Consider the following 41,899-nt stretch of genomic DNA (forward strand, 5'->3'; position numbering starts at 1 on the left):
ACACCGAGGTCATCGCCATGAGGTTGCCGACCAGGGACAGGCTCGTGCCAAGATCTCGCGCCATCTCGAGCAGGAAGGGCGCCCGTGTGGTCCCGCTCGAGGAGGCGGCGAACATGCCGAAGCAGGCGGCGGCCAAAAGAGCCCAAGGCATGGGCGGTTGCCCGAGCGGCGGGGCGCCCTGGGCCGCCTCGCCAGGCGGGAGGGGCCGGCGGTGACGGGCCATGGCGTTTCCTTAATGGGTCCTGCGTCTGGCCGTCAGGATGCTGGCTTCCCGGCGAGGTGGCAAACCGGCCGCGTCAGGCCCCACCCGAAAGCCGGGCCGAACGAGCTGGCGTTGTGCCGCCCTCGCCCTGGTCGGGCGAGAGGCGCAGGACCACCCGCAGCACGCCATCGGCCAGCGTCTCGCTGGTCAGTTCGGCAGCGATCTGCCGCGCCAGGGTGCGGATGACCGTCGGGCCGAGGCTGGTCTTGTCCGGGCAGGAGGACGCGGTTCCGCCCTCGATCTCGGCGAGGATCACGCCCTCCTCCAGCCGTGCCGAGAGCTGCACCGGCCCCGGCTGGCGCAGCGCCTGCGTGACCAATTCCGACAGGATCAGCGCCAGCGGGATGGCCCGTTCCGCGTCGAGAGTCAGCTCCTCAGGCGCCGTGGTCCGGATATCGGCCGCCGGATGCTGCACCGCTGCACCGGCCGCCAGTTCCCGCAGCATGTCCGCGAGGCGGATGTTCCGGAAATCCGGGCTCTGCTGCAGCGCGCGATGCGCCTCGGCCACCGCCTGGACGCGCGCGGTTGCCGCCTCCAAGGCCTCGCGGGCCGCCGGCTCCGCCACCCGGCCAGCCTGCAGCCGCAGCAGGGCGGCAACGAGCTGGAGGCTGTTCTTGATCCGGTGATCCGCTTCCCGGGCCAGCCGCTCGCGTGCCGCCAGGGCTTCGCGCAACTGGGCCTCGGCACTATGGCGTTCCTCGATATCGGTGCAGGTGCCGACCCAATGGCGCACGGCGCCCACGGCGTTGCAGATCGGTGCGGCCTTCACCCGATGCCAACGAAAACGGCCGTCGCGATCGCGCAGCCTGGCATCCACGTCGTAATCGCCGCCCTCCGCCAGGGCCCGCGCCCAGGCCGCAGCCAGCACCTGGCGATCCTCCGGATGCACCACCTCGAGCCAGCCGCCGCCACGCAACTGCGCCAGGTCGAGGCCAGTGAGTTCGCGCCAGCGGGAATTGACATAATCCGGTTCGCCATTGGGATTTGTCTGCCAGACCAGATGCGGCATGGCCTCGGCGAGGGTGCGGAACCGCGCCTCGCTGTCCCGCAACGCCCATTCCGTCCGCTTGCGGGCATCGATATCGGTGTTGGCCCCCAGCCATTCGACGATGCCGCCATGGGTATCACGCAGCGGAGTCGCCCGCGCCGCGGTCCAGCGCCAGGCGCCGTCCCGGCTGCGCAGCCGGTACTCCATTTCCAAATTCTCGCCAGTGGCGACGGAATGGGCCCAGCGGCGCCGCACCATGGGGCGGTCCTCCGGGTGCAGGGCTTCCAGCCAGCCCCAACCAGCAGATTGGGCCGGTGTCTGCCCGGTCAGCGCGGCCCAGCCGCCCATGCTGATGACCGTACCATCAGCCGCCGCGGTCCAGACCGCCAGCGCCCCGGCTTCGACCAGCGCGCGGTAGCGGGCATCGAGGCCGATGCCGGTCTCGGGCGGGTCGGTCCAGGCCAGGATGCCGCCGGCGACCCGGCCTGCCTGGTCGCGGACCGGGGCAGCGCTGCATTGCAGGCTGCGCGCCTCACCATCCCAGGCGCGCAACGTCCATTGCTCGCGGGATACCACTTCGCCCTGGCCAAGCGCCCGGACCAGCGGCAGCGCCGCCGGGGAGGCAGGGCGGCGCCCATCCGCGTCACACAACTCCCAGCCGCTGCGTGAGGCGTTGCCGGCCAGGAGCCCCGCCGCCTCCCTGCCGATGAAGCCCAGGCCGTGCCGGCTGTGCCGCAGCAGCCTGCCATCCGGGCCGGCGATGGCAAGGCCAATGGGTGCGTGCTCCAGCACCGCATCCAGCACGGCTGCCGCCGCCTCGGCCTTGCACAGCCGACGGCGCAGCGCCGTCACGTCGCGAAGCTGCACCAGGACACCGGTGATGATGCCGTCCCGCCCTCGAACCGCCGATGCTTCCGCATCCCAGAGCCGGTCCGCATCGCCGAAGGGCAGGCGCCGCGCCTCGGCGCGGCAAGGCTCCCCGGTGGTGCGCACCAGGTCGATCAGCCGCAGATGCCCGCCTTCGGCGAGGGCGGGGAACAGTTCGGCAGCCGGGCGGCAATCCAGCGCTGCCCGATCCTGCCCACAGGCCGCGGCGAAGGCAGGGTTGGCGTAGATCAGGCGATGGGTCGGGCCAGTGAGCAGGATGATCGGATGCGGTGCAGCCTCGGCGAAGGCACGAACCCCATCGACATCAGGTGCCGGTCCTCGGCCTTCCTCGGGCACGGCTCGCTCCTTAGGCTTCCGGCCTTCATATCCGCATTCTAGGCGCTGCGATGGTGTGCCGCTAAGGCCTATGCCGCCGCATCAGATCAAAGCCTTGGGAGCGCGGCCAGCCGAGGGAACTGGCCGACGACTATACCGAAAAGTATTTCGCGCGCGGGTGGTGCAGCACGATGGCACTGGTCGATTGCTCGGGGTGCAGCTGCCACTCATCCGAGATCGAGACGCCGATCCGCTCCGCCCCGAGCAGCTTCAGCAGGGGTACCTGATCCTCCAGCCGGGGGCAGGCGGGATAACCGAAGGAGTAGCGGCCACCGCGGTAGCCCTGCTGCAGCATCTTGTCCATGTCGCGGTCATCATCCCCGGCGAAGCCCCATTCGGCGCGGATGCGCTTGTGTACGTATTCCGCCATGGCCTCCGCCATCTCGACGCTGAGGCCGTGAAGGTAGAGGTAATCCTGGTAGCGGTTCTCCTCGAACCACACCCGCGCCACGTCACTCGCCTTCTGGCCTACGGTGACGACCTGCAGGCCGATGACGTCGCGCCGCTCCGGCCCATCGCCGATATCGCGGATGAAGTCGGCGATGCATTCGCCATCCTGCTTCGGCTGGCGCGGCAGGGTGAAGCGGCAGGCCTCCGTCACGCCATCCTCCTCGAAGAGGATGAGGTCGTTGCCGGCGCCGGCGCATTTCCAGTAGCCGTAGATGGCCTGGGGCCGGAGGATGTCATCCGCCTCGGTCAGGGCCAGCATGCGCTTCAGCACCGGACGCAGCTCCTGCTTCGCCCAGCCGAGGAAGTCGTCGAGGCTCCGGCCCTGCTTCCGGAAGCCCCACTGGAATTGGTAGAGGCTGCGCTCGTTGATGAAGGGGATGATGGCCTTGGGTGCCGCCTCGATCACCCGCGCGCCCCAGAAGGGCGGCGTGGGCACCGGCTCCTCCGCCGTCAGCCGGCGGCGGCGGCCCTCGGCATAGGCGACATCGACCGGGGCGAAGCCGCGCGGGTCGGCGGTGCCGAGGGTACGGGCCTCATTGCGGGGCTTGCCGCGGCGCTTCGACTGGATGGCGGCAAGGTAGTCGTCGAAGCCGTTGCCCGTCACCTTGTCCATGAGATGGAGGCCATCGAAGGCATCGCGCGCATAGGCGACGCGGCCGGTTGCCTCGCCATTGGCATAGGCGCGGACGCAATCATCCTCGACATAGTTGCGGGTCAGCGCGGCGCCGCCGAGCAGCACCGGCACGTCGAGGCCGATGCGGCTCATCTCCTCGAGGTTCTCGCGCATCACCACGGTGGATTTGACGAGCAGGCCCGACATGCCGATGGCATGCGCCTTGTGCTCGCGAACGGCGGCGACCATGTCGGCCAGCGGCACCTTGATGCCGAGATTGACCACGCGGTAGCCGTTGTTGGTCAGGATGATGTCGACCAGGTTCTTGCCGATGTCATGCACATCGCCCTTCACCGTGGCGAGGACGATGGTGCCCTTCTCCTGCCCCTCGACCTTCTCCATGAAGGGCTCGAGATAGGCGACGGCGGATTTCATCGTCTCGGCGCTCTGCAGCACGAAGGGCAGCTGCATCTTGCCGGCGCCGAACAGCTCGCCCACCACCTTCATGCCGTCGAGCAGCACGTCGTTGATGATGGCCAGCGGCGCGATGCCCTGGTCGAGCGCGTCCTGCAGCTCCTCGGCCAGCCCCTTGCGGTCGCCATCGACGATGCGGTCCTTGAGGCGGCCCTCGACCGTCTCGGCGCGGACCTTCTTGACGTTGTCGGCGGCCTTCCGGCCGGAGAAGATCTCCAGCAGCTTCTGCAGCGGATCGTATCCCTCCCGCCTGCGGTCGAAGATCAAATCCTCGGCGACCTCCACCTCCTCCGGCGGGATCAGGTGCAGCGGCTTGATCTTGCTGACATGCACGATGGCGCCGGTCATGCCGGCCTTCACCGCATGGTCGAGGAAGACGCTGTTCAGCACGTGCCGCGCGGCTGGGTTCAGGCCGAAGGAGATGTTGGACAGGCCGAGGATAATCTGGATGTCGGGGAATTCATCCCGGATCATCCGGATGCCTTCCAGCGTCCACTGGCCAAGCTTGCGGTCGTCCTCATTGCCCGTGGCGATGGTGAAGGTCAGCGGGTCGATCAGCAGGTCGGATTGCTGCAGGCCGTGCTGGTTGCAGGCGAAATCCACCAGGCGGCGGGCAATGCGGAGCTTGTCCTCCGCCGTCTTGGCCATGCCGACCTCGTCGATGGTCAGCGCGATGACAGCGGCGCCGAATTTCTTGGCAAGCACCAGGCGATCATGCGCCGCCCCCTCGCCATCCTCGAAATTGATCGAGTTGATGATCGGCTTGCCGCCATGCAGCTTCAGCGCGGCCTCGATCACCGGGGTCTCGGTGCTGTCGATGACGAGCGGCGCGTTCACGCTGGAGGTGAAGCGGGTGACGACCTCGTTCATCTCCCCCATCTCGTCGCGCCCGACGAAGGCGGTGCAGATATCGAGGCTGTTCGAACCCTCGCCCACCTGCTCGCGGCCCATGGCAACGCAGCCATCCCAGTCATGCGCTGCCTGCCGCTCCCGCCAGGCTTTGGAGCCGTTGGCGTTGCAGCGTTCGCCGATGGAGAAATAGGCGTTTTCCTGCCGCAGCGACACCGCGCCATAGAGCGAGGCGACGGAGGGTACCCAATGGTACCTGCGGGCAGCCGGCGCCGGGCGCCACTCGCCGTGCCGGCGCAGCATGGCGTCGAGCGCGGCGATATGCGGGGTCGAGGTGCCGCAGCAGCCGCCGATCAGGTTGACGCCATCCTCGCGGACGAAGCGCTCCATCCAGCTCGCCATCTCCTCCGGCTGGAGGGGATAGTGGGTCTTGCCATCGACCAATTCCGGCAGGCCGGCATTGGGCTGCACGCTGATGAGGCCGGGCCAGTTCTGTGACAGCCAACGGACATGTTCGGCCATCTCCTGTGGCCCCGTGGCGCAATTCAGCCCGACCAGCGGGACGTCGAGCGCCTGCACGACGGTCGCGGCCGCGGCGATGTCGGGGCCGACCAGCAAGGTGCCGGTGGTCTCGACCGTCACCTGCACGAAGATCGGGATGTCCTTGCCCGAGGCCTTGATCGCCGCCTTGGCCGCATTCACCGCCGCCTTGATGAAGAGCGTGTCCTGGTTGGTCTCGGTCAGCAAGGCATCGACGCCGCCGGCGATCAGGCCGCGGCATTGCTCCTCCAGCGCCGCCTGCAGCGCGTCATAGGCGATATGGCCGAGCGAGGGCAGCTTGGTCCCTGGACCGATATCACCGATCACCCAGCGGTCCCGCCCATCGGCGAAGGTCTCGGCGGCCTCGCGCGCCAGCTCGCCGGCCAGCTTGTTGATCTCGAAGGCGCGCTCGGTCAGCTCGAACTCGCCGAGCGTCACCGGCGAGCCACCGAAGCTGTTGGTCAGCACCATGTCGGCGCCTGCCTCGTAATAGCCGCGATGGATCTCGCGGACGAGGTCGGGACGGGAGAGGTTCAGCACCTCGGTGCAGTTCTCCTTGCCCCAGTAATCCTTGTCGATATCGAGGGTCAGCGCCTGCACGCGGCTGCCCATGCCGCCGTCGCAGAGCAGCACGCGGTCACGGAGCGCTTGCAGCAGATGGGGGCGGGCCATGGGGAACGTCCTAGAAGGAGAGGGCAGGCAGGGCGGCAACGGGCACGGCGAGGCGGCGGGCCGGCCAGAGGCGAACGGCGAGAGGGCCGGAGATGGTGACGGGGGGCAGCGGCGCACAACCGGCCGGGCCAAGCCAACCGGCGATCTCCGCATCGTCGAAGCCCGGCCAGCGATGGGCATGGCGGTCTAGCAGCTCGGCCCGGCCATGCGGGGCGAGGTCGAGCACCAGCAGCAGCCCCTCCGGCCGCAGCACCCGCGCCGCCTCGGCGAGGGCCGCTGCCGGATCCTCGGCATAGTGCAGGACCATCTGCAGGGTCGCCACGTCGAAGCCCGCATCGGGCAGAGGCAGACGGTACATGTCGGCCTGGCGCACGGCGCAATGGGCGCCGAGGCCGCGTTCGGCCAGCCGTGCCCGGGCGAGGGCCAGCATGTCCCGGCTGGCATCGACGCCGAGCGCCACCTCGGCACGGGGCGCCAGCAACTCGAGCAATCGACCAGTGCCGGTGCCGATATCGAGGACGCGGCCTACCCGTGCGGGCAGGGCAGCGAGCAGTGCCGTCTCGATCGCCTCCGCGGGCAGGCCGAGGGCGCGCATCTCGTCCCAGTCGGCGCCGTGGCGGCGGAAGGCATCGGAGGCGATGCGGGCCCGTTCGGCCGCCAGCCGCGCCGCCTGGCGCCGGTCGGCGGCGAGCTGCGCATCCTCCTCCGGCAGCCGGGCGAGCAGCTGGTGCACCAGCCCGGCCGCGGCCGGCACCTGGAAATAGGCATTGGCGCCTTCCGGCAGGCGCTCGAGCAACCCGGCCTCGACCAACAGCTTCAGGTGCCGGGAAAGCCGCGGCTGGGATTGGCCAAGCACCGCGCAGAGATCGGAGACGCAGAAGGCCCCGCGGGCGCAGAGCGCCAGCAGCCGCAAGCGGGTCGGCTCGGCGGCGGCACGGAGCTGGGCCAGAAGCTCATCCATGGACCTGGATATCACATAAAGATATCCTTATGTCTAGTGGCTGACGGAGACTCGCATGGCCTGGACCCTGGATGCGCGCATTCCCCTGCTGCTGGTCGACGACAAGGCACGCCTTGCCGCGGCGCTCGCCGCAGGTCCGCCAGCCGCGCTGCTGGCCGAAGCCCCTGCCCCGGCCTGCCCCGGCCTTGCCCTGGAAGCCTTCGACAGCGCCGAAGCGCATGCGCCTGCCTGTACCTGTTGCGCGGGCCGCCCGGCCGCCGCCATTGCACTCGACCGGCTGTTCCAGGCCCGGGTCAGAGGCCAGGTTCCCTGGTTCGAACGGGTGGTGGCGCTGGCTGGCAGTGCCAGCGGCCAGGCACAGGTGCAGGCGGCACTGACCGGGGATGCGGTGACGGCGGCGCGCTTCAGGCCGGGCTGAGCGCTTCCCGCCTCGCCGGAGCCGGCCTAGGCTTCGGGCTTGCCGCAAGGAGCCCCGCCATGGCCGACGACATCCCCATCCTCGACCTCGCCCCGCTGCTCGCCGGTGAGCCCGATGCTCTCGAGCGGCTGGGCCCGCAGCTTCATCGCGCCTTCACCGAGGTCGGCTTCTACTTCATCCGCAATCATGGCGTGCCGGCGGCGCTGATCGAGGAGGCCTTCGCCGCCGCGGCCCGGTTCCATGCCCAGCCCCTCGAGGCGAAGCTGGCCATGCCCTTCAACCGCGACAATATCGGCTACCTGCCGATGCGCGGGAACACCACCCGCATGAATGCGGTGGACGGCATCAAGAAGCCCAACGGCAACGAGGCCGTCTTCTTCAAGCGGGAATTGCCGGAGGATCACCCCGACCGCCTCTCCGGCCGCCGCTTCCGCGGACCGAACCAATGGCCGGCCGATCTGCCCGGCTTCCGGGAGACGGCTCTTGCCTATGCCGGAGCCATGGAGACGCTCGGCCGCCGCCTGGTGCCGATCTATGCCGCCGCGCTCGGCCTGCCGCATGACTGGTTTGAGGACAAGTTCCGCGAACCGATGTTCACCCTGCGGATGACCCATTACCCTCACCAGGCGCCCACGGCCCCGGAGGATGAATGGGGCCTCGCGCCGCATGCCGACACCTCCTTCATGACGATCCTGGCGCAGAACAAGGTGCCCGGCCTCTCGATCCGCCTGCCGGATGGCCGCTGGATCGACGCGCCGGCGCTCGACGGCACCTTCCTGGTGAATGGCGGGATGATGCTGCGGCGCTGGACCAATCACACCTTCCTGGCGACGCCGCACCGCGTCACCAACCGCTCCGGCCAGGAGCGCTACGCCATCCCCTTCTTCATGGATTGCGACTACGAGGCGGTCATGGCCCCAGTCCCCACCTGCGTCACGCCGGAGAATCCGCCGCGCTACCCTCCCTTCACCTATCTGGAGTTCATGAACGAATACTCAGGCGCCAATTATGGAGACCGCCCGGCTGCCGGGGTCGCCCTGCAGGGGGCCTGATCCGCTTCCGTTGGCTGCGGCATGGTGCTTTGCTTCCCTGCAACAAAACCCAAGGGAGGCCAACGCCATGCATCGTCGAGCCCTGCTCGCCACCCCTCTCCTGCTGCCCGGCCTCGCCCGGGCGCAGGGTTTCGCCGACCGGCCGATCACCCTGGTGACCGGGTATTCGCCGGGCGGCTCCACCGACATTGCGGCGCGGCTGCTGGCCGACCGCCTTGCCGCCCATCTTGGCGCCGGCACCCGGATCGTGGTGGAGAACCGCCCCGGCGCCTCGGGCGCCGTCGCCGGCGAATGGCTGCGGCGCCAGCCGGCCGATGGCTTCACCATCATGGTGGCCGAGACCGGCTCCCACGCCATCGCGCCGAATGCCCTGATCGGCTGGAACCGCTATGACCCGGTCGCGGACTTCACCCATTTGGGCATCATCGGCATCCCGCCGCTCATCCTCGTCGTGAACAACGCCTTCCCTGCCCGCACCGGGGCGGAGGTGGTGGAGGCGCTGCGCAAGGCGCCCCCGGACAGCCTGACCTACGCCACCTCGGGCGTCGGCGGCGTGCTGCACCTCGCCTCGGAGATGCTGGCGTTGCAGCTCGGCACCCGCTTCGTCCATGTCCCCTATCGCAGCGGGGCGCAGATGCTGCAGGCGATCCATACGGGGGAGGCGCAATTCGGCATCGCCGCCCTCGCCTCGGCCAATGCCATGGTGAAGGAGGGGCTGGTGCGGGGCATCGCGGTCACCGGCCCGCGCCGCTTCCCGACCTATCCGGAGATCCCGACCCTGGCCGAGAGCGGCGTGCCTGATTTCGACTTCGACACCTGGTTCATCGTGATCGGCCCACCCGGCATGCCTCCCGCCACCGCCGCCGCCATCAACCGGGCTCTGGTCGCGTCCCTGGCCGAGGATGCCTTGCGGGACCGGTTGCTGGCCGCAGGGCATGACGCCTTCCGCGATGCCAATGGCCTGCCCGAGGCCCGAGCCTTCATGGTGCGGGAGGTGGCCAAGTACCGTGCCGTGGTCGAGCGAACCGGCATCCGCCTCTCGCCCTGAGGCTTCGCCCCCGAAGTCTGTCGAATATGGCCGGGCTGGCGGATATGATGGAGACGTGACGAACCAAGACGAGTAAATTCACCAAACGTAAGTAACTTATAGTTGATTATAGACACCCGGTGTTACGGCATCAACCCAGGCCGGATCCGGAGAGACGAGGTTGTCATGATCCTGCGCCGGCCCGTCCCGCCTGGTTCCTTGCCCTGGGGGGATTCATGGCGGCAGGCAGCGCGCATGGCGCTGGCTGCCTGCCTCGGTCTGGTCCTGGCCGGCATCGGCCCGGCCGCGGCGGAGGAGGCGCCGCCTATCACGCTGAAGATCGTGGGCGGGCTCGCCGGCGTCGCCCAATATACCCGCCATGAGATGCCCTTCTGGACGGAGCAGGTGCCTCAGCTGACGCAGGGCCGGGTCCGGGCGGAGGTCGCGCCCTTCGACCGCAGCGGCATCCGCGGGACGGAGATGCTACAACTCATGCGGCTCGGCGTGGTGCCCTTCGGCACGATTCTGCTCTCCATTTCGGCGAGCGAGGAGCCGGAGATCAATGTTATGGATCTGGCGGTGATGAATCCCGACATCGCCACCCTGCGCAGCACCGTCACCTTGCTCCGCCCGCGGCTGGAGGCGCTGCTGCAGGACCGGTTCAACCTGGCACTCCTCTCGATCTATGCCTATCCGGCGCAGGTGGTGTTCTGCCGGCAGCCTTTCGCCGGGCTGGGCGATCTTGGCGGACGACGCATCCGCGTCTCCTCGGTCAGCCAGAGCGAGCTGTTCGAGGCGCTGGGGGCGGCCCCTGTGGTGATCCCCTTCGCCGACATCCTGGCGAACCTGCGCGGCGGCGTGGTGGAATGCGCCGTAACCGGCAGCCTTTCGGGCAATGCACTCGGGCTGCATACGGTTTCCACCCATGTCTCGCGGCAGGCAATCAGTTGGGGTGTCTCGGTCTTCGCCGCCAATGCCAATGCCTGGGCCGCGCTGCCCGCCGGGATCCGCACCCAGCTCCAGTCCGGCCTGACCGACTTGCAGGAGCAGATCTGGCGCTCCGCCGAGCACGAGACCGAGGAAGGCTTCATCTGCAATGCCGGCCGGCCGGAATGCGCCCATGGCACGCGTGGCCATATGGTGGTGCTCGACGATGAGCCCCGCGACCGCCAGCGCCGTGCCCAGCTTTTGAGGGATGTTGTGCTGCCGAGCTGGGTGCGCCGCTGCGGTGCCGACTGCATTGAAACCTGGAATACCTACATCGCCCCGAACCGCGGCATCCTGGCAAAGCCCGAATAGCATGCAGCAGCGCCGCATCCGCCTCGTCGTCCTCCTGGTCGCCGCCCTGCTGCTGCTGGCGCTTGGTCTCGGCACCAACCTGCTGATCGACCGCCTGCATCGCACTGCGGAGCTCTCCGCGCGGGAAACCGTGCAACGCGTCACCCGTATGGCGGAAAGCACGATCAACCGCCATTTCCTCGCGGTGGACGGCATGCTGGCCGGGTTGCCGGCCCTGCTGAACCAGGTCGCCAGCAATGGCCGGATCGAGCAGGCAGCCGCCAACCGCATGCTGCGGGAGCTGAATTTCCAGAATTTCAGCTTCCGCGACCTGGTGCTGGTGCAACCCGATGGGCGCGCCTGGGCCGCCGCCCTGGCTGCCTCCCGCAACCGCCCGCCACCGCTCGAGGCCGCGGCGCTGGCCGGCACGGTCGGGCTCGGCGCCGCGGTGATCAGCGGCCCGGCCCGCAACCCGCTCACCGGCGAATGGTCGCTGATGTTCCTCCGGTCCATGGAGTTGCCGGGGGTCGGCCCGCTGATCGGCGTGGCCGAGGTGCCGGTCTCCCTCGTCACCACGCTGCTCGCCCCGATTGGTGAGCTGCCCGGGATGCGCATCTCGGTCGAACGGGCGGATGGCCGGGTGCTCACCGTGCTGCCACACGATGAAACGCGCATGGGACGGTCCCTGGCGCGGCCGGCCAACAGCCTGCCGGTGGATGGCAACGCCATAGCGATCCCCGGCCGCTTCCAGGACCGGCCTGTGCTGGCCGCCGCCAAGCCCATCCTCTACCGCGACATGTTCGTGGTCGGCAGCTACGAGGAAGACGACGCCTTTGCCGCCTGGGAGCAGGACCGCCGCCGGCTGATCGGCGTCGCGGGCAGCCTCGGCCTGCTGCTGGTGGCGCTGGCCGCCGCGCTCTACCACGCCCTTCGCCAGCGCGAGCGCATCGAATCGGAGCGTGCCCGCGCCCGAGCGGTGCTGGAAGGCGCGATCGAGACCATGCCCGATGGCTTCGTCATGTTCGATGCCGAGGACCGGCTGGTGATCTGCAACCAGCGCTACCGCGAGCTCTACGCGGTGAGCGCGCCCTTCATCACCCCGGGGGCACGCTTCCAGGACATCATCCGCGAGGGTGCCCGGCGCGGGCAGTACCCGCAGGTGGGCGAGGATATCGAGCGCTTCGTCGCCGAGGTCACCGCCTGGCATCGCGGCGACCATCCGAGCATGGAGCGCCTGCTGCCGGATGGCCGTTGGCTGATGGTGAGCGAGCGGCGCACGCCGGATGGTGGCACCGTCGGCATCCGCACGGACATCACCACGCTGAAACGGGCAATGACCGATCTCGCCCAGGCTCGCGATCAGGCGGCGGCGGCGACCGCGGCCAAGTCGCGCTTCCTTGCCCAGATGAGCCATGAGTTGCGGACCCCGCTGAACGGCGTGCTGGGCCTCGCCCAGGCCCTGGCGCGGGATCCGGCCCTGTCGGGCGAGCAGCGCGCCCGGGCCCGCACCTTGGAGGAGGCCGGCCGGCATCTGGTGACGGTTGCCAATGACGTGCTGGACCTCGCCAAGGTCGAAGCGGGGCGGCTTGAATTGCGGCTGGCGCCGGCCCGCCTCAGCAGCCTGCTCGAGAGCGCCGCCACGCTGGTGCGCCCCGCCGCCGAGGAGAAGCAGATCGAGCTTCGCGTGATGCCGGCCGTCGACTTGCCCGAGATGGTCCAGGCCGACCAGACGCGGCTGCGCCAGCTGCTGCTGAACCTGTTGTCCAATGCAGTGAAGTTCACCCCGGCCAGCGGGCTCGTCGAGCTCGTCGCCACCGCGGTCGGCGGCCCGGGCGTGGACGGGCGGCAGACGGTGCGAATCGAGGTGCGGGATACCGGGCCCGGCGTGCCGGAAGCGAAGCGCAAGGCGATCTTCGGCGATTTCGTCCAACTCGACCGCGACGATGGGGCGGGTGGCACCGGCCTCGGCCTCGCCATCGCCGCCGGCATCGCGCAACAGATGGATGGCAGCATCGGCTGCACCGAGAACCGCAGCTCGCCCACTGGCCATGGCGCCATCTTCTGGGTCGAGCTGCCGCTGCTGCCGGTGGCCATCGCCCAGCCGCAGCCCATGCAAGACGACGAGCCGGCCGGCGAGCAGCGGGCGCTGCGGGTTCTGGTGGCAGATGACGTGCCAGCCAACCTGGCCGTGGCCCGCGCCTTGCTTGAATCGGGCGGGCACCGGGTCGAATGCGTCTCCGACGGCTCACTGGCGTTGGAGACGCTCACCAAATCAGCGCCGGCCCGCAATTTCGATCTGGTGCTGATGGATGTGATGATGCCCGGCATGGACGGGCTGGAGGCCACCCGCCGCATCCGGCAACTGCCAGGCGAGGCGGGCCGCATCCCCATCCTCGCCGTGACCGCCAGCGCCTTCGCCGAGGATATTGCGGCCTGCCGCGCCGCCGGGATGAATGCCCACCTGGCCAAGCCTATCGAGCGCGATGCGCTGATGGCCTCGCTCCGTCAATTGACGGCGGGTGAAGCGGCGCTCTGCCCTGCCGTCCTGCCACCGCTCCCGCCGGCCGATGCCGAGCTGCCGCTGCTCTCGCGCCGCGGCAGCGACGGCAAGCTCTTGATCCCCGGGCTGGATGAGGCAGCGGCGAGCCGGCTCGCCCCGGTATTCCTGCAGGAGATCGCCGAGCAGACCCGGCTGCTGCGGGCCGCTGGGCCGGAGATGATCGCCGAAGCCATCGCCGCGGCGCATCGGCTGACCGGCTCGGCCGCGACACTTGGCGCGAGCCGGCTGGCCGCCGCTGCGCGCCACTTCCAGGGTGAGGCCCGCCGCCTGCCCGCCGAGGACGCCATGGCGCTGCGCGACGCGGTGCTCGTGGTGGCGGATGAAACGCTGGTGGCGCTGCAGGTCGCGCTCGGCCCACGGCCCGCTGCCGCCTGAAGCAGGGCTCAGCCCGCGCACGCCGCCAGGGCGAGACCAGCATCCATCCCGTATCCTCTCGCCCGGCCGCTTGCCACGGCCGAGGCGGGACGCCACGCTCCGCCGCCACTCCGGGGAGCTGCCTGATGCCTGATTTCGATCTCGTCATCCGCCATGGCACCGTCGCCACCGCCAGCGACGTCTTCGCCGCCGATATCGGCATCGCCGGCGGGCAGGTGTTGGCGCTCGGCCGCAATATCGGCCCAGGCGCGCGCGAGATCGATGCCACAGGCAAGCTGGTCCTCCCCGGCGGCATCGACAGCCACACGCATATCGAGGAGCCGCGGCCCGGCCCGACCGCCAATGCCGACAGCTTCGCCAGCGGCACCGCTTCCGCCACCGTGGGCGGCACCACGACGGTGATCGGCTTCGCCCGCCAGGCACGCGGCGGCTCGATGGCAGCCGGCGTTGCCGAGCATCGCGCCCGCGCCGAGCAGAGCCGCATCGATTACGGCTTCCACATGATCCTGACCGATCCGCGGCCGGAGATCCTGACGGAGGAACTGCCTGCTCTGGTCGAGCAGGGCTATCGCAGCTTCAAGATCTTCCTCACCTATTCCGGTGCCCGCATCACCGATGGCGAGGCGCTGCGGGTGATGGCGGCCGCGCGGCGCCTCGGCGCCCTGGTCTGCATCCATGCCGAGCATCACGAGCTCATCGAATTCTACACCGAGGCGCTGGTCGCCGCCGGATATACCCGCCCCGTCCACCATGCCTGGGCCAAGCCCATGGTGGTGGAGGCTGAATGCGTCCACCGCGTCTGCCGGATGGCCGAGGCGCTCGACGTGCCCATCCAGGTCTTCCATGTCAGCGGCGAGGAGAGCGCCGAGGAGATCGAGCGGGCCCAGCGGCGCGGTCTCAAGGTCTGGGGCGAGACCTGCACCCAGTACCTCGTCACCACCGCCGAGGATCTCGACCGCCCTGGCCTCGAGGGCGCCAAATTCCTCTGCAGCCCGGCGCCACGGGCCAAGGCCGACCAGGCGGCGCTGTGGGAGATGATCCGCCGCGGCGTGATCGGCAACGTCACCTCCGACCATGCGCCGACGCGCTTCGGCGGGCCGAATGGCAAGACCGCCTTCGGCGAGGACGCGCCCTTCACCAAGCTGCCCAACGGCGTGCCGGGCCTCGCCGCCCGCATGCCGATCCTGTTCAGCGAAGGCGTGGCGAAGGGCCGCATCGACCTGCCTACCTTCGTCGCCATCACCGCGACCAATGCGGCGAAGCTCTTCGGCCTGCATCCGAAGAAAGGGACGATCGCGGTCGGCGCGGATGCCGACCTCGCCATCTGGGACCCGGAGCGCCGCGTCACCATTACCCGGTCGCTCATCCAGGACGCCAACGACCACACGCCCTATGAGGGCTTCGAGGTCACCGGCTGGCCCGAGACAACGCTGGTGCGCGGTACGCCTGTCGTCGAGAATGGCCGCGTCGTCGGGGCGCCGGGCTTCGGGCAGTTCCTGCCGCGCGGGCCCTACGATCTCATCAAGCCGCGCGGCGTCTTCCCGGGACCTTTCAATCCAGTGGATGGCGTGCCGGTTTGAGGAGGGCCCTGCCCTCCCCAAGCTCCTCCCGCTAAGGGCCGAAAGGCCCTTGGAACCCTTGAGTCAGCGCCCCTTGAACTGCGGGGGGCGTCTCTCGCGGAAAGCCGCCACGCCTTCCTGGAAGTCCTCCGAATTCCGGATGCCGTTCAGCCGCTGGCCCTGCAGCGCCCATTGCTCGGAGGGGCCGCGCGGCAGGATATCGTCCAGCACCATCCGCTTGATCGCGCCGGTGACCATCGGCGCGAAGCCAGCCATCTCCTTTCCCCACTCGATAGCCCTGGCGAGCGCGCCACCATCCGGCACCACCTCGTTGACGAGGCCGACGCGCTCCGACTTGGCCGCGTCGAAGGTGCGGCAGAGCAAGGTCAGCTCCATCGCGAATTTATGCGGGATGCGGGAGGGCAGCGCCGCGATCATCCCACCGGTCAGCCCGAGCTTCGCCTCGGGATAGTAGAATTTGGCCGAGGACCCGCAGACGGCCAGGTCCGCCATCATCGCCAGCACCAGCGCACCGCCGATGCACCAGCCCTCCACCGCGCAGATCAACGGCTTGTCCGTCTGCCAGCCGACATTCGGCACGGCCCGCCACAATTCTGGCGGCTCTCCCACATCGGCGCCGAAGGAGAAGGCCTTCTCCCCCATCCCCGTCAGCACCGCGACACGCTGCTCGGAGGCGGCGAAATCCTGCATCGCCGCCTGGATCTCCTCCGCCATCAGCCGGGTGATGGCATTGCCCTTGTCCGGCCGGTTCAGGGCGACGATGCGCACCGGCCCGTCGTCCCAGACCCTCGTATGCTCCTGGCTCATTCCACCTTCGCTCCCGTTCGCCGGACTGCTTCGCCGAAGATCGCCCTGTCCCGCGCAATGCGGTTGGCGAAAGCCTCCCCCGCCTCGAGCTGCGGCCTGAGGCCGACCGGTGCCATAGCCCGTGCAACCTCCGGCAGCGCGAGCACCCGCTCCAGCGCCCCGACCAGCCGCGTCACCACCTCGGGCGGCAGCCCCGCCGGCCCGGCCAGGCCGAAGAAGGCCGAGCCACCCTCGCCGTAGAGCCCCAGTTCCCGCAGCGTCGGCAGTTCCGGCAATTCGGGGCTGCGCGTCTCGCCCGTGGTGGCGAGGCCGATCAGCCTTCCGTCCTTCACCGCGGGCATGGCCACGGGATCGAATTGCAACTCCACATCGCCGGCCAGCAGCGCCGTCAGCGCCGGGGCGGAGCCGCGATAGGGCACATGTTCCAGCCGGATGCCGGCGGCATGAGCGAAGATCTCGCCCGTCATCTGGGTGATGGTGCCGTTGCCGGCCGAGCTGAAGCGCAGCTTTCCGGGATTCGCCTTGGCATAGGCGACCAGCCCGCGGATATCCCGCAAGGGCACGGAAGGATGCATGGCCAGCACTCCGTCCGAGGAAGCCAGCATCGCCACCGGCGTGAAATCCCGCAGCGGGTCATAGGGAAGCCGCATCATATGCGGGCTGATCGTCAGCACCGCCGTCGGCCAGACCAGCAGGGTCAGCCCATCGGGCCGCGCCTGGGCCACCATGGCGGCACCGATCGAGCCTCCGGCTCCGCCGCGGTTCTCGATCAGCACCGGCTGGCCCAGCGCCTCCGCCAGCGGCTGCTGGATCGGCCGTGCGACATTGTCGGAACTGCCCCCGGGCGGGTAGGGGACGATCAGGGTAATGGGGCGCGCCGTCTGCGCCAGCGCTGGGGATGCCAGGGCCGGCGCGGCAAGCAACAGGCGACGCGCGATGCGCGATGCGGAATCTCCTTGGGCCATTGTCCGGCTCCGTTTCCTCCGCGGCGAGCTTGGCATGGCACGGCAGCCAGCGGTAGCAGCCCTTTACCCCCTCATCCTGTCGCGGGAATCATGGTACCCGCATCCATCATGGTGAATGAGACCTCGTCCCTCGCCCCGCGTGGCAGGATCTACGACAGCGTCCTGGAGATCGTCGGCGGCACGCCCCTCGTGCGGCTGCCCCGGCTGAAAGCCGCCGAGACCCTCGCCGCCGGCCTCGCGCTCAAGCTGGAGTTCTTCAACCCGCTCGGCTCGGTGAAGGACCGCATCGGCCTCGCCATGGTGGAGGCGGCGGAACGTGAGGGGCTGATCGCTCCGGGCCGCTCCACCCTGGTGGAGCCCACCTCGGGCAATACCGGCATTGCCCTCGCCTTCGTCGCTGCCGCCAAGGGCTACCGCCTGATCGTGGTGATGCCGGACGGCGCCAGCATCGAGCGGCGCAAGATGATCCGCCTCATGGGCGCCGAGGTGGAGCTCACCCCCGCTCGCCGCGGCATGGCTGGCGCCATCGCCCGCGCCGAGGCCATCCTGGCCGCCACCCCTGGCGCCTGGATGCCGAAGCAGTTCGACAACCCCGCCAATCCCGATATCCACGCGGCCACCACGGCCGAGGAGATCTGGGCCGATACGGATGGCGCGGTCGATGTCGTCATCGGCGGCCTCGGCACCGGCGGGACTCTGACCGGCATCGCCCGCGCCTTGAAGCCCCGCAAGCCCGGCCTTCGTGTCATCGGCGTGGAGCCGGCGGAAAGCGCCGTCCTTTCCGGCGATGAGCCAGGCCCGCACGGCATCCAGGGCATCGGCGCGGGGTTCAAGCCCGGCGTTCTCGATCTCGACCGGCTGGACGGCGTGATCCGGGTCGCGGAGCGGGAGGCCCTGGCCGCCGCGCGCCGCTGCGCCCAGCTCGAAGGGCTGCCGGTCGGCATCTCCTCCGGTGCCATGCTGCATGCGGCGCTGCAGGTGGCGCGCGAGCCGGGCCTGCGGGGCGGGTTGGTGGTCGGCATCGCCCCCTCCTTCGCGGAACGCTACCTGTCCACCGAGCTTTTCGCCGGTCTATGATCCGGCCTGAATTGAGGAGCCAGCGCCATGCCGCATGACGGCCACCACAGCCACGACCTGCCGCCGGATGGATGGAAGCATACCGGCGTCCGCGTCATTCCCGGCGACCAGCTCGATGCGAATACGGCCCAGACCCCGGGCATGAACCGCGCGGCCGCCATCAACGCCGCCCGCGTCGGGGCGCAGAAGATCTGGGCCGGCACGGTCCATATCCACCCGAACGCCAAGACCGGCGCCCATCACCACGGCGCGCTGGAGAGCGTGATCTACATCGTCAGCGGCCGCGCCCGCATGCGCTGGGGCGAGCGGCTGGAATTCGTCGCCGAGGCCGGGCCGGGCGACTTCATCTTCGTGCCGCCCTATGTGCCGCACCAGGAGATCAACGCCAGCACGGACGAGACCCTGCGCTGCGTCCTCGTCCGGTCGGACAATGAGGCGGTGGTCGTCAATCTCGACATCGAGCCGATCGAGAAGCCGGAAGAGGTGCTCTGGATCGACCCGATCCACAAGAACGGCGGCATGTAGCGCCCCGGTGGCGGGGCCGGATTCCTCGGCCCCGCCTGCTGGATCAGGCGGCCTGCACACCTTTCGTGGTGCTGTATTCGAAATGCAGCGCCTCGCCCGGGAAGACCCGGGGATGGATGGCATGCGCCGCCATCGCCGCCTCCGAGAAGCCCTGCAGGATGAGCTTCAGCTTCCCCGGATAGGTGGCGATGTCACCGATCGCATGCACGCCGGGCAGGCTGGTCATGCAGGTCGCCGGCTCCACCGTGATGTGGCTATGGGAGAGGCCGAGCCCCCATTCGGCGATCGGGCCGAGTTCCATGGACAGGCCGAAAAAGGCCAGCAGATGGTCCGCCGGCACGGTCTTCTCCTCGCCCTTCAGCGTCGCCAGCACCACGCCCGAGAGCTGCGCGCCATCTCCCTCCAGCCCGTGCAGCTGGTAGGGGATCGCCATCTCCACCTCGCCCCGCGCCGCGGCCTCGTCGAGCCGGGCCGCGCTCTCGGGCGCGGCGCGGAATTTCGGCCGCCGATGCACCACCGTGACCTTCGCCGCGATGTCCTTCAGCGACAGCGCCCAGTCCACCGCCGAATCGCCGCCACCCGCGATCACCACCCGCTTGCCGCGGAACTCCTCGCGCCGCGCCACCGCATAGCGCACCGCCCCGGAGGCCTCGTAGCCGGCCAGCCCGGCCAGCGGCGGCCGGTTCGGCCCGAAGGCGCCGGCGCCGGCTGCGATCACCACCGCCTTGGCACGCACCTCCTCGCCCGCGCTGGTGCCCAGGTGATAAAAATCGCCCTCGGCCGCCAGCCGTTCGACCCGCCGCCCGAGCAGGTAGACCGGCTTGAAGGGCGCTGCCTGGGCCTCGAGCTGATGGATCAGCGCCGCGCCCTCGATCGCCGGATGCGCCGGGATGTCGTAGATCGGCTTCTCCGGGTAGAGCGCCACGCATTGGCCGCCGATGGAATCCAGCGCGTCGATGACGACGCTCCGCATCCGCAGCATGCCGCACTGGAACACGGCGAAGAGCCCCACCGGGCCCGCGCCGATGATCGCCACATCCGTCTCGATCGCCGCCATGGCCAACCCCTCGAAGAGGCGGGGGTCTTACGGCGAAAGAGAGGCTATACCAACCCCCGATGCCCCTCATCCTGCCTGATGCCGAGGCCACCGCCCGCCTCGCCGCCCTGCTCGCCCCCCGCGCCCGGGCCGGCGATGCCATCCTGCTCGAGGGCCCGCTGGGGGCCGGCAAGAGCGCCTTCGCCCGCGCCTTCCTGCGGGCGCTGACCGGCGACCCGGGTCTCGAAGTCCCCTCCCCGAGCTTCACCCTGGTGCAGAGCTACGACCTGCCTGGCGGGATCGAGGCGCATCATTTCGACCTCTACCGCCTCGATGGCCCTGGCGACCTCCGGGAATTGGGCTGGGAGGAGGCGCGGCGCGGCCTCGTCCTTGTCGAATGGCCGGACCGCCTTGGCCCGCTCGCGCCGCCCGAGGCGTTGCGTATCCGCCTCGCCCAGGGAGAGATGGAGAATTCCCGCATCGCCACACTGGACGGCTGGCCCGGCCGGCTGCATGGGCTCCCTGGATGAGATTCCCTGAACCCTTCCTCGCCGCCCATGGCTATGGCTCGGCCGCGCGCCACCCCCTGGCCGGCGATGCCGATCTCCGCCGCTATGCGCGCCTCACCGGCGGCCCGCGCCCGGCGCTGCTCATGGATGCCCCGCCGCCGCAGGATGTCCGGCCCTTCCACGCCCTCGCCCGCCACCTGCTCGCCGCCGGCTTCTCGGTGCCTGAGGTGATCGCCGCCGATGAGGCCGCCGGCTTCCTCCTCGTCGAGGATTTCGGCGATGCGACCCATGCCGCGCTGCTCGATGCCGGGGCCGACCCGTTGCCGCTCTATACCGAGGCGGCCGAAGCCCTCGCGGCCCTGCACGCCACCCCACCACCGCCCGGCCTTCCGGCCTGGGATGCCGGGGCAATGACGCGGGCGACGGCGGCGACCTTCCTCGATTGGTGGTGGCCCGCCGCCTTCGGGGCGCCGCCCGCGCCGGAGATCCAGGCGGAACTGGGCGAGGCGCTGGCCGAAATGCTGGCCCCCCATGCCGGGGCGCGGGGCTTCGTCCATCGCGACTACTTCCCCGCCAACCTGATGCGGCTGGAGGACCGGAAGGGGTTTCGCCGTACCGGCATCCTCGACTTCCAGGACGCCGCCATCGGCCACCCGGCCTATGACCTGGTCTCCCTGGTCGAGGATGCCCGGCGCGACGTGGCCCCCGAGATTCGCCGCGCGACCCTGGCCACCTATCTCGCTGCCCGTCCCGGCCTGGACCGCGCGAGCTTCCTCGGCGCCATGGCAGCCTGCGGGGCGCAGCGGCACCTCCGCGTCGCCGCCCTTTGGGTGCGGCTGGCACGCCGCGACAACAAGCCCGGCTATCTCGTCCACGGCCCGCGCTGCTGGGCGCTGCTCGACCGCTCCCTCTCCCAGCCCGCATGCGCACCGCTGCGCCGTTTTCTCGACCGCCATGTCCCGCATGAGATGCGGAGAAACCCACCGGAGGCCGCTTGATTCACCTCACCCACGGGATGGTCCTTGCCGCCGGCCTTGGCCTCCGCATGCGGCCACTGACCGAGACCACCGCCAAGCCGCTGCTGACGCTCGACGGCCGCAGCCTGCTCGACCGTGCGCTGGACCGTCTGGAGGCGGCCGAGGTGCCTGAAGCCGTGGTGAACGCGCATTGGCATGCCGAGAAGGTTGCCGCCGCCGTCGCCCACCGCGCCGCCCCGCGCATCACCCTGCAGCGGGAGGAGGAGTTGCTGGAGACCGGTGGCGGCGTCACCCGCGCCCTGCCGCTGCTCGGCCCTGGCCCCTTCGTCGTGCTGAATGGCGACAGCGTCGTGCTCGACGGCCCGACGCCGGCCCTCGCCCGCATGGCCGCGAGCTTCGACCCGGCGCTGATGGACGGGTTGCTGCTGGTCGTTCGCACCGCGCAGGTGGATGGCGAGGTCGGCCGCGGCGACTTCCATCTCGACCCGCTCGGCCGCGTTCGCCGTCCGAAGGAGCTGGAGCTGGCGCCCTACATCTTCTCCGGCGTCCAGATCCTCGCTCCTGGGCTGTTCGAAGGTGCGCCGGCCGGCCCCTTCAGCCTCAACCGCCTCTACGACCGCGCCATCGCCAAGGGCCGACTTTATGCCCTTGTGCATGATGGTATCTGGTTCCACCTGTCGACCCCGGCCGATCTCGACCGCGCCGAGGCCTCGATGCATGCGGGCCTGGTCAAGGCGCTGTTTTGAGGTCGCGATCCTGCTAGTCTTGGGCCAGTGACCCTCTTCCACATCCCGACGCATCTGCCCTTCCTCGACTGCCTCGCGGCCGGGGTGCTGAAGGCCATCCCGGGCGATGCGCCGGAGCGGCTGTCCCGCGTCACCATCCTGCTGCCGACCCGCCGCTCGGCCCGGGCGCTGCGCACCGCCTTCCTTCGCGCTGCCGAGGGACGGGCATTGCTGCTGCCGCGGATGCGGGCGCTGGCCGGCCTCTCGACCGAGGATGCGGACGAGCTGGCGCTGCCGACGCTGCTCGACCTGCCACCCGCCGTTGACCCGCTGCGCCGCCAGGCGGTGCTGACCGGCTTCATCCAGCGCCTGCCCCGTGAGCGCGGCGGCCCGGCAACGCCGGACCAGGCCTGGGCGCTCGCCGGCGCGTTGGGCACGTTGCTGGACGAGATCGCCCTCGAGGAGCGCGACCTCGACCTGCTCGCCGAGACCCCGCCCATGGCGCTCGCCGAGCACTGGCTGGAACGACTCGAGTCGCTGGTGCCGGAGACGCATGCGGCGCATTGGCAGATCACCCTCGCCTTCCTGCGCGGCGTCATGGCGCAGTGGCAGCATTGGCTGGAGGGAGAGGGGCTGCTCGATATCGGCATGCGCCGCGCCCAGGCGCTGCGCGCCCAGACCATCGCCTGGCAGCAGGACCCGCCGCGGGATCTGGTGGTCGCCGCCGGTATCGGCGTCGGCGGCACCATTCCGGCGGCCGAGGCGCTGCTGCGCGTCATCGCCCATGACCTGCCGCAGGGCGCGGTCGTGCTGCATGGGTTTGACTCGGCTTCGACCGAGCCGCGCGTCTGGGATGCCATCCCCGATTCGCCGACCCACCCCTATTGCGGCCAGCGGCGACTGCTCGCCGCGCTGAAAACCGGCGCCGACCAGGTCGCCCGCTGGCACGGCTGCCCGCCGGAGGAGAATGCCGGGCGTGCCGCCCCCCAGCGGCGGCCAGACCTGCTCGGCATGGCACTGCGCCCCGCCGCCGGCTTGCCCGCCTGGCAGTCCCGCCGGCCGGAGGATTGGCGCCCGGCGCTTGAGGGTCTCACCCTGCTGGCCGCGCCCGACGCCCAGGCCGAGGCCGCCGCCATCGCCCTCACGCTGCGTGAGGCGCTGGAGGACCCTGCTGCCCGCGTTGCCCTCGTCACCCCCGACCGTGACCTCGCCAGGCGTGTTTCCGCCGAACTGGCCCGGCATGGCGTCACGGCCGACGACTCGGCTGGTGAGCCGCTGGGCGAGACGCCGACCGGCAGCTTCCTCCGCCTGCTCGCCCGCATGGCTGCCGCCGAGCTGGCGCCTGTGCCGCTGCTGTCGGTCCTCAAGCACCCGCTCTGCGCAGGCGGCTGGGAGCGCGCCCGCTGGCTCGCCGCCGTCCGTCGCCTGGAACGCGCCGCACTGCGCGGCCCACGCCCGGCGCTCGGCATGGCCGGGCTGCGCGACGCCGCCCGTTCCGGCCTGGCCCGCGAATCCGACGCCGCGGCCCTGGCCGAGGTCGCCGCCCTGCTCGATGCGCTGGAGGCAGCGCTCGGTCCCTTCACCGGCCTCGGCTCGACTCCCCGCCCGCCTGCCACGCTGCTCGCCGATCATCTCGCCGCCGCCGAGGCGCTGGCGGCGACGCCGACCCTGCCCGGCGGCCTCCGCCTCTATGCCGGGGAGGAGGGCGAGGCGCTGGCCTCCCATCTTGCCGCGCTCGCGCCGGCCATGGCTTTGCTACCGCCGCTCTCCGCCGAGGCCTGGCCCTCCCTCTTCGATGCCGCCATGGATGGCGCCGCGGCCCCGAGCCTCCGCGGCAGCCGTGGGCGGGAGGGCGGGCCGCATCCGCGCGTCGAGATCCTCGGCCTGCTGGAAGCACGGTTGCTGACCTTCGACCGCGTCGTGCTCGGCGCGCTCGACGAGACGGTCTGGCCGCTGGCGACCGATCCTGGCCCCTGGATGAGCCGGCCGATGCGGCGCGAGTTCGGCCTGCCGGAGCCGGAGGCGCGGATCGGCCGCGTCTGCGCCGATTTCCTGCTGACGGCCTGCTCGGCGCCGGAAGCCGTGCTGTCGCGCGCGCAACGCCGAGGTGGAGCGCCGACCCTGCCGGCGCGCTGGCTGACACGGCTGGAAACCTTCCTCGCCGGTCAGGACGGGCTGCGGCTGGAGCCGAGCCCGGCCATTGCCTGGGCCGCCCGCCTCGACCGTGCCGAGCGCGCCATGCCCTGTGCCCGCCCTGCCCCGCGCCCGCGGCCGGAGCAGCGGCCGACGCGGCTGTCCGTCACCCAGGTGGAGACGCTGATCGCCGATCCTTACGCCTTCTACGCCCGGCACGTGTTGCGCCTCTTCCCGCTCGACCCGCTGGAGGCGGATGCGGGGGTGCTCGATTACGGCAACCTGGTGCATGCCGCGATGGCAGGCTTCGTCCGCCGCCTCTCCGGCCAGCCATGGCCGGGCGGGGATGTGGCACGGCATTGGTGGGAGGATGCGGCCCGGGCGGCGCTCGCCAAGGCCTCGCCTCGCCCCGGCCTCGCCGCCTTCTGGGCGCCGCGCCTCGCCCGCATCGGTGCCTTCGCCGTGCAGCAGGAGGCTGCCCTGCGCCTGGGCGCCGGCCCGATCCGCAGCGAGGTGGAAGTGCGGGGCGAGCTGCCGCTCCGCCTCGGCGGCCGGGAGGTGAAGCTCACCGCCACGGCCGACCGGATCGACATCCTCCCGACCGGCCTCCGCATTCTCGACTACAAGACCGGCGAGCCGCCGAGCGGCGAGGCGGTGCGGGACGGGCGGAAGCCGCAGCTCACCCTGGAAGCCGCCATCGCCGCGGCTGGCGGCTTCGGGCGCGTGCCGGCCGAGGATGCCGAGGCGCTGCTGTACTGGCGCCTTTCCGGCGGGCCGAAGCCGGGCGAGGAAAAACCCGCTGCCGAGGACAAGCTGCTGGTGCGCCAGCTGGCCGATGCGGCGCAGACGGCGCTGATCGAGCTGATCGGCGATTTCCTGCTGGGCGATCGCCCCTTCACCGCCCGGCCGCATCCGAAGCGGGCACCGGCGGGCGACGATTACGACCATCTCTCCCGCCTCGCCGAATGGGCAGGCGCCGAGGATGCGAGGACCGACCAGTGAGCGAGAACGCCCGCCTTCGCGCCGAGCAGCAGCAGCAGCTGGCTTCCGATCCCGCCGTCTCCGCCTGGGTGGGCGCCTCGGCCGGCTCGGGCAAGACCAAGGTGCTGATCGACCGCGTGCTGCGGCTGCTGCTTGACCCCGATCAGGTGCCGGGCCGCATTCTCTGCCTCACCTTTACCCGCGCGGCGGCGGCGGAGATGCAGGACCGCCTCCGCAAGCGCCTCGGCACCTGGACGACCGCGGAGGAGCCCAAGCTTGCCGAGCAGATCCGCCGCCTCACCGGGCTCGAGCCGGATGCGCGACTGATCGATCGGGCGCGGCGACTGCTGATCGAGGTGCTGGAGATGCCGGGCGGCATGCGCATCTCGACCATCCACAGCTTCTGCCAGAGCCTGCTGCGCAGCTTCCCGCTCGAGGCCGACCTGCCGCCGCAATTCGCCGTGCTGGAGGAGCAGGACGCCGCCGCCATGCTGGCCGAGGCGCGTGAGGCGGTGCTGGCGAATGCCGGGGCGGTGGCGCAGGAGCTCTCGCTGCTGGCGGGCATTGCCTCGGCCGATACCTTCGCCGATGTGACGCGGGCGCTGCTGCAGGATACGGCGCGGGAGCGGCTGGTGCGCTGCCTGGATGGCTGCAACGGCATCGCGGGGCTCCGCCTGCGCCTCGCCACGGCGCTGGGCGCGCCGGACAGCCTCGACGAGGCAGAGGTGATCGCCGCCGCCTGCGCCGTGGAGGAGGCACCGCTGCGCATGGCGGCCAGCCTGCTCGGCGCCAGCAAGAACGAGAACGACCGCAAGCGCGCGGAGCTGCTCGCGGCCTGGATCGGGGCCGATGCCGAGGCGCGCACGGCGCGCTTCGACGATTGGCATAAGTTCTTCATCACCGACAAGGGGACGGTGCGCGCCGGCACCGGCCTTGCCACCAAGAGCGTCGGGGCCCGGCAGGCGGAGGTGCTCGCCGCGTTGCAGGCCGAGGGCGAGCGGCTGTTGAAGGTTGCCGAGCAGCGTGCCGCCTGCCGCCTGGCCGCGGCGACGGGCGCGTTGCTGGCGCTGGCCGCACCGGTGCTCGACCGCAGCCGGGCACGGCAGCGCCAGGCCGGGCTGCTCGGCTATGGCGACCTGATCGAGCATGTGCGGCGCATCCTGGAGGACCCCGGCAGCGCCTGGGTGCTCTACAAGCTGGATGGCGGGCTCGACCATGTGCTGCTGGACGAGGCGCAGGACAGCAACCCGGCGCAATGGGGCATCGCCGCCGCGCTGACGGCGGAGTTCTTCGCGGGCGCCGGCGTCGAGCGCGGGCGGGCCCGTTCGCTCTCCGCCGCGGCGGTGGAGGCGCCGGCGCCGCGCCGCACGGTCTTCGCCGTGGGCGACATCAAGCAGGCCATCTATGGCTTCCAGGGCGCCGATGCGGCGGGCTTCGCCACATGGCAGCTGCATTACGGCCGGCAGGTCGCCGATGGCGGCGGCGAGTTCCGTCAGGTGCAGCTCGACGTCTCCTTCCGCTCGACGGCGCCGGTGCTGGCTCTCGTCGATGCGGTCTTCAAGGATGGGCCGGCGCGGCAGGGTGTCGTCGCCGATGATGGCCCGTCGCTGCTGCACCTGCCGGACCGGCTCGGCCATGCGGGAAGCGTCGAGTTGTGGCCGTTGCTCCGCCCTGCGGAGACGCCGGCGCCCGAGCCTTGGCTGGTGCCGCTCGAGCCCGAGCGGGTGGCGAGTGCCGATGCGCTGATGGCCGAGACGCTGGCGGCGCGCATCGACCACATGATCCGCCATGAGCGGCTGGAGGCGCGCGGCCGTGGCGTGCGGGCGGGCGACGTGCTGGTGCTGCTGCGGAAGCAGGCCAATGTCGCCCTCGTCCCGCTGCTGGTCCGCGCCTTGAAGGCACGGCAGGTTCCGGTCGCGGGTGTCACCCGCATCAAGCTTGTCGAGCATATCGCGGTGATGGACCTGCTGGCCCTCTGCGACGTGCTGTTGCTGCCGGAGGATGACCTTCAGCTGGCGGCGCTGCTGAAAAGCCCGCTGATCGGCCTGTCCGAGGAGGATCTGCTGGAGCTGGCACATGGGCGCACCGGCTCGCTCTGGGGCGCGCTGATGGCGCGGCAGGGCGAGGCGGCGGATGGCGTAGCGGCGCGGGCGGCGGGCTGGCTGGCACGGCTTTCGGGACGGGCCGATCTCGTCACCCCGCATGCGCTGCTGGCCGAGGTGCTCGGCGAGCCATCGATGGACGGCACGCGCGGCCGGGCGCGGCTGCTGGCCCGGCTGGGCCCTGAAGCGGCGGATGTGCTGGACGAATTGCTCAACGCCGCGCTGACCCATGAGCGGCGCCACCCGCCGAGCCTGCAGGGCTTCCTCCACTGGTTGCGCCAGGGCGGGGCCGAGGTGAAGCGCGAGGCCGAGGCGGCCGGCGATGCGGTGCGCATCATGACCGTCCACAATGCCAAGGGGCTGCAGGCACCGATCGTCATCCTGCCGGATGTCGGCAGCGGCACCGGTTCGGAGTCCATCCGCTGGCTGGAGGGGGATGGCGTGACCCTGCCGCTCTGGGCGCCGAACAAGAGCTTCCATGCTCCCGCCTTCCTCCGCGCCAAGGCCGCCGACGAGGTACGGCGGCAGGAGGAGGAGAATCGGCTGCTCTATGTCGCGCTGACCCGGGCCGAGGACCGGCTGGTTGTTTGCGGCTGGGGCAAGGAGCCGGGCGAGTGGTACCTGCATGTCGCCGCCGGCTTCCGCCGGATGGCGGGGGCGGCGGAGCATCGCTTCGACCATGGCGGCTTCGGCGCTCCGGCGGCCTGCGATTTCGGCGATGGCATCGCCTGGCGGCTCGGTTGCCCGCAGGAGGAAGCACCGATGCCGGATAGCGGGGCCGCGGCCGAGGCCGAGGCCGGGCCGCTGCCGGATTGGGCGACCCGCCCGGCACCGGCCGAGGCGGTGGAGGCGGCGCTCAGCCCCTCCGCCCTGCCTGGCGAGCAGGAAGCGCCGGCTGCCGCCCCGCATGGCGAGGCCGACCCCGGCGGGCGGCGCTTCCGCCGCGGCCGGGTGATGCATGCCCTGCTGCAGCACCTGCCGGAACGGCCCAGGGCGGAGCAGCGGGAGGCGGCGGCGCGTTTCCTCGCCCGCCCGGGCCATGGGCTGGAACCGGCCGAGCAGGCGGAGATGCTGGAGGAGGTGCTGGCCCTGATCGCGGCCCCCGCTATCGCCGCAGCCTTCGGCCCGGACAGCCTCGCCGAGGCGCCGATTGCAGGGCAACTCGGGAAGCAGCTGGTGACCGGCCAGGTGGACCGGCTCGTGGTCTCGTCCGATCGGGTGCTGGTGCTCGACTACAAGACCAACCGCCCGCCGCCGGCCAGGCCGGAGGAGGTCGCGCCACTCTATCTGCGGCAGATGGCGGCCTATCGCGCCGTGCTCCGGCAGGCCTTCCCCGGCCGCGCTGTGGAGTGCGCCCTGGTCTGGACCTATGGGGCGCGGCTGATGCCGTTGCCCGGGGAATTGCTGGACCAGCACCTTCCCGCGATTGGCTCATAGCGGACCCGCGCCGCCACCGGCCTTGACCGCAGCCCCCCGGCCGCCGAATTCTCCTGCCATGGTGGGGCCTTCCTGGCCCCCGGAGCGAGGCGCAGACCGATGAGCGAACTCACCAAGGCCGTGACCGACGACAGCTTCAAGCAGGATGTGCTCGACGCCCCCGGCCCCGTGCTGGTCGATTTCTGGGCGGAGTGGTGCGGCCCCTGCCGGATGGTCGGCCCCATCCTCGACGACATCGCCCGCGAATACGAAGGCAAGCTGACCATCGCCAAGGTCAACATCGACGAGAACCCGATGACGCCGAACGAGTATGCGGTGCGAGGCATCCCGACCATGCTGCTCTTCAAGGATGGCAAGCTGCTCGACACCAAGGTCGGCGCCCTGCCGAAGACGGCGCTGAAGGACTGGATCGCCGGCAACATCGCCTGAGCTGTCGCCGAAGGCCGGAGCGGCCGGAGGCGTGATGACTGCTTGGGGGTTCCCGGCACGGCCGGGGCCCCTACCTCCGCAGGATGAGACGCACCCTGCTGGCCCTCGCGGCCCTGACCCTGCCGATCGCCGCCCAGGCCCAGACCGGCTTCCGGGTCACTGACTTCGCCACCGGGCTCGAGCGGCCCTGGGGTGGCGCCTTCCTGCCCGATGGGCGTTTGCTGGTCACCGAACGACCGGGGCGGCTGCGGGTCATCGGCCGGGATGGAGCGGTGTCGCCTCCCCTTGCCGGTGTGCCCGCCGTCGAGGCGCGCGGCCAGGGCGGGCTGCTGGATGTGGCCCTCGCCCCCGATTTCGCCACGACCCGCGAACTCTATCTCTGCCAGGCGGCGCTGGTGCAGGGCGGCGCCCTGACCCGGCTGGTGCGGGCCCGGCTCTCGGCCGACGCCATGGCGTTGGAGGGGACAACACCCATCCTCGACGCCACGCCGCCGCAGGAGGGCGGCCGCAACCACTATGGCTGCCGCATCGCCTTCGGGCCGGACGGGGCGATGTACCTCTCGACCGGCGACCGTTACGCGAACAAGGGACGGGCGCAGAGGCTGGATGACCTCGGCGGTAAGGTGCTTCGGCTGGCGCGGAACGGCGCGGCCCTCGCCGACAATCCCCTCGCCGGGCGGGCCGGGATACGGGCGGAGATCTTCTCCTATGGCCATCGCAACCCGCAGGGCCTCGCCTTCAACCCCTGGACCGGCAGCCTGTGGGAGGCCGAATTCGGTGCCCGTGGCGGCGATGAGGTGAACATCCTCCGGCCAGGAGGGAATTACGGCTGGCCGGTCGTGACCAAGGGCGTTGATTATGATGGCAGCCGGATCGGCGAAGGCACCTCCCGCCCGGATATGGAGGAGCCGATCCATTACTGGGTGCCCTCCGTCAGCCCGTCCGGCATGGCCTTCTACACCGGCGACGCTTTCCCCTCCTGGCGAGGCAGCCTCTTCCTCGCGGCGCTCAACCCGCCCGGCCTCGTGCGGCTGGCGACCGAGGGCGACCGCGTGACAGGGGAGGAGCGGATGCTATGGGGACGGACCCGATTCCGGCAGGTGCTTCAGGGCCCGGACGGCTTCCTCTACCTCCTGACGGATGAGAGCTCGGGGCGGGTACTGCAAGTCAGGCCCTGATCGGTCGCCATGAAAAAGGCCCCGGGGATTGCTCCCCGGGGCCCGGTCCTCCGCCTTGAGGCGCAGGCTTACTCGTTGTTCTGCCGGACGCCGACGAGCGACAGCAGCATCTGGAACAGGTTGATGAAGTTCAGGTAGAGACCGAGCGCGTCCATCACGCTGCGCTTGCCGGCCTCCTCCGTACCCTCGGCATAGGCGTATTCAACGTAATCGGCCTTGATGCGCTGGGTGTCGAAGGCCGTCAGGCCGAGGAACACCACGACGCCGATCAGGCTGATGGCGAACTGCAGCGCCGAGCTGGCCAGGAACATGTTCACCAGGCCGGCCAGGATGATGCCGATCAGGCCCATCATCATGAAGCTGCCCATCCGCGTCAGATCCGCCTTCGTCGTGTAGCCGTAGAGGCTGACGCCGGCATACATGGCGGCGGTGACGAAGAATGTGCTGGCGATGGAGGCACCGGTGTAGCGATACGCCAGGTTGCTCAGGCTCGCGCCCATGCAGACGCAGAAGGCCCAGAACAGCGCCTGCGCCGTGCTCTTGCTCAACCGGTTGTAGCCGAAGCTCAGCACCAGGGTGAAGGCGAGCGGTGAGAGCGCGGCGATCCAGAACAGGATGGTCGGCTGCCTCACGATCCGGCCGCTCGGCATCTGCGCCGTGGCGTAGAACAGGTCATGCAGGGCGGGCACCGTCACGACCAGAAGGGCGACGATGCCGGTCAATGCCAGCCCCGAAGCCATCCAGTTGTAGACCCGGAGCATATACGCCCGGAGCCCGGCATCGATGGCGACCGCGTCGGCGGTCGCCGCGCGACCCCAGCCTGGCGCACCCGTCGTGGTACGATAGTCGGGTTGAAGGGCCATAGGTGTCTTGAACCTCCCAAAGGGGGTTATCCCCGCGGCTCGGTTATATGGACAGCCTGTAACCCGTTTCAACGGGATTCGGGAGCAGCAGGGCCACCGACGCCTCACAACCTGTCCGGCCGGCGGGCGCGGTCGCCGCCAGCACCTATAATATGGGCATAACAGGCGTTAGTTTCACGTGAAGAAGTGTGGCTCCTTGCCTTATTCGTTCCGCAACAGCGGAGCGGGCCGGGCGCGCAGGGCCAGCGAGGTGCCGATCTGGCCGCATAGCAGCGTCAGCAGGGTGCAGCCGATCACCGTCAGGGCGAGCGTCCCCGGCAACGGCACCCAGCGGGCCTGCATCACCAGCGTGACCACGGCCCAGGAGGCGGCACTGCCGGCCAGCGCCGCCAAGCCGCCGGCGACGAGGCCAACCAGGGCATATTCCACCAACCAGGCGGCCCGAATCTGGGCACGGGTCGCGCCGATGGTCTTCAGCACCACCGCATCGCGCACCCGCTGGCGCTGCCCGGCAGCGACCGCACCGGCCAGCACCAGCCCGCCGGCCAGTAGCGTCACGCCACCGACGGCCGACAGAGCCGTGCCGATCCGGCCGAGCAGCGTCGCCACCGCCTCCAGCGCATCGCGCACCCGGATGCCGGTGATGTTGGGGAAGGCATCCGTCAGGACGCGAAGCACCGTCGCATCCTGCGCCGCATCGCCGCGGAGGGTGGCGATATGCGTGTGCGGCGCCGCCTCCAGCAGGCCGGGCGAGGCGACCATGGCGAAGTTCATCCCCAGCCCCCGCCAATCCACTTCCCGCAGATTGGCGATGGTGAGGTCGATGTTGCGGCCAAGGATGTTGAGGGTGATGACGTCGCCGATGCCCACCCCCCAGCCCTTGGCGATGCCGGACTCGAAGGAGAGCAGTGGCGGGCCGCGGTAGTCGGCCGCCCACCACTGGCCGGCGACCAGGCGGGTCCCGTCGGGCGGGGCCGGCGCATAGGTAAGGCCGCGATCGCCGCGCAGCGCCCAGGCGGTCTCCGGCGTGGTCTGGAATTGCTCGGCGGGAATGCCCTTCACGGCGACAACACGGGCGCGGAGGCTTGGCACCCGCTTCACCTCCTCGATGCCCGGGATGCTGCGGGCCAGCGCGTCGAAACGCTGCGCCTGGTCGGACTGGATGTCGATGAAGAAGAAATTCGGCGCCCTGGCCGGCATCTCCCCGGCCAGTTCGCGGCGGAGGTTGCCCTCGATCTGGGCTATGGCGGCCAGCGTCGTCAGCCCGATGCCAAGGGAGACCACCAGCAGGACGGTCGGCGCCCCCGGCCGGTGGAGGTTGGCGAGGCCGAGGCGCAAGGCCGGCCGCCGCAGATGGCCAAGGCGGCGGGCGAGCGTCATCAGCCCGGCGGCGCCGAGGCGGAACAGCAGCAGGGCGGCGATCGCCCCACCGCAGAAGCCGGCGGCGAAGAGCTTGTCGCCCGAGCCGCGGATAACGAGGCCGATCAGCGCCAGCGCCGCCAGGGCGTTGAGCGCCAGCACCGGCCAGGCCGGGCGGCCCGCAGCCGGCTGCACCGCATCGCGGAACAGCGCCGCGCCCGAGATCCGTGCCGCGCGGCCAAGCGGCCAGAGGGCAAAGGCCAGCGCCGTCAACAACCCATAGAGCGCCGCGGCGATCAGCGGCCGTGGATAGGGCGCCAGGCGTGGCGGTACCGGCAGGGCGCCGGAGAGCGCCTGCGCCGCCGCCCAGGTAAGGCCGTAGCCAATGACCAACCCGATGGCGATGCCGATGGCGGCCAGGACCAGCACCTGGATCAGATAGGTGAGGAAGATGATCGAGGCTGGCGCGCCGAGGCAGCGGAGCGTGGCGATGGAGCGCGCCCGTGCCTCCAGCCAGGCACGCACCCCGGTGGCGACGCCGATGCCGCCGACCAGCAGGGCGGTCAGCCCGGCCAGCGTCAGGAAGGAGGCGGCGCGGTCGAGGAAGCGGTTCACGCCAGGCTCGGCCGCATCGGCGGTGCGGACGCGCCAGCCCTCGCGGGCGAAGTCGCGTTGCAGCGCCTCGGCCACGGTATTGGGGTCGGCACCGGGCGGAAGGCGAAGGCGGAGGTCATTCTGCATCAGGCTGCCGGGCTGGATCAGCGCCGTCTGCGGCAGGGTGGCGGCGGCGATCAGGGCGCGGGGGCCGAAGAGGGCGGGCGTCGCCACCTTGTCCGGCTCCATCCGCACCACGGCCGCGAAGCGGAGCTGCGCCTCGCCGATCCGAACCTCGTCGCCAAGGGCGAGGCCGAGGCGTTCGGCCACCAGCGGATCGAGCGCCAGGGTGCCCGGCGCAAGCGGAACGGGGGGATCGAGCTCCAGCCGGCCGATCAAGGGGTAGGCACCATCCACCGCCTTCAGCTCGACCAGCATCCGCTCGCCCTTGGGGGAGACGGCCATGGCCCGCATGGTGGTGATGGTGGAGGCCGCCGCCCCTCGCGCCTCCGCCCAGGCGGTGAGTTCGGGCGGCAGGAGGCGGGAGCCGCCACGGATCTCGACATCGCCGCCCAGGATGCGGGCCCCATCGGCACGCAGCCCGGCCTGGATACCAGCGCGCAGGGTGCCCACCGCGGCAATGGCGGCGACGCCGAGCGCCAGGCAGGCCAGCACGATCCGCAAGGACCGCAGCCCGCCACGCAACTCGCGCCGCGCCAGGACGAGGCCAAGCCTCACTTGGCCCAGGATGCTCAAATACTGTCTCCGCAATGGGGTTCTGCTTCCGAGGTGGGGCCGCCAGAGGGTGATCCAAGGTGGAACGGCAACGCTTGCGGTGACGAAGCGTTACGCCGCGCGCCCGGGAGACAGAACAACATGGATAGCGAAATCATCGTCGCGCTGGTTGCGCTCATCGCGATGGAGGTGGTGCTCGGCATCGACAACCTCGTCTTCATCGCCATCCTGTCCAACCGTCTGCCTGAGGAGCAACGCGTCAAGGCGCGGCGGATCGGCCTCGGCCTTGCGGTGGTGCTGCGCTTCGGGATGCTGGCGGGGGCCTCCTGGCTGCTCTCCCTCACCCGGCCGCTCTTCGCGGTGGCGGGGATGGAGTTCTCGGGCAAGGATCTGATCCTGCTAGGCGGCGGGCTGTTCCTGATCGGCAAGGCGGTGATCGAGATCCACCACCGGGTCGACCCGGACTCGCAGGAGGCGACGCATCAGGCGGATGCACGGGTGGCCAGCTTCTGGGCCACGGTGTTCCAGATCCTGCTGCTCGACATGGTGTTCTCGGTCGACAGCATCCTGGCCGCGGTCGCGCTGACCCGGGAATTCTGGATCATCGCCACCGCCATCGTCGTCGCCGTGCTCGCCATGCTGTTCTCGATGGATGCGCTCTCCCGCTTCATGGAGCGTAACCCCACCGTGGTCATGCTGGCCCTCGCCTTCCTGGTGATGATCGGCATGGTGCTGGTGGCCGAGGGCTTCGGCGCGCATGTGCCGAAGGGCTTCGTATATGTCGCCATGGCCTTCGCCGCGGCGGTGGAGGGGCTGAACCTGCTGGCGAAGCGGGCCGGGCGGCGGAAGCGCGCGGCTAATCCAGCCCCTTCGCGGGAAACCGGCTGAAAGCGGCGGCACGGAGGCCGGGCGGCAGGCTGCCGGCCAGCCGCGCCGCGGCGTAGAGCGGCCAGGGATAGGCGATGCGGGTACGGCCGGCGGCAATCCCTGCCAGCATGCGCCGCGCCGCCTCCTCCGGCTCCATCATCAGGGGCATGGGGAAGGCGTTCCGGGCCGTCATCAGCGTGCGGATATAGCCGGGACAGACGGCATGCAGCCGGATGCCCCGGCGCCGCTCCGTCGCGTCCAACGCCTCGGCCCAGCGCTGCACCGCGGCCTTGCTGGCACAATAGGCCGGGGCGCCGGGCGCGGCGACGAAGGCGGCGACGGAGGCAACGACCGCGACCCGGCCGCGCCAGCCATCCGGGCCAGGCGTCTGGGCCGCCATCGCCTCCAGCGCCGGCAGCACCGTGTTCAGCACGCCGGTGACATTGGTTTCGAAAACCGCCCGGGCCACGCTGGCCGGCTCCACCGCGCCGCCCGTGCCGGCGGAGATGCCGGCATTGGCGATGACGAGGTCGAGCCGGCCGGCGCCAGCGATCCAGCCGGCCATGGCAGCGGCATCCCGCACGTCGACACGCTGTGGCAAGGCGGTGGCGCCGGTGGCGCGGCAGGCCTCCGCCACCGCCTCGAGCCGCGCCGCATCGCGGCCGCCGAGATGCAGCACCGCCCCCTCCCCCGAGCAGGCCAGCGCCAGGGCCCGCCCAAGCCCGGAGGAGGCGCCCGTCACCAGCACATGCCGCCACGCTGCCATCGCTTGCATCCCGCTGCGCCGCGCGGGACAAGGCGCGACGATGGGCACACTTATGAGCATGACCGGCTTCGCGCGCGAGAGTGGCGTGCTGGCCGATGGCACCGGCTTCGTCTGGGAACTCCGCAGCGTGAACGGCCGAGGGCTCGACCTGCGCCTGCGCCTGCCGAATGGGCAGGATGCGCTGGAGCCTGCCTTGCGCGAGGGTCTCGGCAAGCGGCTGAAGCGCGGGAATGTCTCGGCGACGCTGAGCCTGAAGCGGGAGGAGCGGCCTCGGCTGACGGTGGATCCGGTGGCGCTCGACGGGGCGTTGGCACTCGCGCTCGACCTCGCCGCCCGTATCCCGGGCAGCGCACCACCGCGGCCCGAGGCGCTGCTGGCGCTGCCCGGCGTGATGCGGAGCGAGGTGCCGGAGCCGGATGAGGCATTGGAGGAGGCGAAGCGGGCCGAGCTCGCCACCGCCTGGGGCCGGGCGCTCGAGGGGCTGGTCGCGGCGCGGCGGGCGGAGGGGGCGAAGCTGCTGGACATCCTGGCCGGCCTGCTCGACGAGATAGCCATCCTGCGCGAGGCCGCCGCCTCGGCAGCGGCCGACCAGCCCGAGGCACAGCGGCGCCGGATGCTGGACCAGCTCTCGGCCCTGCTCGGCGAGGGCGGAACGGCCCGGGTGCCGGAGGAGCGACTGGCTCAGGAAGTGGCGCTGCTGGCCCAGAAATCCGACGTGCGGGAGGAGCTGGACCGGCTCGGCGCCCATATCGAGGCGGCACGCGCCTTGCTGAAGGCTGGCGAGGGTGCGGGGCGGAAGCTCGACTTCCTGACCCAGGAATTCGTGCGGGAGGCGAACACGCTCTGCTCGAAATCCGCCTCCGTGCCGCTCACCCGGATCGGACTCGATCTCAAGGCGGCGATCGAGCGGCTGAAGGAGCAGGCGGCGAATGTCGAATGATGCGTAAGGGCTGCTGCCTCGTCCTCGCTGCTGCGCCGGGGGGCGGCAAAACCAGCATCTCCCGCGCCCTGCTGGAGCTGGAGCCGGAGCTCAAGCTTTCGGTCAGCGCCACCACCCGGGCGCCGCGGCCGGGCGAGCAGGAGGGGGTGCACTACTTCTTCCGCACGCCGGAGCAATTCATGGCCGGCGTCGCGGCGGGCGAGTTCCTGGAGCATGCCAGCTTCCTCGACCGCTCCTATGGCACGCCGCGCGCCCCGGTGGAGGCGGCGCTGGCGGCTGGGCAGGACGTGCTCTTCGACATCGAATGGCAGGGGCACCGGCTGCTGAAGGCGGCGATGCCCGAGGATGTCGTCGGCATCTTCCTGCTGCCGCCGAGCCTCGCCGAGCTGGAACGCCGCCTCCGCGGCCGCGGCCAGGACGGCGAGGCGGAGATCGCCCGCCGCATGGAGGCGGCCCGAACCGAGATGGCGCATTGGGACGAATTCGACCATGTGCTGGTGAACGAGGACTTCGCCACGACCGTGGCGGCGGCGCGCGCCATCCTGCATGCCGCGCGGACGCGGCGGCACCGCCTGCCCTGGCTGCCGGACTTCGTGGCCAAGCTGCTCGGCGGCTGAGTTGGGCGCGGTTCTCGAGGTCGTTGGGCCGGTCTTCATCATCATCGGGCTCGGCTGGGCGATGGCGCGGCGCCGCTTCATCGACGAGCCGGGCTTTGCGGCGCTGAACCGCTTCGTCTTCACCTTCTGCGCCCCGTCCCTGCTGTTCCTGGGCGGGACCAGCGGGGCGAGCGGCGGCGGCCGTGCGGCACTCGCCTTCTTCCTCGGCACGGCAGCCCTCTATGCCGTGGTGCTGCTGGCGGCCCGCCGGAGGATGCCACTCGGGCCGGCAGGGATGCTGGCGCTCGACTCTACCTTCGGCAACACCGTGATGATGGGCATTCCGCTCATCCTCGCCGCATTCGGGCAGCAGGCACTCTCGCTGCTGCTGGCGATCCTCGCGCTTCATTCCATGCTGCTGCTCGGCACGGCGACGGTCGTCGCCGAGATCGGGCTGCATGCGCGGGCGCCCTGGCGGCGGGTGCTGCGGGCGACGTTGCTGGGTGTGGCACGGAACCCCATCGTCATGGCGGTGCTGGCGGCGCTGGTCTGGAGGCTGGTGGGGTTGCCGCCGCCGCCGGGCGTGGCGCGGCAGACCCTCTCGCTGCTCGGCGGCGCGGCGCCGCCGGTCGCGCTGTTCTGCCTTGGCGGAAGCCTGGCGCGCTTCGACATCGCCAGCGCATGGCGGGAGACGGTGATGGCGACGCTGCTCAAGCTGCTGGCCATGCCGGCACTGGTCGGGCTGGCCGCCTGGGCGATGGAGCTCGACCGGCTGGAGACCGCCGTCGCCGTGACGGCCGCGGCGCTGCCGACCGGGGCCAATGCCTTCCTGTTGGCGGAGCGCTACCGGATCGGTGCGGCGCGCTCGGGAGCGACGGTGCTCGCCAGCACGCTGATCTCGGTGGTGACGCTGGCCGGGCTTCTGGCCTGGTTCGGCGTTGGGTGACGGTCAGCCGCGCGCCAGCAGCGCCCGGGCCATGCGGTCGAATTCGGCGATGCTGAGCGTCTCCGCCCGCCGGTCCCCGGCGATGCCGGCGGCCGCAAGCAGTCCCTCGGCATCGCCGAGGGATTTGAGGGCGCCCCGCAGCATCTTGCGGCGCTGGCCGAAAGCGGCAGCCGTCAGGCGCTCCATGGCGCGGAACAACGCCTCGCCCGGATCCTCGGCATGGGGGGTGAAGCCGACCACGGCGGACCAGACCTTGGGGGCTGGGCTGAAGGCGCCGGGCGGCAGGCGCAGCAGCAGCTCGCAACGGCAACGCCACTGGGCCAGCACGCCGAGCCGGCCATAGGCATCGGTATCCGGCGCGGCGCAGATGCGCTCCGCCACCTCCTGCTGGAACATCAGCGCCATGCCGGTCAGCGAGGCAGCTTGGCGCAGCCAGCCGACGAGCAGGGGTGTCGCTACATTGTAAGGCAGGTTGGCAAGGATGGCGCGCGGCGCCGGGACCAGCGCGGCGACATCGATGGTCAGCGCATCCGCCTCGATCGCCCGCAACCGGCCCGGATAGGCAGCCTCCAGCTCCGCCAGCACGGCGATGGCGCGACGGTCGAGCTCCACCGCCGTCACCGTCTCGGCCGGGCCATCGAGCAGGGCTCGGGTCAGGCCGCCGGGGCCGGGGCCGACCTCCAGCACATGCCGGCCCGTCAGGTCGCCCGCAAGGCCGGCGATGCGGCGGCACAAGGCCTCGTCCAGCAGGAAGTGCTGGCCGAGCGACTTCCGCGCATCCAGCCCGTGCCGGGCGATCGTCTCCCGGAGGGAGGGAAGCGTGCTCAGTTTCGCATCTCGATGGTGGCGCGCCGGCGCAGGTCGCGCTGGAGCTGGCGGGAGAGCAACTCCACCCGGTCGCGCAGCATCTGCTGCTTGGCCTGGTCCGGGGTGAGCTCGGCGAGGTTCCGCTGCTCCCGCGTGCAGACCATCATCACCAGCACGCCGTCGGGCATGAGGATCGGCTGGGACGGCTTGCCCGGGCTGAGGCCGGCCAGCATGGCCTTGAGCGGCGGGGGCGTCACCGTCTCGAGCCGGATCGGGCCCGGATCGCTCGGCCGGTCATTGCCGCTGGTCTTGGCCGCGGCCTCGACCGCGTCGCAGCTGCGGGCGCCGGCGGCGAGTCGCTGCGCCTTCTCCACCTGGTCGCGCTGCTGCTGCGTCGGGTTGTTCGGGTCGAGCGTGCCGGCGAAGGGGAAATAGGCCTGGCGGACGCTGAGCAGGGTGGCCATGTCGCGGCCGCTTTCGCGGCGCTGGCGCATGGCCACGATCTGGTAGCCGCCGGGGACCTTGATGGCATTGCTGATGGCGCCGGGCGGCATGCGCTCCACCACCGCGGCCACGGCCGGGTCCATGTCCTCCTTGCGGACCCAGCCAAGATCGCCACCCTGCAGGGCGGTCTGCGCCTGGCTGAACTGGGTCGCGGCGACAGGGAAGGGTGTGCCGGCACGCAGCTGGCGGATCACCTCCTCCGTGAAGCGGTTCACCTCGGCCTCGTTCCGCGGGTCGTCGATGGGAACGAAGATCTCGGAGACAAGGAATTCCGGCTGTCCGACCCGGGCCGTGGCGGCGCGGATCGTCTCATTCACCTCCGCCTCGGAGGGGATTGCGTTTGGGCCAAGTTGCTGGCGCAGCAGCCGGGCCCAGCCGATCTGGGTGCGGATCTGGTCGTAGAGCACACGCGGCTGGATGCCGACCTGGTTGAGCTGGGCGCGCAGCGCGCCGGGGGGCAGGTTGTTGCGCTGCTCCAGCTCCGCCACCGCATCGGCGACATCCGCATCGGTCACCGGAATGCGGCGGCGCTGCACCTCCTGCAGGCGGAGGCGCTCATCGATCAGCAGCCGGGTCACCTGCGGGGTAAGGCGGTCCAGCACCTCCGGCGCCACGGCGATACCGGCATTGAGGGCGAAGAGCCGGGCCCGGCCGACGATATCGGCGCGGCTCACCACCTCGCCATTGATGACGGCAACGATGCGGTTGGTCTGGGCCGCCGCCTGGGATTGCGGCGGTAGCTGCGCGCCGGCCGGCAGCGGCAAGGCGGCGGCCAGCATCAGGCCGAGGGTCAGGGCGGAGGTGCGGGCGGGGCGCGGCATGGGCGTTCCTTAGAGCATGATCGCCGCCGGTAGAAGCGAGGATCACGCACCCCCTCACCCTGGCCTCAGCCGAACCAGGCCTCGAAGGCAGCGAAAGTCTCGACCGCGCCGGATTGCATGCCGACGAGGCCACCCGTCTCCCTGCCGCAGGTCTCGATGGCGGTGCAGCAGGCCAGCCACATGGCCCCATGCCGGGCGCCATGGCCGAGCAGGAAGGCCCTGCCCTCCATCGTGCCAGGCGGCAGCAGATGGTCGAGACCATGGGCAAGCTGGCGGCCGCCCAGTGTCGAGCCCTCCGTGACGTAGAGGGCACCGAGCGCACGGGCTGCCGTGGCGAGGAGCGGGACCGGGGCGGGCGGCGCCGCCTCCGGCGCCTGGAAATGGCGGAGATCGGCCTGGAGCAGCCCGGTCCGCCGCCGCTCGGCGAGATCGACCCCATAGGCTGCGAGGCAGGGCGCCACGGCGAGCGATGCCTCGATCGCCATGTGGAATCCGAGCATCCGGCGCAACAGGGCGACGTAGCCGGCCTCATCAAGCCGCCCATCGGCCAGGGCCTGGAAAGCGGGTACCGCATGCAGCCGGGCATGGATATCGGCGGTGGCATCGCGGAGGGCGAAGCGGGCGCCTGCGGGGGCGGGCGGCAAGGAAATCAGGGCACCTGTTGGAAGAGGCTTCGGCCGTATGCGGCCGGGCTAAGCACGATAGGATACGATAGCAGCCGACCGGGCCTCAGGCCAAGTTGGGGTAGCCGAGTGCTTCCGCCTGCCGCACGTAATCCAGTTGCAGGGCATAGCGGGCCGGATCGGCCGGGAGGATATCGGCGATCATCAGGCCGGCCCGGGCCTCGACCCATGCGGGCGACCGGGCCAGGGCAAGGAGCGCCGCCTCGAGCTTCGCCACCACCGGCTCCGGCGTGGTGGGCGCGGTGACGAAGGGAATGGCGGGGCTCGGTGGGGTGAAGGCGAGCGGCCGGGTGAGGTCGCCGAGAGCTCGGCGATGGCGTCGGAAGAAGGCATAGGTCACGCAATCGACGCAGGTGGCCTCCGCCTCCCGGCGGGCAATACGCTCGATGTTGGCGGGCTGGCTATGCGTCTCCGTCGCGGAGCCGAGGAAAGGGCGGCCGCCGGCGAGGTCGGCCAGGGCCCGGCGCGGCAGGTTCATCCCCGAATTCGAGTGGATGCTGTTGAAGACAAAATGGCAGCCGCGGAGATCGGCGAGCGTCTGGAAGCGCGAGTCCCGGTGGACGACGAAGACGCCGGCATGGTTCGGCCCCTCGCAGCCGGGTGCATCATAGACCGGCACGCCGAGCATGCGGGCCTGGCCGGCATAGATGGTCTGCAACGGATAGCCACAGACCTGGGTGAAGAATGTCTCGGCCTCGATCCGCTCCGGTACCGGAGGCCGGGTGTAGTCCGGCAGCTCGGGCAGGCCCTCGAGGCCGCGACGGGCGAGCTCGGTCCGCAGCGCCTGCCAGAAGACAGCATTCGCCGGCCGCATCTCCGGCAGTTGTACATCGGCAGGCTGATGCGGGGGCTCATGGCGGGGTCATGATGCGACGCGCCGCGAGCAGGCGGCAAGCCGCGCCCGGTACGGAACCTGCTCGCCGAAGCCCGAAGGCCCTGTGCTGCGGCACAGTGCCGGCTAATACCAAGTCTCCGAGAGCGTGACTCGTTGGGGATTCCCAGACTGGCGTCGCTCTGATTCAACATGGCGAACAGGGGAGCTTCGCCATGCCCATCCCACTCCGAGCTGACTTTGACGCAGCTGGGCTTCGTGCTGCGGCTCGCCGGACCAAGGATGCGGCCCAAGCCCGTCGCCTGCTGGCCTTGGCTGCCGTTTACGACGGAGTGTCGCGCAC

33 protein-coding genes (1 of these 33 cut by a window edge) are annotated in these 41,899 nt (G+C 70.8%); 19 read left to right on the forward strand and 14 right to left on the reverse strand.

The features are described 5' to 3' along the window. The 4 genes from BLR02_RS21885 to BLR02_RS21900 form a co-directional block, all read right to left on the reverse strand. On the reverse strand, nucleotides 1-223 hold the 5' end (the start) of the coding sequence (locus tag BLR02_RS21885) for an MFS transporter (RefSeq protein ID WP_090565839.1). 1,001 nt of this gene lie to the left of the window's left edge; the window shows 223 of its 1,224 coding nt (coding positions 1-223); it begins with the start codon at nucleotides 221-223; its stop codon lies beyond the left edge, outside the window. Nucleotides 224-296: 73 nt separating this feature from the next. Beyond that, the gene (locus tag BLR02_RS21890; RefSeq protein WP_090664637.1) at nucleotides 297-2,474 is read right to left on the reverse strand and encodes a PAS domain S-box protein; all 2,178 of its coding nucleotides are present in this window, start codon (nucleotides 2,472-2,474) and stop codon (nucleotides 297-299) included. A 130-nt stretch (nucleotides 2,475-2,604) separates the two neighbouring features. After that, a complete protein-coding gene (gene metH / locus BLR02_RS21895; RefSeq protein ID WP_090664638.1) occupies nucleotides 2,605-6,111 on the reverse strand; it encodes a methionine synthase in 3,507 nt (1,168 codons plus the stop codon). 10 nt (nucleotides 6,112-6,121) lie between these two features. Beyond that, nucleotides 6,122-7,072, reverse strand: coding sequence for an ArsR/SmtB family transcription factor (locus BLR02_RS21900; RefSeq protein ID WP_090565846.1), 951 nt, complete (start codon nucleotides 7,070-7,072; stop codon nucleotides 6,122-6,124). Between the two features lie 55 nt (nucleotides 7,073-7,127). Here BLR02_RS21900 and BLR02_RS21905 point away from each other — a divergent pair, with 55 nt between their 5' ends. From BLR02_RS21905 to hydA, 6 genes are all read left to right on the forward strand, one after another. Further along, entirely contained in the window at nucleotides 7,128-7,490 is a 363-nt protein-coding gene (locus tag BLR02_RS21905) for a hypothetical protein (protein WP_090565848.1), read from the forward strand. Between the two features lie 59 nt (nucleotides 7,491-7,549). Further along, nucleotides 7,550-8,542 carry an isopenicillin N synthase family dioxygenase gene (locus BLR02_RS21910; protein WP_090664639.1) on the forward strand — a complete coding sequence of 331 codons (993 nt, stop codon included), beginning with the start codon at nucleotides 7,550-7,552 and terminating at the stop codon, nucleotides 8,540-8,542. A gap of 67 nt (nucleotides 8,543-8,609) precedes the next feature. After that, complete coding sequence (locus BLR02_RS21915; protein ID WP_176849732.1) at nucleotides 8,610-9,590, forward strand: Bug family tripartite tricarboxylate transporter substrate binding protein; 981 nt, start codon at nucleotides 8,610-8,612, stop codon at nucleotides 9,588-9,590. A gap of 234 nt (nucleotides 9,591-9,824) precedes the next feature. After that, nucleotides 9,825-10,868, forward strand: coding sequence for a TRAP transporter substrate-binding protein (locus BLR02_RS21920; protein ID WP_245704894.1), 1,044 nt, complete (start codon nucleotides 9,825-9,827; stop codon nucleotides 10,866-10,868). Between the two features lies 1 nt (nucleotide 10,869). Further along, nucleotides 10,870-13,782, forward strand: coding sequence for a PAS-domain containing protein (locus BLR02_RS21925; RefSeq protein ID WP_176849733.1), 2,913 nt, complete (start codon nucleotides 10,870-10,872; stop codon nucleotides 13,780-13,782). Nucleotides 13,783-13,907: 125 nt separating this feature from the next. Next, nucleotides 13,908-15,362 (forward strand): dihydropyrimidinase, encoded by a 1,455-nt coding sequence (gene hydA / locus BLR02_RS21930; protein WP_090664643.1) that lies wholly within the window; start codon nucleotides 13,908-13,910, stop codon nucleotides 15,360-15,362. A gap of 63 nt (nucleotides 15,363-15,425) precedes the next feature. Here the strand turns inward: hydA and BLR02_RS21935 are convergent, their stop codons facing one another. Beyond that, nucleotides 15,426-16,169 (reverse strand): enoyl-CoA hydratase/isomerase family protein, encoded by a 744-nt coding sequence (locus BLR02_RS21935; RefSeq protein WP_090664644.1) that lies wholly within the window; start codon nucleotides 16,167-16,169, stop codon nucleotides 15,426-15,428. Then, nucleotides 16,166-17,134, reverse strand: a complete 969-nt coding sequence (locus BLR02_RS21940) for a tripartite tricarboxylate transporter substrate binding protein (protein ID WP_176849734.1) — start codon at nucleotides 17,132-17,134, stop codon at nucleotides 16,166-16,168. The genes BLR02_RS21935 and BLR02_RS21940 overlap by 4 nt, the downstream gene beginning before the upstream one ends. Nucleotides 17,135-17,224: 90 nt before the next feature. Here BLR02_RS21940 and cysK point away from each other — a divergent pair, with 90 nt between their 5' ends. Together cysK and BLR02_RS21950 are read left to right on the forward strand one after the other, a co-directional pair. Further along, nucleotides 17,225-18,211 carry a cysteine synthase A gene (gene cysK, locus BLR02_RS21945; RefSeq protein ID WP_090664646.1) on the forward strand — a complete coding sequence of 329 codons (987 nt, stop codon included), beginning with the start codon at nucleotides 17,225-17,227 and terminating at the stop codon, nucleotides 18,209-18,211. A 27-nt stretch (nucleotides 18,212-18,238) separates the two neighbouring features. Continuing rightward, nucleotides 18,239-18,736, forward strand: coding sequence for a cupin domain-containing protein (locus tag BLR02_RS21950; RefSeq protein ID WP_090565864.1), 498 nt, complete (start codon nucleotides 18,239-18,241; stop codon nucleotides 18,734-18,736). A gap of 43 nt (nucleotides 18,737-18,779) precedes the next feature. Here the strand turns inward: BLR02_RS21950 and BLR02_RS21955 are convergent, their stop codons facing one another. After that, nucleotides 18,780-19,793 carry an NAD(P)/FAD-dependent oxidoreductase gene (locus BLR02_RS21955; RefSeq protein WP_090664647.1) on the reverse strand — a complete coding sequence of 338 codons (1,014 nt, stop codon included), beginning with the start codon at nucleotides 19,791-19,793 and terminating at the stop codon, nucleotides 18,780-18,782. A 59-nt stretch (nucleotides 19,794-19,852) separates the two neighbouring features. On the opposite strand from BLR02_RS21955, the gene tsaE reads away from it, so the two are divergent. The 7 genes from tsaE to BLR02_RS21990 all read left to right on the forward strand — a co-directional run bounded on the left by tsaE (nucleotide 19,853) and on the right by BLR02_RS21990 (nucleotide 30,243). Continuing rightward, complete coding sequence (gene tsaE / locus BLR02_RS21960; RefSeq protein ID WP_090565868.1) at nucleotides 19,853-20,302, forward strand: tRNA (adenosine(37)-N6)-threonylcarbamoyltransferase complex ATPase subunit type 1 TsaE; 450 nt, start codon at nucleotides 19,853-19,855, stop codon at nucleotides 20,300-20,302. Continuing rightward, nucleotides 20,299-21,279, forward strand: coding sequence for an aminoglycoside phosphotransferase family protein (locus BLR02_RS21965; protein WP_090565870.1), 981 nt, complete (start codon nucleotides 20,299-20,301; stop codon nucleotides 21,277-21,279). The genes tsaE and BLR02_RS21965 overlap by 4 nt, the downstream gene beginning before the upstream one ends. Beyond that, nucleotides 21,276-22,004, forward strand: coding sequence for a nucleotidyltransferase family protein (locus tag BLR02_RS21970; RefSeq protein ID WP_245704895.1), 729 nt, complete (start codon nucleotides 21,276-21,278; stop codon nucleotides 22,002-22,004). Before BLR02_RS21965 ends, BLR02_RS21970 begins: the two co-directional genes overlap by 4 nt. A 27-nt stretch (nucleotides 22,005-22,031) precedes the next feature. Beyond that, the gene (gene addB, locus BLR02_RS21975) at nucleotides 22,032-25,118 is read left to right on the forward strand and encodes a double-strand break repair protein AddB (protein ID WP_090664649.1); all 3,087 of its coding nucleotides are present in this window, start codon (nucleotides 22,032-22,034) and stop codon (nucleotides 25,116-25,118) included. Continuing rightward, nucleotides 25,115-28,636, forward strand: a complete 3,522-nt coding sequence (addA, locus tag BLR02_RS21980; protein ID WP_245704896.1) for a double-strand break repair helicase AddA — start codon at nucleotides 25,115-25,117, stop codon at nucleotides 28,634-28,636. The genes addB and addA overlap by 4 nt, the downstream gene beginning before the upstream one ends. A 99-nt stretch (nucleotides 28,637-28,735) precedes the next feature. Further along, nucleotides 28,736-29,065, forward strand: coding sequence for a thioredoxin TrxA (trxA, locus tag BLR02_RS21985; protein WP_090565879.1), 330 nt, complete (start codon nucleotides 28,736-28,738; stop codon nucleotides 29,063-29,065). 83 nt (nucleotides 29,066-29,148) lie between these two features. Continuing rightward, nucleotides 29,149-30,243, forward strand: a complete 1,095-nt coding sequence (locus BLR02_RS21990) for a PQQ-dependent sugar dehydrogenase (protein ID WP_090664651.1) — start codon at nucleotides 29,149-29,151, stop codon at nucleotides 30,241-30,243. A 68-nt stretch (nucleotides 30,244-30,311) separates the two neighbouring features. Here the strand turns inward: BLR02_RS21990 and BLR02_RS21995 are convergent, their stop codons facing one another. Both BLR02_RS21995 and BLR02_RS22000 read right to left on the reverse strand, forming a co-directional pair. After that, the gene (locus BLR02_RS21995; protein WP_090565883.1) at nucleotides 30,312-31,106 is read right to left on the reverse strand and encodes a Bax inhibitor-1/YccA family protein; all 795 of its coding nucleotides are present in this window, start codon (nucleotides 31,104-31,106) and stop codon (nucleotides 30,312-30,314) included. Nucleotides 31,107-31,307: 201 nt separating this feature from the next. After that, nucleotides 31,308-33,815 (reverse strand): ABC transporter permease, encoded by a 2,508-nt coding sequence (locus BLR02_RS22000; RefSeq protein WP_245704897.1) that lies wholly within the window; start codon nucleotides 33,813-33,815, stop codon nucleotides 31,308-31,310. Between the two features lie 120 nt (nucleotides 33,816-33,935). On the opposite strand from BLR02_RS22000, the gene BLR02_RS22005 reads away from it, so the two are divergent. Continuing rightward, nucleotides 33,936-34,682 carry a TerC family protein gene (locus BLR02_RS22005; RefSeq protein WP_090565885.1) on the forward strand — a complete coding sequence of 249 codons (747 nt, stop codon included), beginning with the start codon at nucleotides 33,936-33,938 and terminating at the stop codon, nucleotides 34,680-34,682. Here BLR02_RS22005 and BLR02_RS22010 read toward each other — a convergent pair. Continuing rightward, nucleotides 34,651-35,427: an SDR family NAD(P)-dependent oxidoreductase gene (locus BLR02_RS22010; protein WP_342670589.1), complete on the reverse strand. Its 777-nt coding sequence runs from the start codon at nucleotides 35,425-35,427 to the stop codon at nucleotides 34,651-34,653. The genes BLR02_RS22005 and BLR02_RS22010 overlap by 32 nt on opposite strands. A gap of 58 nt (nucleotides 35,428-35,485) precedes the next feature. Here BLR02_RS22010 and BLR02_RS22015 point away from each other — a divergent pair, with 58 nt between their 5' ends. From BLR02_RS22015 to BLR02_RS22025, 3 genes are read left to right on the forward strand one after another with little or no spacing between them, the layout of a single operon-like run. Continuing rightward, a complete protein-coding gene (locus BLR02_RS22015) occupies nucleotides 35,486-36,367 on the forward strand; it encodes a YicC/YloC family endoribonuclease (protein WP_090664664.1) in 882 nt (293 codons plus the stop codon). Beyond that, nucleotides 36,364-36,984 carry a guanylate kinase gene (gene gmk / locus BLR02_RS22020; RefSeq protein ID WP_090664653.1) on the forward strand — a complete coding sequence of 207 codons (621 nt, stop codon included), beginning with the start codon at nucleotides 36,364-36,366 and terminating at the stop codon, nucleotides 36,982-36,984. The genes BLR02_RS22015 and gmk overlap by 4 nt, the downstream gene beginning before the upstream one ends. Nucleotide 36,985: 1 nt before the next feature. Beyond that, a complete protein-coding gene (locus tag BLR02_RS22025) occupies nucleotides 36,986-37,909 on the forward strand; it encodes an AEC family transporter (protein ID WP_090664654.1) in 924 nt (307 codons plus the stop codon). Nucleotides 37,910-37,912: 3 nt separating this feature from the next. On the opposite strand, the gene rsmA is transcribed toward BLR02_RS22025, so the two are convergent. The 4 genes from rsmA to BLR02_RS22045 form a co-directional block, all read right to left on the reverse strand. Beyond that, nucleotides 37,913-38,737 (reverse strand): 16S rRNA (adenine(1518)-N(6)/adenine(1519)-N(6))-dimethyltransferase RsmA, encoded by an 825-nt coding sequence (gene rsmA, locus BLR02_RS22030; RefSeq protein WP_090664655.1) that lies wholly within the window; start codon nucleotides 38,735-38,737, stop codon nucleotides 37,913-37,915. Further along, a complete protein-coding gene (locus BLR02_RS22035) occupies nucleotides 38,734-40,041 on the reverse strand; it encodes a peptidylprolyl isomerase (RefSeq protein WP_090565895.1) in 1,308 nt (435 codons plus the stop codon). Before BLR02_RS22035 ends, rsmA begins: the two co-directional genes overlap by 4 nt. Nucleotides 40,042-40,106: 65 nt before the next feature. Continuing rightward, a complete protein-coding gene (locus BLR02_RS22040; RefSeq protein ID WP_090664656.1) occupies nucleotides 40,107-40,685 on the reverse strand; it encodes a biliverdin-producing heme oxygenase in 579 nt (192 codons plus the stop codon). 85 nt (nucleotides 40,686-40,770) lie between these two features. Beyond that, nucleotides 40,771-41,538 (reverse strand): phosphate/phosphite/phosphonate ABC transporter substrate-binding protein, encoded by a 768-nt coding sequence (locus tag BLR02_RS22045; protein ID WP_090664657.1) that lies wholly within the window; start codon nucleotides 41,536-41,538, stop codon nucleotides 40,771-40,773. Nucleotides 41,539-41,899: the final 361 nt, after the last annotated feature.

It is taken from the genome of Belnapia rosea, from assembly GCF_900101615.1.
GTDB lineage: Bacteria > Pseudomonadota > Alphaproteobacteria > Acetobacterales > Acetobacteraceae > Belnapia > Belnapia rosea.

Bases quoted from the DNA above. Each gene is read 5' to 3' on its own strand.
- BLR02_RS21965 (WP_090565870.1), top strand. From the start codon at position 20,299: ATGAGATTCCCTGAACCCTTCCTCGCCGCCCATGGCTATGGCTCGGCC.
- BLR02_RS21915 (WP_176849732.1), top strand. From the start codon at position 8,610: ATGCATCGTCGAGCCCTGCTCGCCACCCCTCTCCTGCTGCCCGGCCTC.
- BLR02_RS21935 (WP_090664644.1), bottom strand. From the start codon at position 16,169: ATGAGCCAGGAGCATACGAGGGTCTGGGACGACGGGCCGGTGCGCATC.
- BLR02_RS21940 (WP_176849734.1), bottom strand. From the start codon at position 17,134: ATGGCCCAAGGAGATTCCGCATCGCGCATCGCGCGTCGCCTGTTGCTT.
- metH (WP_090664638.1), bottom strand. From the start codon at position 6,111: ATGGCCCGCCCCCATCTGCTGCAAGCGCTCCGTGACCGCGTGCTGCTC.
- BLR02_RS21925 (WP_176849733.1), top strand. From the start codon at position 10,870: ATGCAGCAGCGCCGCATCCGCCTCGTCGTCCTCCTGGTCGCCGCCCTG.
- BLR02_RS21950 (WP_090565864.1), top strand. From the start codon at position 18,239: ATGCCGCATGACGGCCACCACAGCCACGACCTGCCGCCGGATGGATGG.
- BLR02_RS21905 (WP_090565848.1), top strand. From the start codon at position 7,128: ATGGCCTGGACCCTGGATGCGCGCATTCCCCTGCTGCTGGTCGACGAC.
- BLR02_RS22015 (WP_090664664.1), top strand. From the start codon at position 35,486: ATGACCGGCTTCGCGCGCGAGAGTGGCGTGCTGGCCGATGGCACCGGC.
- BLR02_RS21910 (WP_090664639.1), top strand. From the start codon at position 7,550: ATGGCCGACGACATCCCCATCCTCGACCTCGCCCCGCTGCTCGCCGGT.
- hydA (WP_090664643.1), top strand. From the start codon at position 13,908: ATGCCTGATTTCGATCTCGTCATCCGCCATGGCACCGTCGCCACCGCC.
- BLR02_RS21900 (WP_090565846.1), bottom strand. From the start codon at position 7,072: ATGGATGAGCTTCTGGCCCAGCTCCGTGCCGCCGCCGAGCCGACCCGC.
- BLR02_RS22005 (WP_090565885.1), top strand. From the start codon at position 33,936: ATGGATAGCGAAATCATCGTCGCGCTGGTTGCGCTCATCGCGATGGAG.
- BLR02_RS21920 (WP_245704894.1), top strand. From the start codon at position 9,825: ATGGCGCTGGCTGCCTGCCTCGGTCTGGTCCTGGCCGGCATCGGCCCG.
- BLR02_RS21955 (WP_090664647.1), bottom strand. From the start codon at position 19,793: ATGGCGGCGATCGAGACGGATGTGGCGATCATCGGCGCGGGCCCGGTG.
- BLR02_RS21995 (WP_090565883.1), bottom strand. From the start codon at position 31,106: ATGGCCCTTCAACCCGACTATCGTACCACGACGGGTGCGCCAGGCTGG.
- tsaE (WP_090565868.1), top strand. From the start codon at position 19,853: ATGCCCCTCATCCTGCCTGATGCCGAGGCCACCGCCCGCCTCGCCGCC.
- trxA (WP_090565879.1), top strand. From the start codon at position 28,736: ATGAGCGAACTCACCAAGGCCGTGACCGACGACAGCTTCAAGCAGGAT.
- BLR02_RS22035 (WP_090565895.1), bottom strand. From the start codon at position 40,041: ATGCCGCGCCCCGCCCGCACCTCCGCCCTGACCCTCGGCCTGATGCTG.
- BLR02_RS21990 (WP_090664651.1), top strand. From the start codon at position 29,149: ATGAGACGCACCCTGCTGGCCCTCGCGGCCCTGACCCTGCCGATCGCC.
- BLR02_RS22045 (WP_090664657.1), bottom strand. From the start codon at position 41,538: ATGCGGCCGGCGAATGCTGTCTTCTGGCAGGCGCTGCGGACCGAGCTC.
- BLR02_RS22010 (WP_342670589.1), bottom strand. From the start codon at position 35,427: ATGGCAGCGTGGCGGCATGTGCTGGTGACGGGCGCCTCCTCCGGGCTT.
- gmk (WP_090664653.1), top strand. From the start codon at position 36,364: ATGATGCGTAAGGGCTGCTGCCTCGTCCTCGCTGCTGCGCCGGGGGGC.
- cysK (WP_090664646.1), top strand. From the start codon at position 17,225: ATGGTACCCGCATCCATCATGGTGAATGAGACCTCGTCCCTCGCCCCG.